Annotated in this window: 40 protein-coding genes and 2 pseudogenes; 14 read left to right on the top strand and 28 right to left on the bottom strand. The window is 73.7% G+C overall.

Annotation, left to right across the window (positions count from 1 at the left end; genetic code table 11):
• Positions 1–117: 117 nt before the first annotated feature.
• Positions 118–549, bottom strand: a complete 432-nt coding sequence (locus ACH4F6_RS17020; RefSeq protein ID WP_397960946.1) for a DUF6299 family protein — start codon at positions 547–549, stop codon at positions 118–120.
• A 233-nt stretch (positions 550–782) separates the two neighbouring features.
• Here ACH4F6_RS17020 and ACH4F6_RS17015 point away from each other — a divergent pair, with 233 nt between their 5' ends.
• Positions 783–971, top strand: a complete 189-nt coding sequence (locus ACH4F6_RS17015; RefSeq protein ID WP_397960945.1) for a DUF5999 family protein — start codon at positions 783–785, stop codon at positions 969–971.
• Here ACH4F6_RS17015 and ACH4F6_RS17010 read toward each other — a convergent pair whose 3' ends face one another.
• Together ACH4F6_RS17010 and ACH4F6_RS17005 are read right to left on the bottom strand one after the other, a co-directional pair.
• Positions 972–1373 (bottom strand): RidA family protein, encoded by a 402-nt coding sequence (locus tag ACH4F6_RS17010; RefSeq protein WP_397960944.1) that lies wholly within the window; start codon positions 1371–1373, stop codon positions 972–974.
• Positions 1370–2497: an acyl-CoA dehydrogenase family protein gene (locus tag ACH4F6_RS17005; protein ID WP_397960943.1), complete on the bottom strand. Its 1128-nt coding sequence runs from the start codon at positions 2495–2497 to the stop codon at positions 1370–1372. Before ACH4F6_RS17005 ends, ACH4F6_RS17010 begins: the two co-directional genes overlap by 4 nt.
• A 171-nt stretch (positions 2498–2668) precedes the next feature.
• Here ACH4F6_RS17005 and ACH4F6_RS17000 point away from each other — a divergent pair, with 171 nt between their 5' ends.
• Both ACH4F6_RS17000 and ACH4F6_RS16995 read left to right on the top strand, forming a co-directional pair.
• Positions 2669–4285, top strand: coding sequence for an AMP-binding protein (locus tag ACH4F6_RS17000; RefSeq protein ID WP_397960942.1), 1617 nt, complete (start codon positions 2669–2671; stop codon positions 4283–4285).
• 15 nt (positions 4286–4300) lie between these two features.
• Positions 4301–5125 carry a PaaX family transcriptional regulator C-terminal domain-containing protein gene (locus ACH4F6_RS16995; protein ID WP_397960941.1) on the top strand — a complete coding sequence of 275 codons (825 nt, stop codon included), beginning with the start codon at positions 4301–4303 and terminating at the stop codon, positions 5123–5125.
• 8 nt (positions 5126–5133) lie between these two features.
• On the opposite strand, the pseudogene ACH4F6_RS16990 reads toward ACH4F6_RS16995, so the two are convergent.
• Positions 5134–7398, bottom strand: a pseudogene (locus ACH4F6_RS16990) (bifunctional salicylyl-CoA 5-hydroxylase/oxidoreductase); the annotation flags it as partial.
• 98 nt (positions 7399–7496) lie between these two features.
• Positions 7497–8324, bottom strand: a complete 828-nt coding sequence (locus ACH4F6_RS16985) for an enoyl-CoA hydratase family protein (RefSeq protein ID WP_397960940.1) — start codon at positions 8322–8324, stop codon at positions 7497–7499.
• A 322-nt stretch (positions 8325–8646) separates the two neighbouring features.
• Between ACH4F6_RS16985 and ACH4F6_RS16980 the strand changes: the two genes are divergently transcribed.
• A complete protein-coding gene (locus tag ACH4F6_RS16980) occupies positions 8647–9105 on the top strand; it encodes an ATP-binding protein (RefSeq protein WP_397960939.1) in 459 nt (152 codons plus the stop codon).
• Here ACH4F6_RS16980 and ACH4F6_RS16975 read toward each other — a convergent pair.
• The 3 genes and pseudogenes from ACH4F6_RS16975 to ACH4F6_RS16965 form a co-directional block, all read right to left on the bottom strand.
• Entirely contained in the window at positions 9059–10492 is a 1434-nt protein-coding gene (locus ACH4F6_RS16975; RefSeq protein WP_397960938.1) for an amino acid permease, read from the bottom strand. The two genes, ACH4F6_RS16980 and ACH4F6_RS16975, sit on opposite strands and share 47 nt — an antisense overlap.
• A gap of 125 nt (positions 10493–10617) precedes the next feature.
• Entirely contained in the window at positions 10618–11625 is a 1008-nt protein-coding gene (argF, locus tag ACH4F6_RS16970) for an ornithine carbamoyltransferase (RefSeq protein ID WP_397960937.1), read from the bottom strand.
• Between the two features lie 148 nt (positions 11626–11773).
• Positions 11774–12994 (bottom strand): annotated as a pseudogene (locus tag ACH4F6_RS16965) (arginine deiminase); the annotation flags it as partial.
• Positions 12995–13144: 150 nt separating this feature from the next.
• Between ACH4F6_RS16965 and ACH4F6_RS16960 the strand changes: the two are divergent.
• On the top strand, positions 13145–14182 hold the full coding sequence (locus ACH4F6_RS16960; protein WP_397960936.1) for an SPFH domain-containing protein: 1038 nt from the start codon (positions 13145–13147) through the stop codon (positions 14180–14182).
• Positions 14179–15069, top strand: a complete 891-nt coding sequence (locus ACH4F6_RS16955) for a hypothetical protein (RefSeq protein ID WP_397960935.1) — start codon at positions 14179–14181, stop codon at positions 15067–15069. Before ACH4F6_RS16960 ends, ACH4F6_RS16955 begins: the two co-directional genes overlap by 4 nt.
• Before the next feature lie 2 nt (positions 15070–15071).
• On the opposite strand, the gene ACH4F6_RS16950 is transcribed toward ACH4F6_RS16955, so the two are convergent.
• The 11 genes from ACH4F6_RS16950 to ACH4F6_RS16900 form a co-directional block, all read right to left on the bottom strand.
• Positions 15072–17630, bottom strand: coding sequence for a polynucleotide kinase-phosphatase (locus ACH4F6_RS16950; protein WP_397960934.1), 2559 nt, complete (start codon positions 17628–17630; stop codon positions 15072–15074).
• On the bottom strand, positions 17627–19108 hold the full coding sequence (locus ACH4F6_RS16945) for a 3' terminal RNA ribose 2'-O-methyltransferase Hen1 (protein WP_397960933.1): 1482 nt from the start codon (positions 19106–19108) through the stop codon (positions 17627–17629). The genes ACH4F6_RS16950 and ACH4F6_RS16945 overlap by 4 nt, the downstream gene beginning before the upstream one ends.
• Before the next feature lie 107 nt (positions 19109–19215).
• Positions 19216–20154: a DUF4232 domain-containing protein gene (locus ACH4F6_RS16940; RefSeq protein ID WP_397960932.1), complete on the bottom strand. Its 939-nt coding sequence runs from the start codon at positions 20152–20154 to the stop codon at positions 19216–19218.
• Positions 20155–20272: 118 nt separating this feature from the next.
• Entirely contained in the window at positions 20273–21052 is a 780-nt protein-coding gene (locus ACH4F6_RS16935; protein WP_397960930.1) for an SDR family NAD(P)-dependent oxidoreductase, read from the bottom strand.
• 228 nt (positions 21053–21280) lie between these two features.
• Positions 21281–22204, bottom strand: a complete 924-nt coding sequence (locus ACH4F6_RS16930; RefSeq protein WP_397960929.1) for an LLM class F420-dependent oxidoreductase — start codon at positions 22202–22204, stop codon at positions 21281–21283.
• A gap of 132 nt (positions 22205–22336) precedes the next feature.
• Positions 22337–22798, bottom strand: a complete 462-nt coding sequence (locus ACH4F6_RS16925) for a DUF6099 family protein (protein WP_397960928.1) — start codon at positions 22796–22798, stop codon at positions 22337–22339.
• 299 nt (positions 22799–23097) lie between these two features.
• Positions 23098–23424, bottom strand: coding sequence for a nucleotide pyrophosphohydrolase (locus ACH4F6_RS16920; protein ID WP_397960927.1), 327 nt, complete (start codon positions 23422–23424; stop codon positions 23098–23100).
• On the bottom strand, positions 23421–24632 hold the full coding sequence (locus tag ACH4F6_RS16915) for an AAA family ATPase (protein WP_397960926.1): 1212 nt from the start codon (positions 24630–24632) through the stop codon (positions 23421–23423). Before ACH4F6_RS16915 ends, ACH4F6_RS16920 begins: the two co-directional genes overlap by 4 nt.
• Positions 24633–25330: 698 nt before the next feature.
• Positions 25331–25726, bottom strand: a complete 396-nt coding sequence (locus ACH4F6_RS16910) for a cell division protein SepF (RefSeq protein ID WP_397960925.1) — start codon at positions 25724–25726, stop codon at positions 25331–25333.
• Positions 25727–26020: 294 nt separating this feature from the next.
• Positions 26021–27196, bottom strand: coding sequence for a pyridoxal phosphate-dependent aminotransferase (locus tag ACH4F6_RS16905; protein ID WP_397960924.1), 1176 nt, complete (start codon positions 27194–27196; stop codon positions 26021–26023).
• A gap of 226 nt (positions 27197–27422) precedes the next feature.
• Positions 27423–28739 carry a CocE/NonD family hydrolase C-terminal non-catalytic domain-containing protein gene (locus ACH4F6_RS16900; RefSeq protein ID WP_397960923.1) on the bottom strand — a complete coding sequence of 439 codons (1317 nt, stop codon included), beginning with the start codon at positions 28737–28739 and terminating at the stop codon, positions 27423–27425.
• On the opposite strand from ACH4F6_RS16900, the gene ACH4F6_RS16895 reads away from it, so the two are divergent.
• On the top strand, positions 28738–28887 hold the full coding sequence (locus ACH4F6_RS16895; RefSeq protein WP_397960922.1) for a hypothetical protein: 150 nt from the start codon (positions 28738–28740) through the stop codon (positions 28885–28887). The two genes, ACH4F6_RS16900 and ACH4F6_RS16895, sit on opposite strands and share 2 nt — an antisense overlap.
• A 41-nt stretch (positions 28888–28928) precedes the next feature.
• Here ACH4F6_RS16895 and ACH4F6_RS16890 read toward each other — a convergent pair whose 3' ends face one another.
• Complete coding sequence (locus tag ACH4F6_RS16890; RefSeq protein WP_397960920.1) at positions 28929–30089, bottom strand: helix-turn-helix domain-containing protein; 1161 nt, start codon at positions 30087–30089, stop codon at positions 28929–28931.
• 288 nt (positions 30090–30377) lie between these two features.
• Here ACH4F6_RS16890 and ACH4F6_RS16885 point away from each other — a divergent pair, with 288 nt between their 5' ends.
• From ACH4F6_RS16885 to ACH4F6_RS16865, 5 genes are all read left to right on the top strand, one after another.
• Complete coding sequence (locus tag ACH4F6_RS16885; RefSeq protein WP_397960919.1) at positions 30378–30797, top strand: hypothetical protein; 420 nt, start codon at positions 30378–30380, stop codon at positions 30795–30797.
• A gap of 66 nt (positions 30798–30863) precedes the next feature.
• Positions 30864–31841 (top strand): bacteriocin fulvocin C-related protein, encoded by a 978-nt coding sequence (locus ACH4F6_RS16880; protein ID WP_397960918.1) that lies wholly within the window; start codon positions 30864–30866, stop codon positions 31839–31841.
• A gap of 479 nt (positions 31842–32320) precedes the next feature.
• The gene (locus tag ACH4F6_RS16875; RefSeq protein ID WP_397960917.1) at positions 32321–35041 is read left to right on the top strand and encodes a phospholipase A2; all 2721 of its coding nucleotides are present in this window, start codon (positions 32321–32323) and stop codon (positions 35039–35041) included.
• A gap of 407 nt (positions 35042–35448) precedes the next feature.
• On the top strand, positions 35449–35667 hold the full coding sequence (locus ACH4F6_RS16870) for a Scr1 family TA system antitoxin-like transcriptional regulator (RefSeq protein WP_397961132.1): 219 nt from the start codon (positions 35449–35451) through the stop codon (positions 35665–35667).
• Positions 35668–35816: 149 nt separating this feature from the next.
• The gene (locus ACH4F6_RS16865; protein WP_397960916.1) at positions 35817–35969 is read left to right on the top strand and encodes a DUF397 domain-containing protein; all 153 of its coding nucleotides are present in this window, start codon (positions 35817–35819) and stop codon (positions 35967–35969) included.
• Positions 35970–36061: 92 nt separating this feature from the next.
• Here the strand turns inward: ACH4F6_RS16865 and ACH4F6_RS16860 are convergent, their stop codons facing one another.
• The 5 genes from ACH4F6_RS16860 to ACH4F6_RS16840 form a co-directional block, all read right to left on the bottom strand.
• Positions 36062–36934: a hypothetical protein gene (locus ACH4F6_RS16860; RefSeq protein ID WP_397960915.1), complete on the bottom strand. Its 873-nt coding sequence runs from the start codon at positions 36932–36934 to the stop codon at positions 36062–36064.
• Positions 36935–36938: 4 nt separating this feature from the next.
• Positions 36939–37361, bottom strand: coding sequence for a hypothetical protein (locus ACH4F6_RS16855; RefSeq protein WP_397960914.1), 423 nt, complete (start codon positions 37359–37361; stop codon positions 36939–36941).
• A 95-nt stretch (positions 37362–37456) separates the two neighbouring features.
• A complete protein-coding gene (locus ACH4F6_RS16850; RefSeq protein ID WP_397960913.1) occupies positions 37457–37684 on the bottom strand; it encodes a hypothetical protein in 228 nt (75 codons plus the stop codon).
• Positions 37685–37768: 84 nt separating this feature from the next.
• Positions 37769–38518 (bottom strand): DUF6585 family protein, encoded by a 750-nt coding sequence (locus ACH4F6_RS16845; RefSeq protein ID WP_397960912.1) that lies wholly within the window; start codon positions 38516–38518, stop codon positions 37769–37771.
• On the bottom strand, positions 38515–39597 hold the full coding sequence (locus tag ACH4F6_RS16840) for a BTAD domain-containing putative transcriptional regulator (protein WP_397960911.1): 1083 nt from the start codon (positions 39595–39597) through the stop codon (positions 38515–38517). The genes ACH4F6_RS16845 and ACH4F6_RS16840 overlap by 4 nt, the downstream gene beginning before the upstream one ends.
• Positions 39598–39779: 182 nt before the next feature.
• On the opposite strand from ACH4F6_RS16840, the gene ACH4F6_RS16835 reads away from it, so the two are divergent.
• Entirely contained in the window at positions 39780–42158 is a 2379-nt protein-coding gene (locus tag ACH4F6_RS16835) for a helix-turn-helix domain-containing protein (protein ID WP_397960910.1), read from the top strand.
• 102 nt (positions 42159–42260) lie between these two features.
• Entirely contained in the window at positions 42261–43022 is a 762-nt protein-coding gene (locus ACH4F6_RS16830; protein ID WP_397960909.1) for a cutinase family protein, read from the top strand.
• Between the two features lie 252 nt (positions 43023–43274).
• Here ACH4F6_RS16830 and ACH4F6_RS16825 read toward each other — a convergent pair whose 3' ends face one another.
• From ACH4F6_RS16825 to ACH4F6_RS16815, 3 genes are all read right to left on the bottom strand, one after another.
• Positions 43275–44312, bottom strand: coding sequence for a MerR family transcriptional regulator (locus ACH4F6_RS16825; RefSeq protein ID WP_397960908.1), 1038 nt, complete (start codon positions 44310–44312; stop codon positions 43275–43277).
• Entirely contained in the window at positions 44306–45121 is an 816-nt protein-coding gene (locus tag ACH4F6_RS16820) for a HEAT repeat domain-containing protein (RefSeq protein WP_397960907.1), read from the bottom strand. The genes ACH4F6_RS16825 and ACH4F6_RS16820 overlap by 7 nt, the downstream gene beginning before the upstream one ends.
• 271 nt (positions 45122–45392) lie before the next feature.
• Entirely contained in the window at positions 45393–46022 is a 630-nt protein-coding gene (locus ACH4F6_RS16815; RefSeq protein WP_397960906.1) for a hypothetical protein, read from the bottom strand.
• Positions 46023–46325 lie beyond the last annotated feature (303 nt).

The following is a 46325-nucleotide window of genomic DNA, read 5'->3' as shown; positions in this document are numbered from 1 at the left end:
CGCGCCGTCGGGGCCGGGGGCCGGGCGGCGCGGGGGGGGGGGCGGGGGGGCGGGGGGACCCGGGGGCGCCGCCCCCGGGGGGGCCGGCGACGACGTGTCCCGGGCGGCCGGGGCCGGTCAGCCCTCGGCCAGCGTGATCTCCTCCTCGTGCGAGGTGTGGAAGTAGGGCAGGGGCAGGAAGCCCTGCTGCCGGAACTCCATCACCGTGGCCTGGACCCGGGCCTCGCCCGGCTTCAGGGTGCCCGGCATGAGCCGGGAGGTGTTGGACCAGCGGTGCTCGGCGCCGTCGCACACCGCCCGGGTGCTGCCGACGCCGTACTGCACGTTCGGAGCGTCCTTGGCGGCGACCGAGGCGCTGACGTAGGCGGGGTGCGTGTTGCCGGTGCAGCGGTAGGTGCCGGAGAGGGTGACCGTGCCGTCCGCGGTGATCTTCCCGGTCTTGTCGACGGTGACCTTCTCGGACGCGTCGGCGCCGGCGGGCGACGCGGACGCGGTCAGCAGGAGCAGAGCGGCACCGGCGGCCGCGGTCAGGGCGGAGCGCAGGAACATGGAAGGACCTCCTGTTGTGTGGGGGGCCTCCACTGGTACCGGGCGGCGGCGCCCGAAGCCGTGACCGTCACCCCTTCGGTGGCGTGTTGCGCCCCCGGCGTCGGGGAACGGTCGTGGAGTTGTCCTGGTGCTGTCACGGTCCGCGCCCCCTGCTGGCGGGAGCGCCGCGGCGGGCGCATGGTCGGTTCACGGGGCCCGCCGCGGGGCCGGCCCCACCGACGTGGAGGTGCACCATGTGCGATCACCGGTCTCCCAGCGCCCGTGCCGACGCCGTGCACGTCGTCGCCGCCCGCCCCGAACAGGGCTGGAGCCTGCTCTGCGACGGCACGATCGTCTTCGACGACTCCGGCGAACTGCGGCCCGACGGCCGCGTCGTGGCCCCGCACCGGGTGACCACCGGGCCGCTGGCCGTCGCCGCCTGATCAGTCCCCCAGGACGGCGAACCCGTCGAGTTCGACGAGGGCCCGCTCGTCCCACAGCCGTACGATCCCCACGACCGCCATCGCCGGATAGTCCCGGCCCGCCAGCTTCCGCCAGACGCGGCCGAGTTCGGCGGCGCGGGCCCGGTACGCGGCGACGTCCGTGACGTAGACCGTGACGCGCGCCAGGTCCGAGGGCGTGCCGCCCGCCGCGGCGAGCGCCGCCAGCAGGTTGCCCAGCGCCCGTTCGAACTGTTCCGGCAGGCTCCGGCCCACCACCGTGCCGTCGGCGTCGAGCGCGGTCTGGCCGGCCAGGAACACCACCCGGGAGCCGGTGGCGACGACCGCGTGCGAGAAGCCCGTCGGCGGGGACAGCCCGGGCGGGTTGACCCGTTCGGCGGTCACCGGCCGGCCTCCGCGCCCGCGTACAGGTCCTTGGCGATGATGCCGCGCTGGACCTCGCTCGCCCCTTCGTAGATCCGTGGGGCGCGGACCTCCCGGTAGAGGTGCTCCAGCAGGTGCCCGCGGCGCAGCGCCCGTGCGCCGTGCAGCTGGACGGCCGCGTCGACGACGTACTGCGCGGTCTCGGTGGCGAGCAGCTTGGCCATCGCGGACCGGCGGGGCACGTCCGGGGCGCCGGTGTCGTGGGCCGTGGCCGCCGCGTAGACCATCAGCCGGGCCGCCTCGGTGCGCAGGGCCATCTCGGCGACCTGGTGGGCGACGGTCTGCAGGTCCCTCAGCTTGCCGCCGAAGGCGTCCCGGCGGGCGGTGTGGGCGAGGGTGGCGTCGAGGGCGGCCTGGGCCATGCCGACGGCGAAGGCGCCGACGCTGGGGCGGAAGAGGGTGAGGGTGCCCAGGGCGACCCGGAAGCCGCGGTCGGGCGCGCCGAGCACGTCGTCCGCGGTGACCGGGACGGCGTCGAAGCGGAGGGCGCCGACGGGGTGCGGGGCGAGCAGGTCGAGGGCGGAGCCGGTGAGGCCGGGGCGGTCGGCGGGGACCAGGAAGGCGGTGACGCCGCGGGCGCCGGTGCCCGCGGCGGTGCGGGCGAAGACGGTGTAGACGTCGGCCTCGGGGGCGTTGGAGATCCAGCACTTCTCGCCGGTCAGGCGCCAGCCGCGCCCGTCCGGTTCCGCGGCCAGGGAGAGGGCCGCGGCGTCCGAGCCGGCGTCCGGCTCGCTGAGCGCGAAGGCGGCGACCGCGCTGCCGTCGGCGACGCGGGGCAGCCAGCGCGCCCTCTGGGCGGGCGTGCCGTGGACGTGCACCGGGTGCGCGCCGAGGCCCTGGAGGGCGAGCGCGGTCTCCGCCTCGGTGCAGGCGTACGCCAGGGACTCGCGCATCAGGCAGAGGTCGACGGCGCCGGAGGTGAACAGGCGGGCCAGCAGTCCGAGCCGGCCGAGTTCGGCGACGAGGGAGCGGTTGACGCGGCCCGGTTCGCCCTGGTCCGCGAGCGGGCGCAGCCGGTCGGCGGCCAGGGCGCGCAGTTCGGCGCACCAGGCGGTCTGTTCCGGTTCGAGTGAGAATGCGGGCATCGCCGGGCCCCTCTCTCCGATGACCTCGCTCGGCCTCGTGCCGGCTCTCCCCCGACGGTATCGCGAGGCGTTGACTGTCGTCACCAACGCGATACGCTCGGTGCGCGAGCCCACCACGACGCCCGCCACGGCGCCCCGCAGGCGCCCACCAAGGCAAGGGGGCGACCCGCCATGAACGCCTCGGCCCACGTCGACACCTTCGCGCGCGACCACCTCCCGCCGCCCGACCAGTGGCCCGAGCTCCGGTTCGACCTGCCGGAGCTGCGCTACCCCCGACGGCTGAACTGCGCCGCCGAACTCCTCACCGGCCCCGATCCCGGCCGGCCCGTCTTCCACACCCCCGCCGGCCCCTCCTGGACCTACGGCGACCTGCGCGCCCGCGTCGACCGGCTCGCGCACCTGCTCACCGGCGACCTCGGCGTCGTCCCCGGCAACCGGGTGCTGCTGCGCGGGCCCACCACGCCCTGGCTGGCGGCCTGCTGGCTGGCGGTGCTCAAGGCGGGCGCGATCGCCGTGACCGTGCTGGACCGGCAGCGCCCGCTCGAGCTGCGCACGATGTGCGAGATCGCCCGGGTCCGGCACGCCCTGTGCGACGTCCGCGCCGTCGACGACCTCGCCGAGGCCGCGGTCCCCGGACTGCGGATCACGACGTACGGCGGTGACGCCCCCGGCGACCTGCTGCGCCGGCCCGCGCCGGACACGCCGTACCGGGCCGTGGACACCGCCGCCGACGACGTGGCGCTGATCGCGTTCACCTCCGGAACCACCGGGCGGCCGAAGGGGTGCCTGCACTTCCACCGGGACGTGCTGGCCGTCGCCGACACCTTCTCGCGGCACGTCCTCAAGCCGCGGCGGGACGACGTGTTCGCGGGCAGCCCCCCGCTCGGCTTCACCTTCGGCCTCGGCGGACTGCTCGTCTTCCCGATGCGGGCCGGCGCGAGCGCGCTGCTCCTGGAACAGGCGGGTCCCGGGCAGCTGCTGCCCGCCGTCGCGGAGCACCGGGTGTCCGTGCTGTTCACCGCCCCGACCGCCTACCGGGCGATGCTCGGCCACCTCGGCGGGCACGACCTGTCCTCGCTGCGGCGCTGCGTCTCCGCCGGCGAGAACCTGCCCGCGGCCACCTGGCGCGCCTGGCACGAGCGGACCGGGCTGCGCCTGATCAACGGCATCGGCGCCACCGAGCTGCTGCACATCTTCCTCTCCGCCGCCGACGAGCGGATCCGGCCCGGCACCACGGGCGTCCCCGTCCCCGGCTGGCACGCGCGCGTGCAGGACGAGGACGGCGAGCCCGTCCCCGACGGACAGCCCGGACTGCTCGCCGTGCGCGGCCCGGTCGGCTGCCGCTACCTCGCCGATCCCCGGCAGCGCGACTACGTGCGGGACGGGTGGAACATCACCGGCGACACCTACGTGCGCGAGGCCGACGGCTGCTTCCGGTACGTCGCCCGCGCCGACGACATGATCATCTCGGCGGGCTACAACATCGCCGGCCCCGAGGTCGAGGAGGCCCTGCTGCGGCATCCGGACGTGGTCGAGGCCGCGGTCGTCGGGCGGCCCGACGAGGCGCGCGGGCAGGTCGTCGTCGCGTACGCCGTGCTGCGCGCGGGGGCGCGGCGGGACGAGGACTCCCTGCGCGCCTTCGTCAAGGCGGAGCTGGCGCCGTACAAGTGCCCGCGCGAGATCGTCTTCCTGGACGCGCTGCCGCGCACCGCGACCGGCAAACTCCAGCGGTTCAGACTGCGCACCGGCGGTGAGGGCGATGCCGACACCGGGGGTGACCAGCAGTGATGCCGACGACCTAAGATGATCAACGTGTCCGACCAGCCCGCACCTCGGTCCCTCATCGTCACGCTCTACGGCGCCTACGGCCGCTTCGCGCCGGGCCCGGTGCCCGTCGCCGAGCTGATCCGGCTGCTCGCCGCGGTCGGCGTCGACGCGCCCTCCGTCCGCTCCTCGGTGTCCCGGCTGAAACGGCGGGGACTGCTCCTGCCGGCGCGCACGGCCCGGGGCGCCGCCGGATACGAACTGTCGGCCGAGGCACGGCAGTTGATGGAGGACGGCGACCGGCGGATCTACGCCACCGCACCGCCCGGGGACGAGGGTTGGGTGCTGGCGGTGTTCTCCGTGCCGGAGTCGGAGCGGCAGAAGCGGCACGTCCTGCGCTCCCGGCTGGCGGGCCTGGGCTTCGGCACGGCCGCCCCCGGCGTGTGGATCGCACCCGCCCGCCTGTACGAGGAGACCCGCAACACGCTGCGGCGGCTGCGCCTCGACCCGTACGTGGACTTCTTCCGCGGCGAGCACCTCGGCTTCGCGCCGACCGTCGACTCCGTCGCCCGCTGGTGGGACCTGGCGGCCGTCGCCGAGCAGCACGAGGCGTTCCTCGACCGCCACGAACACGTGCTGCGGGCCTGGGAGCGGCGCACGGACACGCCCGCGGAGGAGGCCTACCGCGACTACCTCCTCGCCCTCGACTCCTGGCGCCACCTCCCCTACGCCGACCCCGGACTGCCCGCCCCGCTGCTCCCCGGCGACTGGCCGGGCGCGCGCTCGGCGGACGTCTTCCGGGGACTGCACGAGCGGCTGCGGGACGCCGGCGCGGAGTTCGCCGGGGTGCCGCCGGCCGTCTGATCCGGTCGGCTCCCCAGCGACAGCCGGGGCCGGGGCGCGTCCGTGCGTCCGGTCCGCGGCGGCCGGCTGCCCGCCCGGTACGGCGCCGGCCAGACGGCGCCCGGGCCGTCGTAGCCCTGCTCGGCGGCCGCGTGCAGGGTCCAGTGCGGGTCGTACAGGTGCGGGCGGCCCAGGGCGCACAGGTCCGCGCGCCCGGCCAGGATCAGCGAGTTGACGTCGTCCCAGGAGGAGATCGCGCCGACCGCGATCACCGGGATCCCCGCCTCGTGCCGGATCCGGTCCGCGAACGGCGTCTGGTACGACCGCCCGAACTCCGGCGCCTCCTCGGCGACGACCTGGCCCGTGGAGACGTCGACGGCGTCGGCGCCGTGCGCGGCGAACGCGCGGGCGATCTCCACGGCGTCCTCGGCCGTGGTGCCGCCGTCGGCCCAGTCGGTGGCGGAGATCCGGACCGTCATGGGCCGCTCCTGCGGCCACACCGCGCGGACGGCGTCGAAGACCTCCAGCGGGAAGCGCAGCCGCCGCGCGAGCGAGCCGCCGTAGGCGTCGGCGCGGCGGTTGGTCAGGGGCGAGAGGAAGCCGGACAGCAGGTATCCGTGCGCGCAGTGGAGTTCGAGCAGGTCGAAGCCGGCCCGGGCGGCCCGCGCCGCGGCGGCCGTGAACTGTTCGCGGAGATCCGTGAGCTGGGCCCGGCCCAGTTCCCGGGGTGGCCGGCCGCCCGGCTTGTACGGCAGCGCGGAGGCGGCCACGAGGGGCCAGTTGCCGTCGGGCAGCGGTTCGTCCAGGCCCTCCCACATCGGCCGGGTCGAGCCCTTGCGCCCGCTGTGGCCGAGCTGGACGCCGATCGCGGTGCCCGGGGCCTGCGCGTGCACGAAGTCGGTGACGCGCCGCCACGCCTCGGCCTGGCGGGCGGTGTACAGGCCCGTGCAGCCGGGCGTGATGCGCCCCTCGGGCGACACGCACACCATCTCCGTCATCACCAGCCCGGCCCCGCCCAGGGCGCGGGCGCCGAGGTGGACCAGGTGGAAGTCGCCGGGCAGGCCGTCGGTCGCCGAGTACATGTCCATCGGGGAGACGACGACCCGGTTGCGCAGGGTCAGGCCGCGCATCCGGAAGGGGGTGAACATCGGGGGCGTTCCGGGCGGGCAGCCGAACTCCCGCTCCACGGAGCCGGTGAAGCCCGGGTCGCGCAGCCGCAGGTTGTCGTGGGTGACGCGGCGGCTGCGGGTCAGCAGGTTGAAGGCGAACCGGCGGGGCGGCTGCCCGGCGTACAGGGCGAGGTTCTCGAACCACTCCAGGCTGGCGCGGGCGGCGCGCTGCGTGGAGGCGACGACGGGCCTGCGCTCCTCCTCGTAGGCGCGCAGCGCCTCCTGGAGCGAGGGCTGTTCGTCCAGGCACGCGGCCAGCGCGAGGGCGTCCTCGACGGCGAGCTTGGTGCCGGAGCCGATGGAGAAGTGGGCGGTGTGGGCGGCGTCGCCCAGCAGCACGACGTTGCCGTGCGACCAGCGCTCGTTCGTCACCGTGCGGAAGGTGGTCCACGCGGACTCGTTGGACCTGAGCGGCCGTCCGCCGAGCGCGTCCGCGAAGATCTTGGCGCAGCGCCCGATCGACTCCCGCTCGTCCGGCTCGTCGAAGCCCGCCGCCCGCCACACCTCCTCGCGCATCTCGACGATCACCGTGGAGGAGCCGGCGGCGTAGGGGTAGCCGTGCAGCTGCATCACGCCGTGCTCGGTCTCGGCGGTCTCGAAGCGGAAGGCGTCGAAGGCGAAGTCGGCGGCGAGCCAGATGTAGCGGCAGCGGTGGCTGTCCACGCGGGGGCGGAAGGCGTGCGCGTAGGCCTCGCGGGTGGCGCTGTGCACCCCGTCGGCGGCGATGACGAGGTCGTACGACCCGGCGAGCCGCGCCGGGTCCGGGGCCTTCGTCCGCAGGCGCAGGTCCACGCCGAGGGAGCGGCAGCGCCCGTGCAGGATCTGCAGGAGCCGCTTCCTGCCCACGGCGGCGAAGCCGTGGCCTCCGGCGGTGTGGCGGGTTCCCCGGTGGACGATGTGGATGTCGTCCCAGCGGATGAACTCCCGTTCGAGGGCTGCGTGGACCACGGGGTCCGCGCTCTCGATGCCGCCGAGGGTCTCGTCGGAGAGGACGACGCCGAAGCCGAAGGTGTCGTCGGGGGCGTTGCGTTCCCAGAGGGTGACCTCGCGGTCGGCGTCCAGGCGTTTCAGGAGGGCCGCGGCGTAGAGGCCGCCGGGGCCTCCGCCGATGACCGCCACGCGCAGGGGACGGCCCCGCGCCCCTGCGGCCGGCGTCCTCCCGTCGGCCGCTCCGGCCGCCGGTCCCGGTCCCGGGGCCGGCGTCCTCGCGTCGGGTGCCGCGGTCACCGTCCGCGCCACTTCGGGGGCCTCTTCCCGGTGAAGGCCGCGTGGAACTCGGCGTAGTCCTCGCCGTTCATCAGGAGGGCCTGGGTGGCCGCGTCCAGTTCCACGGCTGCCGACAGCGGCATGTCGAGCTCGGCCGTGAGCAGGGCCTTCGTCTGGGCGTGGGCCAGGGCCGGGCCGTCGGCCAGGCGGCGGGCGAGAGCCTGTGCGGCCTCGTCGACCCGGCCCTCGTCCGTGAGTTCGCCGATCAGGCCGATCCGCTCGGCCTCCGGCGCCCGGACCGGCTCCCCCAGCATGAGGAGGCGGGTCGCGTGGCCGAGGCCCACGACCCTCGGGAGCAGGTAGGCGGCGCCCATGTCGCCGCCGGAGAGGCCGACCCGGGTGAAGAGGAACGCGAACCGGGCGGTGGGGTCGGCGACCCGGAAGTCCGCGGCGAGGGCGAGGACGGCGCCGGCGCCCGCGGCCACCCCGTGCACCGCGGCGATCACCGGGAACGGGCACTCCCGTACGGCCCGCACGACCTGCCCGGTCATCCGGTTGAAGTCGAGGAGCTGGGCGGTGTCCAGGGCGAGGGTGGCGCCGATGATCTCCTCGACGTCGCCGCCGGAGCAGAAGCCGCGGCCCTCGCCGGCCAGCACCAGGGCGCGGACGGACCGCTCCCGGGACAGTTCGGCGAGCAGGTCGCGCAGGTCGGCGTAGGCGCCGAAGGTGAGCGCGTTGAGCTTCTCGGGGCGGGTGAGGGTGACGGTGGCGACGCCGTCGGCGTGGGTGACGCGGAGGTGGTGCCAGTCGGAGGTGCGGGCGGCGGAGCCGGTGAAGGGACTCATGAGGGCGGCCTCCTCGACGAGCGGTCACTCCCGAAGTTATCACCCTTGTTTGACTGTCGTCAGGAGTGCGCGACAGGCGGGACGGGTATGCGACGAACGTGTCACTGCGTGCCCGGTCCGCGTCATACGCGTCACCGGTCGTCGACAACGCGGTAACGACGGGATCGGAGGTGCGAGCGGGCCCGTTGAGCCGGGTAGGCCGCCGGTGACGGGGCCGAGGGTCCCGGACGGCGACCGCCCGCGTCTCCGCCGGAGGGGCCGCCGTACCATTCCCAGAAGTTGAAAGCAGGACAGCCTGATGCCGAGGACAGGACCCTGCGCCATGAACGGACTCGCCTTGCACGAACGCCCCGCCTCCCCCGCCTCCTGGCGCATCGCGCTGCCGCACTCCGCCGCGGCCGTGCCGGTGGCCCGTGCACTGGTCCGTACGGCGCTGGCGGAGCGGGGCCACGGGGCGGACAGCGACACGGCGGAGCTGCTCACCGCCGAACTGGTGGCGAACGCCGTGGAGCACACCGCGGGGGACGCCCCGATAGAGCTGGTGGTGCAGCTGCTGCCGACCGGCTGCCAGGTCGAGGTGCACGACCCCGACCCGGTGCCGCCCGGCGACCTGACGCGTCCGGCGGGCGGGGAGCCCGACCCGTGGCAGGAGCACGGGCGCGGGCTGCTGCTGATCCGCGCCCTCAGCTCGTCCTGCGGTCACCGTCCCACGGAGTCGGGCAAGGCGGTCTGGTTCAGACTGGCTGCGGTTCCGCCGCAGTGGCGTCCGCGTCCCGCGTGACCCGCGTCAGACGGGAGGCGCGGCGCCCGTAGAGGGCGTACAGCGCCAGGCCGGCGGCGAGGAACAGGCCGAACTGGAGCCAGGTCGTCCAGCCCGTCTCGTACATCAGGTACAGGCAGAAGCCGACGCCGAGCAGCGGCACCAGGGGGAACAGCGGGACGCGGAAGGTGCGCGCCAGGTGCGGTTCGCGCCGGCGCAGGGCGATGACCGCGATGTTGACGACCGCCATGACGGCGAGGGTGCCGATGGTGCACAGGTTCATCACGGCGTCCAGGGAGGCGAAGGCCGCCGGGAGCGCGAAGACGACCGCCACGATGAGGGTGCCGGCGACGGGCGTGGCCGTGCGCGGGGAGACCTTCTCGAAGACGCGCGGGACGAGTCCGTCGCGGGCCATGGACAGCAGGATGCGGGTCTGGCCGTACATCACCGCGAGGACGACGGACGCGATGGCGACGACCGCGCCGAAGGCGATGATCCCGCCGCCCACGGAGGAGCCGGTGACCCGGTCGACCACGTAGGACAGGGCGGCCGGGCGGCCGGCGACCTCGTCGCCGCCGACGGCGCCGGTCGCGGCGAGCGCGACCGCGCAGTACAGCAGGGTGACCAGGCCCATGCAGACGAGGATCGCCACGGGGACGTCCCGGCGCGGGTTCTTCGCCTCCTCGCCGGCCGTGGTGATCGCGTCGAAGCCGATGTAGGAGAAGAAGGCGGCGGTGGTGCCGGCGCCGATGCCGCCGAGGCCGGCCGGGGAGAAGGGCGTGAGGTTGCCGTCCCGGAAGGCGCTGAGGCCGATCGCGCAGAAGGCGACGAGGATCGCGAGCTTGAGCACCGCCATGGCGGCGGTGGCGCGGGCGCTCTCGCGGACGCCGCGCACGAGGAGGACGGCGGCCATGGCGATGACGAGGACGGCGGGCAGGTTCACGACCCCGCCGTCACCGGGCCCGGCGGACAGGGCCGCGGGCAGCTGTCCGCCGGTGAGGCTCTCCAGCAGCTCGTTGACGTACTGGCTCCAGCCCACCGCGACGGCCGACACGGAGACGCCGTACTCCAGGAGCAGGCACCAGCCGACGAGGAAGGCCGTGGTCTCGCCGAGGCTCGCGTAGGCGAAGGAGTACGAGGAGCCGGAGACCGGGATCGCGCCGGCCAGCTCGGCGAACGCGAACGCGGTGAACACGCAGGTGATCGCGGCGAGGACGAAGGACAGGACGACGGCCGGGCCGGCCTGGGCGACCGAGTCGGAGAGACCGACGAAGATGCCGGTGCCGACGATCGCGCCGACGCCGAAGCAGACCAGCTGGAAGAGGCCCATCGTGCGGCGCAGGCCGTGGCCCTCCCGGTCGGCGCCGGATTCGGCCACGAGGAGGGCCGGGGACTTGATGCGGGGCATGCGGGTGGTGCTTGTTTCTGGTGGTGCGGGTGCGACGGGGTGTGTCGCGCGGCGACGCGGTCACGTCGCGCGGCGGCCACGGAAGGGGTGGCTCCGGGCCGCCGGACAGCATAGGGCCAGGTCGGTCAGGCGAGTGTGGCGACCAGCACAGCCTTGATGGTGTGCAGGCGGTTCTCCGCCTCGTCGAAGACGACCGAGTGGGCCGACTCGAAGACCTCGTCGGTCACCTCGAGGGACTCCAGGCCGTGGGTCTCGTGGATCTCGCGGCCGACCTCGGTGCCGAGGTCGTGGAAGGCCGGCAGGCAGTGCAGGAACTTCACGTCCGGGTTGCCGGTGGCGCGCAGGACGTCCATGGTCACGGCGTAGGGGCCGAGGGCGGCGATCCGCTCGTCCCAGACCTCCTTCGGCTCGCCCATGGACACCCACACGTCGGTGGCGACGAAGTCGGCGCCGAGGACGCCCTCCGTCAGGGACTCGGTGAGGGTGACGCGGGCCCCGCTGGCCCGCGCCAGCTCGCGGGCCCGGTCGACGACCTCCTGGGCGGGCCAGTAGGTCTTCGGGGCGACGATGCGCACGTCCATGCCGAGCAGGGCGCCGGTGACCAGGTAGGAGTTGCCCATGTTGAAGCGGGCGTCGCCGAGGTAGGCGAAGGCGGTCCGCTCCAGGGGCTTGCCGCTGTGCTCGGTCATGGTGAGCACGTCGGCGAGCATCTGGGTGGGGTGCCAGTCGTCGGTGAGGCCGTTGTAGACGGGCACGCCCGCGTACGCCGCGAGCTCCTCCACCTTGGCCTGGCTGTCCCCCCGGTACTCGATCCCGTCGTACATCCGGCCCAGCACCCGCGCCGTGTCCTTCACGGACTCCTTGTGGCCGATCTGCGAGCCGGACGGATCGAGGTACGTCGTCGAGGCTCCCTGGTCGGCGGCCGCGACCTCGAACGCGCAGCGGGTGCGCGTCGAGGTCTTCTCGAAGATCAGCGCGATGTTCCTGCCGCTCAGGTACCGCGTCTCCGTCCCGGCCTTCTTGGCGGCCTTCAGCTCGGCGGCCAGCTCGACGAGACCGCGGAACTCCTCGGGGGTGAAGTCCAGTTCCTTGAGGAAGTGGCGGCCGGCGAGGGCGGTCGGGACTGTCGCCATGGGGCGCTCCAGAGGTGCGGTGCTGAGATGCAGTGACAGGGACCCTTGGAAGTCTATACGACATTCAGCATTTCTATGCGGGAGATTCCCCCGCTCCCTCCGCGCCGCCCGCAGCGCCTTCCGCCCCGGACCACCTCGCCCCCGTCCGGACCGCCGACCGCTCGACCGGGCAGCTCATGCAGCGCGGCCCGCCCCGGCCCCGGCCCAGTTCGCTGCCGGGGATCTCGATCACCTCGATGCCCTGCTTGCGCAGGTGGGTGTTGGTGGTGGCGTTGCGCTCGTAGGCGATCACGACCCCCGGTTCGACGGCGAGGACGTTGCAGCCGTCGTCCCACTGCTCGCGCTCGGCCGCGTGCACGTCCTGGGTGGCGGTGAGCACCCGGATCTCGCTGAGGCCGAGGGCGGCGGCGATCGCGCGGTGCATGTGCTCCGGCGGGTGGTCGGTGACCTTCAGCTCCTTCTCGCCGACGCCCGGCTCGATCGTGTACGAGCGGAGCATGCCGAGGCCCGCGTACTGGGTGAAGGTGTCGCCGTCGACCATCGTCATCACGGTGTCGAGGTGCATGAACGCGCGCCGCTTCGGCATGTCGAGGGCCACGATCGTCCGGGCCGAGCCCGCGGCGAACAGCTTGTGGGCGAGCATCTCGACGGCCTGGGGCGTGGTGCGCTCGCTCATGCCGATCAGGACCGCGCCGTTGCCGATCACCAGGACGTCCCCGCCCTCGATGGTGGACGGGTAGTCGGCCTGGCCCTCGGACCAGACGTGGAACGTCTCCGCGCGGAAGAGCGGGTGGTGGCGGTAGATCGCCTCGAAGTGCACGGTCTCGCGCCGCCGGGCCGGCCGGCGCATCGCGTTGACGGCGACGCCGTCGTAGATCCAGGCGGAGGTGTCGCGGGTGAAGAGGTGGTTGGGGAGCGGGCCGAGGAGGAAGTCGTCGAGTTCCATGACGTGGAAGCGGACGGAGGTCGGCTCCGGGTGCGCCTCCAGGAACTCCCGCTTGGTGATGCCGCCGACGAGGAGTTCGGCGAGGTCGGGCGCGGGCAGCCCCTCGAAGGCGGCGCGGAGGTGGTCGGTGGCGAGCACCCCGTACTCCTTCTCGTCGAAGACCCGGTCCAGGACGAGCGTGCGGGCCGCCGGGATCTCCAGGGCCTCGGTGAGCAGGTCGCCGAAGAGGTGGACGGCGACACCGCGGTCGCGCAGCACGTCCGCGAAGCCGTCGTGCTCGGCGCGCGCCCGGCGCACCCACAGCACGTCGTCGAAGAGGAGGGCGTCCTTGTTGCTGGGGGTGAGCCTTTTGAGCTCGAGATCCGGCCGGTGCAGGATGACGCGGCGCAGCCGCCCGGCCTCGGAGTCGACGTGGAATCCCATGCCTTCATCCTGGCCACCGGGAGCCGCCTTCACCCGCCGCCGGACCGATTCCGCACACACCTGTTCTCGTCCCCTTGACGACAAGCGGCCCTCCGGATTATCGTCCCCTTGACGAGAATCGGGGACGCGGGACATCCGGGGGGACCCTTCATGGCCGACATCACCCGGCGCCTGGGCTGGCGCCATCTGCGGGGCGCGCCCACGGCACACGTCCGGCACCACCGCTCCGGCAGGCTGGTGCACGACGGGCCGGGGCTCAGCTTCTGGTTCCGCTCCCTGACCGCCGCGCTCTCCGAGGTCCCGGTCGACGACCGGGAGCTGGCGATGACCTTCCACGCCCGCACCGCGGACTTCCAGGACGTGACCGTGCAGGCCACGGTGACGTACCGCATCAGCGACCCGGCCGTCGCGGCCGCCCGCCTCGACTTCTCGATCGACCCGGACAGCGGCGCGTGGCGGGGCGCCCCCCTCGAACAGCTCGGCACCCTGCTGACGGAGACGGCCCAGCAGCACGCCCTGGACGTGCTGGCCCGCACACCGCTGTCGGCGGCGCTGGTCGACGGGGTGACGTCGGTGCGGGAGCGGGTCGCGGCGGGCCTGGCGGCGGAGCCGCGGCTGCCCGGCACCGGGATCGAGATCGTGGCCGTGCGGGTGGTGGCGCTGCGTCCGGAGCCCGAGGTGGAGCGCGCCCTGCGCACTCCGGCCCGCGAGCAGATCCAGCAGGAGGCCGACCGGGCGACGTACGAGCGGCGTGCGGTGGCCGTCGAACGGGAGCGCACGATCGCCGAGAACGAACTCGCCAGCAGGATCGAACTCGCCCGGCGCGAGGAGCGACTGGTCGAGCAGCGCGGTACGAACGCCCGCCGTGAGGCGGAGGAGAGCGCGGCCGCGGACAAGGTACGGGCCGAGGCGGAGGCCACGCGCACGGTCCGCCTGGCCGAGGCGGAGGCGGCCCGTTGCGTACGGCTCGCCCGCGCGGAGGCGGAGGCGGCGCGCGAGGTGGGCGAGGCGCGGGCGCAGGCGCAGGCCGCGTGGCTGCGCGTCCACGCCGACGTCGACGTGGCGACCCTGCACGCCCTGACCGGCACCCGGCTCGCGGAGAACCTGCCGCACATCGACAACGTGACGATCTCGCCGGACGTCCTGACCGGGCTCCTGGCGAAGCTCGGCGCCGGAGACCGCTCATGAGCCTGGCCCCGCGGGCCGTGCTGGTCCACCGCACCACGGAGTACGAGGAGCTGGTGGCCCGGCACGGCACGCACGGCCAGGCCGCCTTCTTCCTCTCCTCGCGGGGCCGGGACATCGAGGAGGTCGCCGCACGGCACCGCCGCACGCGGCGGGCGCTGGCGGAGGTGACGGCGGCGGTCCCGCTGACCTGGCGGCAGACCCGGGTGGAGCGGGCCGACCTGGACCGCTTCCTGTTCGCGCCGGAGGACGTGGTGGTCGTGGTGGGCCAGGACGGGCTGGTGGCGAACGTCGCCAAGTACCTGGCCGGACAGCCGGTGGTGGGCATCGACACCGATCCCGGCCGCAACCCGGGCGTCCTGGTGCGGCACCGGCCCTCGGACGCGGCGGGACTGCTGGCGGGCGCGGGCCGGGAGGCCGACGAGCTGACGATGGTCGAGGTCGTCGCCGACGACACCCAGCGCCTCGTGGCGCTCAACGAGATCTACCTGGGCGCCGCCGGTCACCGGACCGCCCGCTACCGCCTGGGCCTCGAGGACGACGGGGGTGTCGTCGAGGCCCAGGCCTCCTCCGGGGTGCTCGTGGGCACGGGGACGGGCGCCACCGGCTGGATCCGCTCGGTGTGGCAGGACCGCCGCGCGTCCCTGCGGCTCCCGTCCCCCACCGAGGACCGGCTCCTGTGGTTCGTCCGGGAGGCCTGGCCGTCCCCGGCGACCGGCACCTCGCTGGTCGCCGGGGAGCTGGCCGCCGCCGCCCGCCTCCGCCTCACCGTCGAGTCCGAGCGGCTGATCGCCTTCGGGGACGGCATGGAGACGGACGCCCTCGAACTCACCTGGGGGCAGACGGCCGAGATCGGCGTGTGCGAGCGGCGGCTACGCCTCGTGGGCTGAGCTCACAGCCGCGGGTCCACCGGCTCCGACTCCAGCGCCAGCACCCCGAACACCGCCTCGTGGACCCGCCACAGCGGCTCGCCCCCGGCCAGCCGGTCCAGGGCCTCCAGACCGAGCGTGTACTCGCGGATCGCGAGCGACCGCTTGTGGTTCAGGAACCGGCCGCGCAGCCGGGCGAGGTGGTCGGGGCGGGTGTACTCCGGCCCGTAGATGATCCGGAGGTACTCGCGGCCCCGGCACTTGATGCCGGGCTGGACCAGGCGGCCCTCCCCGTCGCGCACGACCGCCCCGACCGGCTTGACGACCATGCCCTCGCCGCCGCGGCCGGTCATCTCCAGCCACCAGTCGACACCGGCCCGCACCGACTCGGGGTCCGCGGTGTCGACGTACAGGCGCCGGGTGGTCTGCAGCAGGCCGGTGGCGTCGTTCTCCACCAGCCGGTCCAGCAGGGCCAGTTGGGCGTCGTGGGGCAGGCCGGCCAGGCTCTTGCCCTGGACCGCCAGGATCTGGAAGGGCGCCAGGCGGACGCCGTCCAGGCCGTCCGTCGTCCAGCAGTAGCGCCGGTACGCCTCCGTGAACGCGGCCGCGTCCGCGGCCCGTTCCCGCTGGCGGGACAGCAGGTCCGAGACGTCGACGCCCCTGGCCGCCGCGCCCTCCAGCGCGGCCAGCACGCCCGGGAAGGCGGCGCCGGACGCGGCGCCGACCGCCGCGTACTGCGAGCGCAGCAGGCCGGACGCCTTCAGCGACCACGGCATCAGTTCGGCGTCCAGCAGCAGCCAGTCCGTCTCCAGCTCGGCCCACAGACCGGCCTCGTCGACCGCCGCGCGCACCCGGCCGAGGATCTCCTCGGTCACCGCCCCGTCGTCGAAGAACGGGCGGCCCGTGCGGGTGTAGAGCGACCCCGTCGGACCGTCGACCCCGAAACGCCTGCGCGCGGTCTCCGTGTCGCGGCACACCAGGGCCACCGCCCGCGACCCCATGTGCTTCTCCTCACACACCACCCGCGCCACGCCGTCCGCCGCGTACTGGGCGAACGCCTCCGCCGGGTGCTCCAGGTAGCCGTCCACCCTGCTGGTCGCCGTCGGGGCCATCGTCGGCGGCAGGTACGGCAGCAGCCGCGGGTCCACCGCGAAGCGGCTCATGACCTCCAGGGCCGCGGCCGCGTTCTCCTCCCGGATCGAGACACGGCGCTGTCCGTCGTACCGGGTCTCCACGATCCGCCGGCCGCGGACGTCCGCCAGGTCCAGCGGACGCCCGTCGTGCCCGCCCGGGGCCTCGGTGCGCAGCGGCTTCGCCGGCTCGTACCAGACCCGCTCGGCCGGCACGTCGACCAGTTCCCGCTCCGGCCAGCGCAGCGCGGTCAGCTTGCCGCCGAAGACGGCGCCGGTGTCCAGGCAGATGGTGTTGTTGAGCCAGGTCGCCTCCGGGACGGGGGTGTGGCCGTAGACCACGGCCGCCCGGCCGCGGTAGTCCTCGGCCCACGGGTAGCGCACGGGCAGGCCGAACTCGTCGGTCTCCCCGGTGGTCTCGCCGTACAGCGCGTGCGAGCGGACCCGGCCGGAGGTGCGGCCGTGGTACTTCTCCGGCAGTCCCGCGTGGCAGACCACCAGCTTGCCGCCGTCGAGGACGTAGTGGCTGACGAGGCCGTCGAGGAACTCCCGCACCTCGGCGCGGAACTCCTCGCTCTCGCCCTCCATCTGCGCGATGGTCTCGGCGAGGCCGTGGGTGTGCTGGACGTTGCGGCCCCGCAGGTAGCGGCCGTACTTGTTCTCGTGGTTGCCGGGGACGCACAGGGCGTCGCCCGACTTGACCATCGCCATCACGCGGCGCAGCACGCCGGGGCTGTCCGGCCCGCGGTCGACGAGGTCGCCGACGAAGACGGCCTGCCGGCCGTCCGGGTGGACGCCGTCGACGTAGCCCAGCTTGCCCAGCAGCGACTCCAGTTCGGACGCGCAGCCGTGGATGTCGCCGATGACGTCGAAGGGGCCGGTGAGGTGGGTCAGGTCGTTGAAGCGCTTCTCGGTGACGACGGTGGCGTGCTCGACGTCCTCGACCCCGCGCAGGACGTGGACCTTCCTGAACCCCTCGCGCTCCAGGTGCCGCAGGGACCTGCGCAGTTCGCGGATGTGGCGCTGGATGACCCGGCGCGGCATGTCGGCGCGGTCGGTGCGGGCCGCGTTGCGCTCGGCGCACACCTCCTCCGGGACGTCCAGCACGATGGCTATGGGCAGCACGTCGTGCTGTCTGGCCAGGTCGATCAGCTGGCGGCGCGCCTCCGGCTGGACGCTGGTCGCGTCGACGACCGTGCGCCGGCCGGCCGCGAGCCGCTTGCCCGCGATGTAGTGCAGCACGTCGAAGGCGTCCCGCGTCGCGCTCTGGTCGTTCTCGTCGTCGGAGACCAGGCCGCGGCAGAAGTCGGAGGAGATCACCTCGGTGGGCGTGAAGTGCCGTCGTGCGAAGGTGGACTTGCCCGAGCCGGACGCGCCGACCAGCACGACGAGCGAGAGGTCGGTGACGGGCAGGACACGGCCCCGCCTCGGGGGGATTCCGGTCTCGGTCATGCCGCCTTCGCCTCCTTCTCGTCGCTGTCGCCGCCGGCCGCGCCCCTGACGAACACGGCCATCTGCGTGGGGGGTCCGACCTCGGGGTCGTCCGGGCCGACCGGCCGGAAGCCGACCGTGTAGCCGTGTCGTGCGGCCACCGCCTCCGCCCAGGCGCGGAACTCCTCACGGGTCCACTCGAAGCGGTGGTCGCCGTGCCGGACGTGGCCGGCCGGGAGGGTCTCCCAGCGGACGTTGTACTCGACGTTCGGGGTGGTCACCAGGACCGTGCGGGGGCGGGCCGCGCCGAACACCGCGTACTCCAGGGCGGGCAGCCGGGGCAGGTCGAGGTGCTCGATCACCTCGCTGAGCACGGCCGCGTCGTAGCCCTTGAGCCGGGTGTCGGTGTAGGCGAGCGAGCCCTGCAGCAGCGTGACGCGGGAGGCCTGCCGCTCGCCCATGCGGTCCAGCTTCAGCCGCCGGGAGGCGATGGTGAGCGCGCGCACCGACACGTCGACGCCGACGATCTCGGTGAACCGGGGGTCCTTCAGCAGCGCCTGCACCAGCTGGCCCTGTCCGCAGCCGAGGTCGAGCACCCGGGCGGCGCCGGACTCCCCCAGCGCCGCGACGATCGCGTCCCTGCGCCGCACGGCGAGCGGCGTCGGCTTCTCCTCGCTCTCGGCCTCCGCCCCGACCGCGTTGTCGATCTCCTCGACCTCGCTGTCGTCGGACTCGGCCAGCCGCACCAGCTCCAGCCGCTCCATCGCCTGCCGGGTCAGCGACCAGCGGCGCGACAGGTAGCGGCTGGTGATCAGCTTCTGCTCGGGGTGCGCCGGCAGCCAGCCCTCGCCGGCGCGCAGCAGCTTGTCGACCTCGTCGGAGGAGACCCAGTAGTGCTTGGCGTCGTCGAGGACCGGCAGCAGCACGTACAGGTGCCGCAGGGCCTCGGCGAGGGTCAGCTCCTCGGACTCCAGGACGAGACGCACGTACCGCGAGTCCCCCCACTCCGGGAACTCGGTGTCCAGCGCGACCGGTTCGGCGGTCACCGTCCAGCCGAGCGGCTCGAAGAGGCCGCGTACGAGGCCGGGTCCGCCGCGGGCGGGAAGCGCGGGCACCTCGACGCGCAACGGCCTTGCCTGCTCGGGGAGTTCGGGCTTGGCCGCGCAGACTCCGCGCATCGCGCTGGAGAACACGGCGCTCAGCGCGACCGCGAGCAGCGAGGAGGCCGCGTACGGGCGGTCGTTGACGTACTGGGCGAGCGCCGCGTCGGGCGCGCCGCCGCGTCCCTTGCCCTTGCCGCGCCGGACCAGCGCCACGGCGTCCACCTCCAGCAGCAGCGCCGCCGTGCAGCGCCGGGCGTCCGCCTCGGGGTAGAGGACGTGCGCCTTGCCGTAGGAGGTGGAGAACGCCTGCGCCTTGTCGGGATGCTTGTGCAGCAGGAAGCCGAGGTCGGTGGCGGGGCGTTCGGGGGTGCCTGTGGTGGTGATCGTCAGGAACACGGTGGGTTGCCTCGAAGGGTTTCGGAAGGAGCGAAAGCGCTGGTGGTGCGCCTGCGCGTGCCTCCAACGTACAGAGAACGGTGCGGGGGCACCCGGGATTTTCCGGGTTACCGCTCCGCCTGCGTCCACGGCCCGACCCCGAGCTTCCCGGTGGTCCCGAGGTCGAGGTGGGGCGTCACCGTCACCGGGTCGGCGCCGTCCTTCGCGCGCACCCGGACGTGGGGGACGTTCACGGGGTCGCCGAATTCGGTGGTGTTGCGCCACACCAGGGTCGCGGTGGCCTCCTCGCCCGGTTCCAGGGTGACCGGCCGGGGCGGCTCGTCGGCCCCGGTGCCGGTGGCGATCCCGCCGCCGCCGTGCAGGATCTTCACGCCGCCGACCGGCTCGCGGGCGTCGTCCAGGAGCTCCAGCAGCGGATAGCCGTTCACCGTGTAGGCGCGCGACCCGCAGTTCTCCAGGTGGAGTCCCACGACCCGCAGCCCCATGGCCGCGTCGCCCCGGTCGGCGAAGACGCGGATCCCGGACGGCGGGCACGTCCCCGCCTCGGACGGCGCCTCGTCCGCGGGGACCTTGGTCACCTCGGCGACCTTCACCCGCGTCACCGCGGGGGCTCCCGGCGGCAGCGCGCCGAGGGTGACGGTGCCCCGCACGGTCCGGCCGGCGCCGACCGAGCGCACGGTCTCCCGCTTGTTGTCCACGGCTCCGCCGGTGTCGGAGGCGAAGGTGAACAGGACCGTGTACGTCATCGCCTCCGTGCCGTGGTTGGTGACCTCGTAGGCGGCGGAGACCCCGGAGTCCGGCCAGGCGGTGGCGAGGGGCTCCGCGTGGACGCCGCCACCGCGCCCGCCGGGCGACGGGGAGGCGGTGGGGAGGGTCACCGCGGTGATCCGTACGCCGTCGGTCCCGGGATCCGTGACCGGGGTGCGGCCCGGCGGAACGGCCGCGCCCGGGCCGCCGTTCTGCGTGCCGGCGCGTTCCGATCCGCACGCCGTGAGCAGCAGGCACGCGGCGAGGGCCGGGAGGAGGAGGGGGGCGGGTGTGCGCATCCGGTCACCTCATCAGTCACCCGCTCCGGCGACTGTGACGGAAGCCACAGTTCCGGTCACAGGGCTGTCACAGCCGGGCGGGAGCGGGGCGCCGGTCCGGCCTCTCCCCGTGAAGGGGTCAGTGGACGGAGAAGCCGCCGTCGACGAAGATCGCCTGTCCGGTGACGTAGGCGGAGGCGCGGCTCGCCAGGAACACCGCCGCTCCCGCGAAGTCCTCGGCCAGGCCGTTGCGTCCGACCAGCGTGCGCGCGGCGAGCGCCGCCACCTTCTCCGGGTCGGACGACAGACGGGCGTTGAGCGCGGTCATGACGAACCCCGGCACGAGCGTGTTGCAGGTGACGCCGTGCGGCGACCACGCCTCGGCCTGTGAGCGGGCGAGCGACTCGAGCGCCCCCTTGGAGACGCCGTAGGCGCCGCTCCGGACGAACGCCCGGTGCGCCTGCTGGGAGGTGACGTGGATGATCCGTCCGAAGCCCCGCTCGGCCATGCCCGGCCCGAACCGCTGCCCCAGCAGGAAGGGCGCCTCGAGGTTCACCGCCATGGTGGTGTCCCAGACGTCCTCGTCGAGTTCGCCCATCGGCGGCCGCAGGTTGATCCCGGCGGAGTTGACGAGGACGTCGGGCTCCCCGAACGCCTCCACCGCCTTCTCGGCGGCCGCGCGCACGCCGTCGCGGGTGCTCAGATCGGCGCTCACCCAGGCCGCGCGGCAGCCGTCCGCCGTGAGCTCGTCGACGGCCGCGGCCAGCTCCGCCTCCCTGCGCGCCACGATCACGACGCGCGCTCCGGCGTGCGCGAGGGCCCCGGCGACGGCCCGGCCGATGCCGGAGCTGCCGCCGGTCACCACGGCGACCCGGTCGTCCAGGGAGAACAGTTCGGAGAGGTACGCCTGCGAGGTCATGTCCCGCACCCTAGGCGGCGCGGCGCCGGCGGCGGCGGGCAGGGTGGGCGCGGTCCGCCCGAGTGCCCTGGCTCCGGCCGCACTCGGGGGTTGCCGCCGGGCGCCGGTGAGGGGTGCGTCGGCGGCCCCGCGGACGGCGCCGGCCCCGGCCCCGGCCCCGGAACGACGGCGTCCGGGCCGGAGCGCGGGCTCCGGCCCGGACACGGCCGGCGTGCGGCGGGCGTCGCGCTACGGCAGCTGCGCCTGCACCTGGCCGGCGATCAGCTCCAGGTGGTCCAGGTCGTGCAGGTCGAGGATCTGGAGGTAGATCCGTCGGGAGCCGATCGCGGCGTAGCGGCCGATCTTGTCGACGACCTCGGCGGGGCTGCCGGCCAGTCCGTTGAGCTTGAGCTCGTCGACCTCGCGGCCGATCGCGGCGGCGCGGCGGGCGACCTCCTGGTCGTCCTTGCCGACGCAGGCCACGAGGGCGTTGGAGTACGTGATCGCGTCGGCCGCGCGGCCGGCCTCCTCGGCGGCGGCCCGGACGCGGCCGAACTGGCGCTCGCTGTCCTCGACGGAGCCGAACGGCATGTTGAACTCGTCGGCGAACCGGGCGGCGAGCCGCGGCGTGCGGCGGGCGCCGTTGCCGCCGATCAGCACCGGCACCTTCGCCTGCGCGGGCTTGGGCAGCGCGGGCGCGTCCCTCAGGTCGTAGTAGGCGCCGTGGAAGTCGTAGGTCTTGCCGGCCGCGGTGTTCCACAGGCCGGTGACGATCTCCAGCTGCTCCTCCAGCCGGCCGAACTTCTCCTTCGGGAAGGGGATGCCGTACGCGGTGTGCTCCTCCTCGAACCAGCCCGCTCCCAGGCCGAGTTCGACGCGGCCGCCGGACATCTGGTCCACCTGCGCGACCTGGATGGCGAGGACGCCGGGCAGCCGGAAGGTGGCGGCGGTCATCAGCGTGCCGAGGCGGATGCGCCGGGTCTCCCGGGCGAGGCCGGCGAGGGTGATCCAGGCGTCGGTGGGACCGGGGAGGCCGTCCACGTCGCCCATCTTGAGGTAGTGGTCGGAGCGGAAGAAGGCGTCGAACCCGAGGTCCTCGGTGGCCTTCGCCACGGTGAGGAGGGTGTCGTAGGTCGCCCCCTGCTGGGGCTCGGTGAAGATGCGCAGGTCCATACCTCCATCCTGCACTCCGGGCGCACCGTCGCCCCCACCGGTCCCCACCCGCCCCGCCCGCCCCGGCCGCCCGGGGCGGGCGGCGTCGGCGCCGGGCGGCCGGCGGCCGCCGCCGGTTCGTCGCGGCGGCCCTCATCTCTCCGGCAGGGCCCCCTCCCGCGCCGCGAGCTTGCGCAGCATCTCCAGGACCCGGTCCCTGGCCTCGTCCGCCGCGTCGATGGCCTCCATGCACTGCCAGTACGTGCCCTCGTCGTCCGCCGAGCTGGCGAGGCCCACGAGGGCGATGCCGACCTCGGCCAGCAGGCCGCCGAGGCACAGCAGGGCCTCGCGGGCGTCGTCCAGCTCGGTGAGCCGGGCGGCGCGCAGATCTCCCGGGTCGAGGTCCGGGGCGTCCAGCACACCGCAGCCCCGGCCCGCCAGTTCGGTCAGTCCCAGTGCCTCTCCGCGCAGTTCGGGCGGGCCGGACACGGCGAGGCGGCTGCCGATCGCCTGTGCCAGCGCCTGCGCCTGCCACACCTCCGCCAGTGTCCGAGGTCCGTCGTCGCTGCCTGCGAGAGCACGCCTGCTCGCCAGGATGAGCCGCACCGCATCCATGCGCCGCCCCCGTCCGTCCCGGCGTACGCCGCGCACGCCGGTCACTCGAACTCTCTTGTTCACTACCCAGAGTGAGGGTCCGTGGGGCGAAAAGCCAGAGGAAGGCGGAAATCTGTGGACAACAAATCGGTTTCGGACGACGGGACAACTTCGGAGAGTGATAACGGAAGGTGAGGCTCCCGCGGCGGGGGCGCGCCGGGGGCCGGCCCCGGGCGGGTGGCCCCCGGCCCGCCGCGCGGTGGAACGGTCCCGTCACCCGGCGTCGGGCATCCCCGCCACCCCGGGGGGCACGGCCCCGCTCACGGTGCCGGGAACCTCCGTTCGTTGCGGTCGATCTTGGCGTCCAGCGCGGTGAGCGGGTCGATCCCGAGGACCTCGCACAGTTGCAGGAGGTAGGCGAGGACGTCGGCGACCTCGTCCGTCACGCGGTGGGCGGTGTCCGGGTCGTCCATGACGCGGGCCGACTCCTCCGGCGTCAGCCACTGGAAGATCTCGACGAGTTCGGAGGCCTCCACGCTGAGCGCGGAGACGAGGTTCTTGGGGGTGTGGTACGGCTGCCAGTTCCGCGCGGCCGCGAAATCGGCCAGCCTGCGCTGCAGCTTCGCCACGTCGAGGTGTTCGGTCACGGCTCCAGGTGTACCACCGTGACCCCGTCGGTCCCGGCGGCCCAGGAGGCGTCGCTCACCGCCCCCACGCAGCGGATGTGCCCGCGCTCGCCCATCCGGACCGCGAGCCGCAGCAGGTGCAGGCGCTGCCGTGCGTCCAGCGCGCGGTCGAAGCCGTCGGCGAGGACGGTGAGGGCGCGCATCGCGTCGGGCACCTCGCCCGGCGGGTCGACGTCCAGGACGCCGGGGCCGGTCAGCAGGACCAGGGCGAGCGCGAGGTGGCGCAGCTCGCCGTCGCCGAGGCGGGCCAGCTCGGTGCGCGGGGCCGTGCCCCGGTCCAGCAGGGCGCGGACGGTGCCGTCGCCGAGGGGTTCGGCGAGCACGTCGCTCACCGTCCCGGCGCAGCCGTCCCGCACCGCGGCGACGAGGTGCGCGTGCCGGCGGGTGCACTCGGCCCGGGTGCGCCAGAGGACGTCGGCGAGGTTGTCGCAGCCGCCGAGCAGCCGGCCGGAGCCGGCGGGCACGGGGGCCCGCATCCGCTCGGGCCGCGGGTCGCAGGCGAAGACGGAGCGCAGGGCCACCAGCGTCTGTTCGGCCGCGGCGAGCACCTGCCGCTGGCCGTCGGTCTTGCCGGCCACGCGCAGCGGAAGCAGGGCGGTGCCCAGGCGGTCGTCGGGCAGCGGGGCGCGGGTGACCGGTGCGGAACCGGCGGTGTGCCAGGCGGCCTGCACCGTGCGGCGCCCCGGATCGCGCAGGGCCGTCTCCAGCAGCACCAGTCCGCCCGCGCTCAGCCGCTCCCCCACGACGCGCAGCTCGGGCTCGGCCTGGACGGCGAGGTCGAGCCGGACCGGCCCCGCGGGCCCGTCGGCGGTGCAGCCGATGCGGAAGCCGCGGCGGCGCTGGGCGTCGGGGCGCGCCCGTTCGGGCACGCAGGCGACCGGGTCCGGGAACGCCTCGGCGAGCCCGGCGCCGCCGGCGAGCCGGGCCAGCGCCTCGTACGCCCGCAGCGCGGTGGTCTTGCCGCTGCCGCTGGCCCCGGCGAGGAGGGTCACCGGCCCGAGCGGGAAGCCGGCCCGGCGGTGCCCCGCGAACGCCGACAGCCGCAGCTCGGTGAGACAGGGACGGGTGGGCCCCGGGCGGGCCGCGGGGGCGGGCGCCCCGTCCCCGGACGGGGTCCGGGCGGGTGCGGAGGGCGGTGAGGACGCGGAGGAAGCGAGCGGCGCGGGCATGCCCGGACGGTAGGACCCGGTGCGGGCGGCGAACCGTTCCGCCCCCGCGAGCTTCCTACGAACGGGCGAAGGCGGAGACGGACACGCACCGCGCGCCACCGCCCCCGGCAACGCGCCCCGGCTCCGGCAACGCGCTGCCGGCCCCGGCGGCCCACGCCCGGCCCAGGCAACCCACCCGGGTCCCGGCGGCACACCCCGGCCCTGGCAGCGCACGCCCAGGCACCCCACCCCGGCCCCGACAGCACACCCCGGCGCCCTGACAGCGCACGCCCAGGCGAACCACCCCGGCCCCAGCAGTCAGCGCCCGGCTCGGACAACCCAGCCGGGTCCCGACGGCACACCCCGGCCCTGGCAGCGCACGCCCAGGCACCCCACCCCGGCCCCGACAGCACACCCCGGCGCCCTGACAGCGCACGCCCAGGCGGACCACCCCGGCCCCAGCAGTCAGCGCCCGGCTCGGACAACCCAGCCGGGTCCCGGCGGCACACTCCGGTGCCCTGGCACCGCACGCCCAGGCAGCCCACGCCGATCCCGACGGCAGACGCCGGCACTGGCAGCCCACGCCCGGCCCCGACGGAACACCCCGGCGCCCTGACAGCGCACGCCCAGGCGGACCGCGCCGGCGCGGGCAGCCCGCGGCGGCCCCAGCGGCGGACGCCGGCCCCGGCAGCCGGCGTCCGGTCCGTGCGGGTGCCGGCTCACACGCCCGGCATTCCCGCGCCCTCCATGAGTCCGCTCACCTCGGTGCCCGGCGGGGTCAGCAGGAACACGTTCCGGTCGACCCGGTGCATCCCGCTGGCGAGGCCGAAGACGACCCCGGTGGAGAAGTCCAGGACGCGCTTGGCGACCTCGCTCTCCGCGCCGGTGAGGTCGAGGAGGACCGGGATGCCCGCCATCAGGGTCTCGGCGACCTCCCGCGCGTCCGCGAAGACGTTGACCCGCATGACGACGAAGCGGCGGCGGGTCTCCGTCTCCGCGTCCGGCAGCGCGCGGTGGCCCACCGCGGACGGCCAGGCGTCCCGGCCCCGCAGCGGAACGACCTGGGCGAGCCCCTCCCACTGTTCATCGGTGACGTCGTAACGGCTCACCGGCACCCCCCGGACTGACTCGCACTCATTGCCTGCACCAGCCAATTCTTACGCCATGTCACCCGTACGGCCCAATAACGACACGGACCGCGACAGCCGCGCCCGGCGCGGGCGGGCGGCCGGCGGGGGCGCGCCGGCCCCGGACCGGGCGGCGGGGGGCCGCCTGCCGCCGACGGGTCCGCGACGGCGTACGGCGTTGCCCCTGGGGGGAGGTGACGGTGCGTCAGCCACTCGCCGGCCGACCCGGGAGCTCCTCCGACGGCCGCCCGGCGCCCCGCCGCGCGCGGTCCGCGGTGTGGTTCACCTCAGTGCGGCGACGAACTTCCCGAGCCGGGCGATCCCCTCGTGGAGCTCGTCGGCCGACGCCGCGCAGGACAGCCGTACGTACATCCGCGCCGTGTGCGCGCCGAAGTCCCGGCCCGGGGTGAGGGCGACGTGCGCCTCCTGGAGCGCCCGCTCGCAGAACTGCCAGGAGGTCAGCCCGGTGCCGCTGACGTCGAAGTACGCGTAGAACGCGCCGTCGGGCGGGACGGGGACCGGCAGCCCGATCCGCTCCAGGCCGTCGAGGACGATCGCGCGCCGCTCGGCGAACTCGACGCGGCGGGCCTCGCAGACGGCGAGGGACTCGGGGGTGAAGCAGCTCAGGGCGGCGTGCTGCGCGGGGGCGGAGGCGCACAGGAAGTAGTTCTGGGCCAGGCGCTCCATCGCCGGTACGAGCGCTTCCGGGACGACGCACCAGCCCAGCCGCCAGCCGGTCATGCCGAAGTACTTCGAGAAGCTGTTGACGACGACGGCGTCGGGGTCGTACGACAGCGCGCTGCGCGGGGGCCTGCCCCGGTCGTCGTGGTCGCTGAGGTCGAGGTAGATCTCGTCGACGAGACGCCACGCCTCGCGTTCCCGGGCGAGGTCGCAGAGCGCGGCCAGCTCGCCGGCCGGGACCGAGGTGCCCGTCGGGTTCGACGGGGTGGCGATCATCAGACCGCGGGTGTCGTCCGTCCAGTGCGCCCGCACGGACGCCGCGTCCAGCTGGAAGCGGGTTTCGGCGGTGGCCGGCACCAGGGTGACGCGGGCGCCGAAGCTCTCCACGATCTGCCGGTTGCAGGGGTACGACGGGTCCGCGATGAGCACCTCGTCCCCCGGGTCGACCAGGGCGGCGGTGGCCAGCACCAGCGCGGCCGAGGCCCCGGCGGTCACGACCACCCGGGCGGGATCGACCTCGACGTCGTGCCGGTCGCGGTAGAACCCCGCGATCGCCTCCCTCAGGGCGGGCAGTCCGAGCGCCGCGGTGTAGGCCATGGGCCTGCCGTCCATGGCCTCGCGCAGGGCGTCCCGCACGGCCGGAGGCGCGCCGAAGTCGGGTTCGCCGAGGTTGAGCCTGACGACGTGGTGCCCCCGCGCCTCCAGCTCGGCGGCGTGCTTGCCGACCTCCATGGCGTAGAAGGGGGCGATGCCCCGGGCACGGTGCGAGATCCTCATGGCGCGACCTTCGGCTCGGTGGTGGACGGGTGTCGGACGGACGACGGGTGCCGGGCGGACCGGCGTGGGGACGGCCCGGCGGGTCCGGACCGCCCCTGCCATGGTGCACCGACGGCACCCGCCACCGGGCGGGCGGCCGGGCCGCTCCGCCACCGCGCGACGGCGAGACGCGTCACACCCTCCGGCGCCCCGCCGCGGCGAGCGGCGGGGACCGGCACCTGGGGCCCTACCGTGCCGTGTCCGCGGGCGTGACCTGCGTGAACGGCAGCACGAGCCGGGAGGGGTGCGCGGCGTCGCGGTAGATCTTGTGGGTGACGGGGCGGCCCACCGGCAGGTGGAAGGCGTCCGGCGGCAGCAGGGCGTTGTGCTCGTCGGCCAGGGGCTCCTCGTTCGACAGCTCCACGACCAGCCGGTGGCCGGGCGGGAAGGTCGCCGCGAACGGGTAGACACGCAGCACGTGCTCCTCGGTCTCCCCGGGTTCGACCGGCACCGCGCGGGTGTGCGGGTGGTGGGGGTCGCCCTCGGTGGTGCGCTCCTCGTCGAGCTCGCGGTGCGAGGCCTTGAGGTAGGCGGTGGTGATGAGCCGCCGTTTGCCGCCCGGGGCCTCGTCCCACAGGCGCAGGATGAAGTTGGTGTCGCTCTGGTCGATCTCCGCGAACAGGTGCGCCGCGCCCTGGCCGATCATCTCGGTGGGCTCGGTGAACGGCTCGGTCGACCAGCTGAGGATCTCCACCTTGTCGGTCACCGTCAGCGGCGCCTGGTGGAAGCCGTCCGGAGCGGCGTACTCCGCGTCCATGGGCTCGGGCTCGAAGGAGGGCTTGCGGCGCGGGCGGAGGTACAGCGACCGGTGCTCGACGTCCTTCGGCGGCCACTGCGCGCCGGTGACGGTCTCGCGCGAGCCCTCGACGTGGACGGTGACGGCGGGCTCGTCCATGATCCCGTTGTCGATGCCCTTGATCCAGTACTCGTACCAGCGGAACATCTTGTCGTGCTCCTCGACGAAGGGGCGCGACCGCATCGGCGGGTAGGGGCCGATGTCGAGCTTCTTCGGGCCCTTCAGCGACTTGTACGGCTCGATGGTGCCGTCCATGGTCCAGCCGCGGCCCTGGTCGATCTGGAGCCGGACCGGGATGTCGATGTCCGACGCGAGGGTGATCGGGTCGCGCTCCTCGTACCAGCCGTCGACCTCGTTCATCACGATGTCGAACCAGGCCTCGCGGTTCTTCGGGTGGTTCAGCACGTGGACCAGGTTGGGCCAGGCGGCCACGTCCGGGTCCTTCAGGCGTTCCGCGACCCGCTTCCTGATCTCCTCGGGCGAGTACGTCTCGAGCATGCGGGACTTGACGCCGTCGGTGAGGGCCCAGCCGGAGTCGCCGCCGCGTCCCTCGCGGGCGGCGCGCGGCATGAACCACATGACGCCGCCGTGGTAGGTGGTCTCGTAGAAATCGTAGTGGCCGCCGCTGACGAAGATCGTCTTGAGGCTCGGCGGACGCTCGGCCGCGGCCAGCACCTGCATCGAGCCGAAGCAGGAGATGCCGATCATGCCGACGTTGCCGTCGCACCACTGCTGCGCCGCTGATGTGTCGAAAGAGGAGAACAAGCAGCTCAAGACCCGGATCAGGGAGCTGGAAACGGAGCGGGGGATCCTGCGGAGGGCCGCGAAGCATTTCGTCGGCGAGACCAACTGGTGAGCCTTTCCGGTTCGCTGGACATCATCGCGACGCCTTCGGCGTCAAGCGGCTGTGCCGGGTCCTGGATGTCCCCCGGTCCGGGTTCTCCTGGTGGCTGAAGGCCGCCCCGGCCCGTCTGGCGCGGATCTCCGCTCCACCTGTTCCACGGAGTCCAGCGGGTGGCGGGGCTCAAGGACGAGCTGACGGCTCCGCGTGGCCGCGTCCGGCGGCAGCGGCTGCCGGGGAGGGGTCAGTTCGATCAGGAAGTCCTGGTCGGCGGCACCGGAGCAGCGGCCCTGGACAACTTCCGTTCCGCTCGTGGTGTCCTGGTCGCGCAGGCTCAGACACCAGTCGGTGCTGATCGGACGGATGCGGAAGTGGCTGACCGCCGACGGGCCGAAGGGCTCGATGCGGAACTGCTGGGCCCGGTCGGTGTCGGCGCAGTCGTCGCGGGGCTCAAGCAGGTTCCGCCCCGGGCCTGTCTGCATGACCGTCAGGCAGCCGACGCCGTACTTCGGATGGTGCCATTGGATCTGTACGAGGTCCTTGCCCACGGGTTCGAGGAAAACCTGGGGCACGACGGCATGGGCGCAGGGTCGTTGAACGGCGACAGCGGTCTCGTAACGACCGGTACGATCCCTGCCTTCGGTCACGCACAGCTCGGGTGTACGTGCGGGGTGGATACGGGCCCAACTGCCCACGGCCAGCATGCGCAGCCCGGTCACCGGAACGGCGGGCAGATCGGGCGACGGAGACGCGTCGCGAACCAGGCTGCAAGCCCCGAGTGTGCTGACGGCACCGATGCCCGCGGCGCTGAGCAGGCCGACCGCCCGGCGCCACCATCGCGGGGCGCGCGTCGGGGCGGCCTCACTGCCCACGGAGGCTTCGCCCTTGTCGCCGTCATGGTCATGGGTGGGTGCGGACTCGCCGGCGGCAATACGACGGTGTGCCTGGAGCCACTGACGTACCTCCTCCTCGCCGAGGCCGCAGGCTCGGACGAAGGTGTCGACGAACCGTTCGCGGGGCAGGGTCGCGCGGCCGAGCGTGGTCGCCACGGTGCTGGCCGGCAGGGTGTCGGCCAGTGCCGTGGCCTTGCTCTCGAGCTGCCGGTAGGTGAGTCCGGACCACATCCGCAACGCACGCAGCGCCGCGACGAACTCGACGGGAGTGCCGGCCTGTTCGGGCCGCGGCGGCTCGGGTAAGGCCCTGTCCGTCTCGGTCATGATCCCAGCATGACTCAGCGAGCGGTGACCGGACGACTGGGAAATCAGCCCTGTTCGAACACGTTCGGAACACGAAGAAGCACTGTTCCGAACGGACGTGAACGCTGCTTCTCCTTGTCGGCTCCCCGGCCGTGTGGACATCCTCGGTCTCGGCCGACCACTGGGGACAAGGCGGCGGCGCCCGCCCGGGCGCGATCACCGCGGGCGTCCGCCACCGCCGCGGAGGCTCCGTAGAACTCCGGCCTCGGCTGATCGGACTTCCCTCACGTCCTCACCGAAGGAGACAGCATGCGGCTGCGCAAAATCGGTACCGCCGCTGGAGTCGTCATGTCCGCAATGGCTGTTGCCGCCCTCACCAGCGGCACAGCTCACGCGGCCACGTACTCGGTCCTGTCCGGATATTCGTCACCGGGCGGCTACGGCAGGGCCGAAGTGTCGATGTCGGGCGGCTCGTACAAATTGGTGGCCTGCGACCTGGGCACGGCTGATGGCAACCGTGCCGTCGCGTCCATATGGAACAACAGCACGGGCTTCTACGACTACCGGCACGCCGCGAACGGCAGCGGGGTGTGCGTGACGGAGGGATGGGAGTACCTCCCCAGCCCGACGCCCGGGACTTACTACCTCGAGATATGCCTGCGCAACGGGGCCGGCGGAGCCGACTTCGCCTGTAGGACCACGTCGTTCTCCTACAACGGCCTCGGGTAAGGCCCGTACGACAGGCCCGACAGGTCATGCCGGGCCTGTCGCTCCATCTACGGAACAGAGGGAGAGATGACGAAAACGGTGTGTCGCTGGGTCCTCGCCTTCGATGCCTCCTGCGCCCTGTGCGAAGAAGTGTCGCGGCGGGTCGAACGGGCATCGGCGGGGCGCCTGGAAGTCCTGCCGCTCGGGCATCGTGACGTGCGGCGGTGGCGCGAGCAGGCCTTGGGTCCGGCCTCTTCCTGGGCGCCCACCCTGCTCAAGGTCGAGGGCACACGGGTGTGGGCCTGGAGCGGTGTCCGTATGGGTTCCCGGCTGGCCGTGCGACTGGGGCCTCGCCGGACCGTGCTGGTGCTGCGCGCGCTCGGTGATCCGGAGCGGGACAGGCCTGCGGACGGCAACCAGGCCGAGGGCACCCGCATCGGGCGGCGGGGGGTGTTCCGGCTGGGCGCCGGAGCAGGGGTCGCGGCGGCTCTGTTACTGAACGGCAAGGTGCCGGCGTTCGCGGCCGAGTCCCGGGAGCTGGCCGCCGGACGGAGCTGGGCCCGGGCGAACCAAACGCCGCGCGTCGGTCAGTACGACGAGCTGGCCAGGATCTCTGCGGCCCACAGGCCGGCCGTGTTCGCCGCCCTGTCACCGAGCGTCCGGAGCAGTCTCTGGGTCGAGCAGGTGAAACGCTACCGGCGAGCGCACTCCCACATGTCGGCCGGGCAGGCAGGTGTGCTGGACGAGTTCGAGGCGATCGTCGCGGATGAGGCGACCTACACCCGCGAGGACGCGGCCGTCCAGACCCGGATGAAGGAGATCGAGGAGAGGGGCATCGCCGCGTTCGGGCGCAGCGAGGCGTGCGCCCTCATGGCGACGCTCGGCTCTCTCGGTACCGCCGAGACCCACGCCACCGCCAGCGTCGAATCCGCGCCGGCCGCGACGTGCCAGTGCAACGTCGGAAGCGCCTGTTCCCCCGGCTGTAACTTCTCTTGTGCCTGCACCACGAGTTGGGGATGTGGCTGCGGTTGGATCTGGACCTGCAACGGCACGTACTGCGCCTGAGGGAGGCAGGGCGTGGCACAGCCGTGCGCCGGACCCCGGCCTCGAGTTCATTCCCTTCGGTCAGTTTCGGGTCCGGATGAGGATGCCCGCGAGGTGGAGTGCGGTCCGGTGGGCGAGCGCAGGCTCATCGGCAATGCTCCAAGTCCCTGCGGCCTAAAAATGAGTAGTCGGCCGGGCTGAAGGAAAAACATACAGCGCTCGTCGTATGGCACATCGCGTACCCGCATGCAGCGTGACCCCGACGACAACAGCAGGTGGATGGAGGCGCCAACTCCCAACGCCACACCCGTCATTCGGCGTCGCACCCTGGGGATTGCCGGCGTGACCCCGGGCGTCCACAACGGAATGCGGCAGTGGGGCACTTGTGCCCTCCAGGCGATCAGAACAGGACAGTCGGCGCCTCTCATGCTCGCTCTCGCACCGGAAGAGGCTTGATGCGAATTCAAAGACGGCTTGCGACTGCTTGCGCATTTAGCGCAATGGCGGTCCTCGCTCCCCACGCCGTGGCCCATGCCACGCCTACCACTACGACTCCTCTCCCGTCCTCGGTTTCTGCTCCGGAGCGCACCGTCGTCAATCGCACCGAGACATCCACGAGTTACCGACTCGCCGACGGGCGCTTCGTCACCGAACTGCATTCCGGTCCCGTCCGGGCCAAGCAGCAGGACGGCTCTTGGGCCGACATCGACACCGATCTGGTTCGAGACGGCTCCGGCTTCCGGCCCAGGGCAGCCGTGGGTGATGTCCGCTTCTCCGGCGGCGGCAAGGGCCCCTTCGCCGAGCTGCGCCGGAAGGCGGGTGACAGCATCCGGCTGAACTGGGACGGCGACTTGCCCAAGCCGCTCGTCCAGGGCAACAAGGCCACTTACCAGGGCGTCGTCGCCGATGGCGCCGGGGACTTGTCGGCCACTGCCCTGCCGTCCGGTCTACGGTTCGACGTGGTACTCAACCGGCGACCCAGCGGCCCGGTCGAGGTGAGGGTCCCTCTCACCGCAGAAGGGATGACGGTCGGGGAGGCCGCAGGCGACCGACTGACCATCGAGGATGGCGATACCGTGATCGCCGCCTCTTCCACCCCGGTGCTTTACGACTCCGCCGCTCCCCAGGCCTACCGACCCGGCAAGGGCAGCCAGAAGCGCGGTACCACCCACCACGGGAGCACCGGCGACATCGCCGCCTCCGTCAAGGACAGCAGCGGCGGCAAGACCCTGGTACTCAAGCCGTCGCACGCCTATCTGGCCGATCCGGACACCGCCTACCCCGTCACCATCGACCCGTCGGTGGTCCTGCCCCTGAGTGACGACACCGACGTCAACAGCGTCTTCGACGGAAACAACGTTTCAGGCGGCTATCTCAAGGTCGGCACCGAGACCGACGGTGAGAAGGGCCGCGCCTACCTGCGGTTCAACACGCAAGGCCTGAAGACTCCCACCAAGGCGGTGCTCAAACTCACCAACCTCGACGCGCCGTCCTGCGGTGCCGTCGTAGGTGAGGGTGTCCAGGTGCGACGGGTGACCGACTTCTGGGAAGCCACCGAGCAGACCTGGACTCCGCAACCTTCGAACACCACCGAAGACGCAGTGGTCTCCACCGAGGGCTCCCAGCTCGGCTCCTGCGGCAGCGGCACCATGGCATGGGACGTCACGCCCATGGTGGCCAAGTGGGCGGGAGGCACCCCCAACCACGGGTTGGTACTGCAGTCCCCCAGCGAAAGCGCCACCAGGAACTACCGGGTTTTTGCTGCCGCGGAGAATCCCGACGGCCTTGAGCCTCCCGTCCTCGAAGTCACCTCCGACGAGGTCATCACACCCGGTGAGGGCGAGGATCCGGCCGATCCCGGCCCTGCGCCGAAGGATCTGTGGCCCGGCCGCGCTGACACCCTCACTGGTGTGTGGATCACCGACGGCACCGACTTGGCTGATGACGGTCTGGTGACCACTCGCAGCCACAGCGCCGGGCAGCGAGCCGACAACGTCCTGCCCAACGAAAACGTGCTCGGCCCGAACTGGCGTTTCGAGCCGTTGGGCGACATGCTCGGTGACCGGCTGAAGGACTTCAGCGCCAACGGATACGTCCAGGTGAACCTGGCCAGCGGCACCGCCTCACGACGCTTTGAGGCCGATCCGCAGGCCTCCGGTCGCTTCGTGTCGGAAGACGGCTTCGTTCTGGTCAAGAACGCCAACGGCAGCTTCACCCAGACGGCCGGCCAGGCCGACGACCTCACCCACACCTGGACCCTGATCGGGAGCGAGTACCTGATCACAAGTGTGAAGAGCACCGACCTCGGCACCACCGTGATCTCCTACGACGGCAGCGGCCGCGTCACTCGCTTGGCCGTGCCCAAGACCCCCGAGACCGACTGCACCGTCGACGACGTCACCCAGTGCGCCGTAGCCACCTACCAGTACGCCACGGCCACCACGGCCACCGCCTCCGCCTTCGGCGACGTGGCCGGCCAACTGAAGACCGTCACCTACGACGCCACCGGCGACACCGCACCGGTCGTGGCCGCCGCCTACGCCTACGACACCGCCAAGCGCCTGCGTACCGTCACCGATGCCCGCCAGATCGACGGCGACCCAGTCGTGACCAGCAGTTACACCTACGACTCAAGCGGCAACATCACCCGACTGTCCACCCCCGAACGGGGCACCTGGAACCTGACCTACTCGACGGTGGGCAAGCTGGCCACGGCGACACAGGCCACAGCACCGGCCGGGACCCGGGCGCTGCAGCCTCAGTGCGTCTACGCCTCGCAGTACCTCTACGGGACCAACGGCTGCTGGGTCTCCGGCGGCGTCCCGATGGATTACGGCGGCCCCCTGTACAAGCAGTCGTGGAAAAAGACACCCGGCGGAAAGTCGGTTGTCGGCGTCACTTTCGACCACTGCACCTTCTCGGTGGACCGGCCCAACCCGGACATCGTGCGTGGCGGCTTCGACTTCACCAAGGCCTGCGACATGCACGACTACGGCTACGGCATCATCTATCTGAGCAAAACCGACCGATGGACCAAGAGCAAGAAGGGCGCGGTCGACTCCATCTTCTACACCACTTTGCGGGACCACACTTGCAACGCGTACCCCACCCGCGCCTACGCGGTGGACGGCGGGGCCAGAGTCAATCCCCGCGACATCTGCCGACGCAAGGCCTACATGTACTACCTGGGCGTCAAAAACCTCGGCGGTTGGGGCATGTAGCGGGCCCGCGCTCAGCACCGTGATCGAACAGGCGTGGCCGGGATGCCCGGCCACGTCTGCAGGGACAGCCCGCGTCCGTCGTCTCAGCGGCTTGGACCATTGCCAACCTTCACAGCGTGGTGCCGACAGGGCTGACGGTCCGTGGTCCCTGCGGTATGCCGACTGCATGAGGTATGCCCAGGGCGGTGATCTGGCCGCCAAACGCCGGGCTTTCCGCGAGAAGCCGCGGAGGGAGGCCGCCGAACGCTTCCCTCAGGGCGACGAGAACGCGGACATCGTGCACGGCCTGCGCGTCAGCGTCCGGTCGGTGCAGCGCCGGCGCAAGGCCTGGTCACGGGGCGGGCTGAGAGCTCCGGTTCCGAAGGAACCGGCGTCGCTGCCACTGCCGGGCGACGAGCTCTTGGCTTCTGACCGAACGCCCGAACACAGCCTTCAGCTTCGTCATCGAGCAGACTCTGCTCGAACGGCACATGGGCGGGCCAGAGGTGGCACGTCACCTGTTGGACCACCTGCTGAAGGAAGGCGTCCGAAGGAACGTCGAGATCCAGGTGATGCCCCTTCGTCAATACGATCACGCCGGGATCGACGGCCTGATGTACCTGGCGGAGACGCCTCAGCACGAGTGAGTGGGTCACTCCGAGGGCCAGCAGTCGAGCATTTTGATCACGTCGCCGAAAGACGTGAGCGCGATGCTCCAGCGCTATGGCGAGCTGCGCTCGCAGGCCCTCGGCCGTGAAGCCGCAGTAAGCCTGCTGGAGCAGATGCGAGGAGCACTGTGAGCACCACTGGACCGACCTGGTTCAAGAGCAGTTACAGCGGCAGTTCCGGCGACAACTGCATCGAGGTCGCCGTGCGCACCGAGGCCGTTCTCGTCCGGGACTCGAAGGACACGGACCGGCAGGCGCCGGCCGTGTCCCGCGGTGCCTGATCGGCGTTTACCGCGCTGGCGGCCGACTCTCGCATCTGAACTTCCGGCAGGGCAGCACGCGCTGCCCCGACCGCCCCGCCCCGGCGGGCGCGTCAGGTCTCCGTCTGGACGGCGCAGACGGTGGCCGCGCCGTTGAAGACGTCCCACGAGAGCGTCTGTCCGCCGGTGCGCTCGGGGCACCGGCCGCCGCGCAGCACCGCCGTGATCGCCATGACCGCGTTGTAGCCGCGCGGCACGTCCGTACGGTCGCAGCCCCACACGGTGAACAGGCGGCCCTCGCCGTTCAGGGACCCGTCGGCCTGTCTGTCCAGGATCGCGGGGAAGCACTGGCCCGTGGCGAACACGCGGTCCAGGCACAGGGCGATGAGCGATCCGTCGTCGTTGACGTGGCCCCAGGCCCGTCGGCCGGCGCCGTCGGGGCAGTTCGTGGCGGCCGTCGTCACCATGGTCACCTTCGAGTAGGCGAAGCCGGCGCCGCAGTCGACGGCGGACGGCCGTTCGTGGTTCAGCTCGCCCCAGCCGTCGTCGTACACGTTGAGGCAGGTGCCGACGCCGACGGACGCGAACGCCACGTCGTCCGGGTCCGGCGGGTCGGGGGACGGGGAGTCGCTGGGGGTGGGGCCGGTGGAGGGTTCCGGCTCCTCCGGTTCCTCGTCGTCCTCCCCGTCGGACGCCGGCCCCGGGTCCGGCGCGGTCGTGGCGGAGGACCCGCCGGGGGACTCCGATCCGATCGCGGCCCGCGTGCGGTCCCGTTCGCCGGTCGCGGCCGTCTCCTGCCACGGCTGCCACACGCCCACGAGGAGCACGAGGCCCACGAGGGCGGCGAGTGCCGCCGTCGAGGCACTGACGAAGTAGGTGCTGTTGACGTCACGGCCGGCCACGGTGACCCTGGACCGGTTGTCCGCCCGTGCGGTGATGTGGGTCCCACCGCCGTCGGCGCCGTCCTGGGTCTCTCCGGAGTTCAAGCGGTCACCTCTTGGTGATGGTGATGTCTCGTCCGGCCATGGTGACGCGTGACCGCCCCGACGCGTTCGCGGTCAGCCGGACGCCGCCGGACCGCGGGTCCTCCTCCTCGACCATGGGCAGCAACTCGTCGACCAGGCGGCGGAGTTCGGGCACCATCTCGGGGTGGGCGGCCAGGAGCCTGCGCAGCCGCCCCTGCCATTCGCCGACGAGTTCCCCCTCGGCCCGCTCGTCCCCGTTCCGCCGGGCGTCGAGCACGTCGGCGCGCGCCTCGCCCAGTTCGGCCAGCACCGTGTCCGCCCGCTCGGGGTGCGCCCGGCGCCACAGTTCGACCGTCGCCCGCCGCACGCTCTCCCACCCGGCCGTGGCCATGGCGCCGACCACCGTCGACGCGGCCAGCCGCGCCAGTTCCGCCAGTTCCGCTTCCATCGCCGTACTCCTCTGTCCGTCGTGTCTGTCGTGTCTGTCGTGTGTGCCGTGTCCGCCGGCGGGGGATCGCCGGGTGCCTCGCCCCGTCGGCGCGGTCAGCGCCGGGAGGCGATGACCAGGAGCAGGACCAGGACGCCCAGCACGAGCAGGCATCCGGAGCCGTCGAAGGACGAGCCCTTGCGGAACTCGGCCATCCCTCCCGGGAGAACGTTCGGATGGCGCCGGCCGTAATGGGCCTCGATCGCCTCCGCGCCCCGGGATTCGCTCCCCCAGGCGGTGCGGTGCCCGCACTCGCCGCACCGGTACCGGTAGCTGTCGGCCATGGCTGTCTCCTTCTGGTGGGTTCGGTTCGGTGGGTACGTGCGGCCGGCGGCCGACGGAGCCGTCGCGGGCCGGAGGGCCGTACGTCAGTCGTCGTCCCGCTCGGCACGGGCGAGGCGCTCGCCGAGGTGCTCACCGAGGCACTCACCGGCGTGCCCGGCGAGGCGCTCCGCCAGGGCGTGGAGGACACAGAGGTTCGGGATCCCGGAGGCGGCGGTGGCCCACACCTGCCAGCGGCCGGCGGCGCGGACGGCGACGGAGCCGTTGAGGACCTCGACGCGCTGGACCTGCGCCCAGCGCAGAGCCGTCCTCCCGGAGCCGACCTCGTCCGCGGTGATCCACACGGGGCCGAAGACCAGCCGTGCCCCCCGGTCCAGCGCGGCCAGGGCCCGTGGCACCTGGGCCTCGGTGACGGCCCGGCGGATGCCGGGCCACCACTCCCGCGGCCGGTCGAAGTCACCGTGGCGCAGCACGATCCGCCCGTCGTCGACGTCGACGAGCACCAGGGCGCGGGTGACGCCCCGCGGGGACAGCACCCGGCACCGGCGCACCACCGTGGTGTCGAAGCGGATGGCATGGATCCGCTTGCCGGTGGCGACCGTCATCCCGTGCTCGTACAGGTCGAGCCGCGCCCCCGCCCCGACGACCGGCCCGCCGCCGGGTCGCAGCAGGCGCCGCGCGACCGCGACCGCGGCGGCCCACCGGGCGCCCGGCTCGCCGGCCGGCGCCCGGTGGGTGGCGCGCCGCCTGCCGAGGTGCGCCCGGCCGGCGGCCGCGGAGATCCGCGCCAGCAGCAGTTCCTCGTCGCGTCCGCGGCCGACGGCTCCCCCGTTCACGCCGCGCCCGCCCGTCCGCGCCCGGTGCCGGCGTCGTCCCCGCGCAGGACCGCCCGCCGCGCCTGCAGCAGCTCGTCGCCCGGCGCCACCCCCAGGTCGTCGGCGAGGCGCCGGCCGGTGCGGTCGAAGACGGCCAGCGCCTCGGCCCGCCGGCCGCCGCGCCGCAGCGCGTGCATCAGCGTCGCGGCGACCGGCTCGTTCAGCGGCTCCTCCAGGGCCAGGGCGGACAGCTCGGCGATCGCCTCGGCGTGCCGGCCGAGCCTCAGCTGCCAGCCCGCCTTCCGCTGCGCCAGGGCGACCCTGCGCCGGGTGAGCCGCAGCCGCTCCGCCTCGGCCGACGGCCCGGGCAGTCCGGCCAGCGGCTCACCGCGGAACAGCTCCAGCGCCCGGGCGCACAGCCGCACGGCCTCGGACAGGTCACCGGCCCGTTCGGCCTCCCCGGCCCGGGTGGCGAGGTCCTCCATGCACAGCACGTCCACCTCGGCGACGCCGCGGACCAGTCCGTAGCCGTACCGGTCGCGCCGGATCACCGAGTCCGGGCGCTCCCCGAGACGCAGGCTCTTGCGCAGCCGGTACACGTAGACGGGTACGACGTTCCCGTCCGGCATCTCCCTGCCCCACACGTCCTCCAGCAGCTGCCGCCGGCTGACGGAACGGCCCGGGCTCAGCGCCAGCGCCGCCAGCACGGCCTGCTGGCGCAGGGGGCCGACGTCCACGGGCCGCCCCGCGAGCCTCGTCCGCAACGGGCCGAGCAGCGACACCCGGAGCCAGGGACCGGAGGCGGCGCCCGTCCGCCGGTCGGCGGTGGTCCCCGGCGCCCGCGCCGGCCTGCGCGGGCCCTGGCCCGGGACGACCAGACCGCAGTCGAAGGCGTGCACGATGGCGGCGGCCCGGTCGCTCAGCCCGAGCTTCCCCAGGACGCCGGCGAGCCGCTCGGCCACCACACGTTCGGGCAGGGCGAGGACGCCGGCGATCTCGGCGTCCCCCAGGCCGCACCCGAGCGCGTAGAGCACCTCGCGTTCCTCCGCGGTGAGGACCGTGCCGCCCGGGACGCCCCGGGCCGCGGTCGTCGTCGGCATGGCGACTCCCCGTTCTCCGGACCGGTCGATCCGCTCGCCCGGTCGATCACGTCGATGCCGTCGAGACTGGCCGCGGTGCAGGAAATGTGGACAGAGCATTGAACCGGTCATATGTGACCGGTGGCCGCGCTAGAGTCCCCACCTGCGGAAACACGGACGACTCAGGGGGAAGGCCGTGACTTGTGGCCAGTGATTTCGGCAGGGTCCTGCGGCGGCTGCGCGAGAAGGCGGGGCTGACCCAGGAGGAACTGGAACGGCGTTCCGAGGTCAGCGTGGCCACCATCCGCGGCCTGGAGAACGGCAGGCGCGCCAACCCGCGGATGACCACGGTGCGGAAGCTGGCCGACGCGCTCGCCCTGCGGAGCGAGGACCGCGAGGAGTTACTGCGCGCCGCCGTCCCGGGGCAACCGGACGGCGGCACGGACGCCGCCGGTGAACCGGGGCCGGGGGAAGAGGCGTCCGGTCCGTCCGCCGCGCGGCAGCCGGCCGGTGAACCGGGGCCCGGGGAACCGGCTTCCGAACCGTCCGCCGCTCCCCCGCCGGCACCACCGCCGGCATCGGCGTCGCAGACCGCGCTGGCGGACGCGGCCGAACAACTCGCGAAGGCGGTGGCGGCCCGCTGGCAGCGCGAGGAGGAACACCGGCGGATCCACGATCCCTATCCGCTGCCGGTCCGCTGGAAGGCCGCCGACGGGACGCTCACCGACCACTGGGCCAACATCCGCCGCCTCCCGCCGGGAGCCGCGAGCGAGCCCCTGGACCTGAGCGGCCGGCTGGAGGACATCGCGCGGACCTACCGGGCCGTCCCCTCCGGGCGGCTGGTGGTCCTCGGCAGGTCCGGGTCCGGCAAGACGGTCCTGACCCTGCGCTTCGTCCTCGACCACCTGAGGACGCGGACGCCCGCGGAACCCGTACCGGTGATCTTCAGCATCGGCGCCTGGAACCCCACCGCCGTCACCCTGCGCGACTGGCTGACCGAGCAGCTGACGCGCGACCACCCCGGTACGGCCGCCCGGGGGCCGGGCCGGGTGAGCCTGGCCGCCGCGCTGGTCGACTCCGGCCGCGTCCTGCCGGTGCTGGACGGCTTCGACGAGATGGCCGACGGGCTGCGGCGCCCCGCGCTCGAGGCCCTCAACGCCACCACCCTCCCCCTGCTGCTCACCAGCCGCCCCGACGAGTACGCCGCCGCGGTCGACGAGACCGACGTGCTGACCTCCGCCGCGCCGGTCGAACTCGCCGACCTCACCCTCGACGACCTGGACCACTACCTGCCCCGCACCACCCGCAAGACCGACCGCGCGGACCCCGCGGCGGGCGCCTGGGACACCGTGCTGAAGCACCTGCGCGCGCCGTCACCGGACGGGCCGCCGGCCCCACTCGCCACCGTCCTGTCGACCCCGCTGATGGTCGCGCTCGCCCGCACCGTCTACAGCGACACCCCGGACCACGATCCGGCCTCCCTGCTCGACACCGGGAAGTTCGGCAGCGCGCGGGACCTGGAGGAGCACCTGCTCGACAACTTCCTGCCCACCGTCTACCGCGGCCGGCCCGGTCCGGGCGCGCGCGACTGGGACCCGGACCGCGCCCGGCGGTGGCTCGGCCACCTCGCCCACCACCTGACCCGGCTCGAAACCCCCGACCTGGCCTGGTGGCGGCTCGGCAACGGTCTGCGCGACTCCACCCGCAGCCTGGTCACCGCCCTCGTCACCGGACTGGCCATCGGACTCGTCGACGTCCTCGCCAGTGTCTTCCTCGTCGGCGCCCCCCTCGCCCTCGGCCTCCTGGACGGAACGGTCGTCGGGCTCCTCGCCGGCTGCCTGTTCGGGCTCGTGCACTGGCTCACGTACACGGTCACGGGCAAGGACGTCACGCCGTCCGCCGTACGCCTGCGGATCCGCGGCCGGCCCGGGACGACCACGTGGACGGCCGGTCCCCGGCTGGTGATCGGCACGCTGGGCGGCGCGCTCTTCGGCTTCGCCTACGGGTTCGCGGTCGGTCTGGTGCACGCGTACGGCTGGAACGCGGGGTGGTCGTCCGCGCTCCGCGTCGGGCTCGTGGACGGGATCGTCTTCGCCCTGACCTTCGGCGGCGGCGCCGGACTCACCTTCTGTCTCCTCGGCCTCCTCGAAACCCCGCTCGACATCGTCTCCGCCGTGAGCCCGCGCAGCGTCCTGCACGCCGACCGCAGGACGGCCGTCACCCAACTGGCCGTCTGGGCACCCGTGTTCGGCGCGACGGTCGGGCTCGGGGTGGAGGTGGTGGTCGACCTGCTGCAGGGGCACCTGGGCCGACTGGACATGAACCACGCGGTCAGCCTCACCATCGGCGTCATCAGCGGTCTCGGCGGCGCCCTCGGCTACACCCTGAGCATGACCGCCTGGGGCCAGTGGTGTGTGCTCTCCCGCGTGTGGCTGCCGTTGACCGGACGCCTGCCCTGGGCCGTCGTCGCCTTCCTCGACGACGCCTACCGGCGCGGCGTGCTGCGCCGGGCCGGCGCGGTCTACCAGTTCCGCCACGCCCGTCTGCAGGACCACCTCGCCCAGGCCCACCGGCGCGGATGAGCCGCCGCCGGGTCCGGATTCATCGCCGTGTCATCGCCGCTCCGTAGTGTCCGGCACCGGATCACCGACCACCCGCACGCCATCGACCCCGGGGGACACCCGATGCCGAAGACCAGCCGACTCGCGCGCCGCGCCAGGACCCTCGCCCTCGCGGCGGCGCTGACGGCCGCCGTCCTCACACCCGCCGTCGCCCACGCCGACGAGGCCCCGCACCACTACTACATCGAACTCGGCGGCACCGGCGCCGCGGCGGACGCGCCCGGCTGCACCATCACGTTCGGCTACGCCAACCAGCACCTGGACGGCGGCACACCCGTCCCCGTCTGCTACCCGGCCTCCGCCGGCCCCTGGCTCAACGGCCGCAACACGCCCGACCTGTTCGCGCCGAGCTACGACAGCAGCGTCGCGCAGGGCTACACCAACCTCCTGGCCGCCGTCGAGGAGACCCACCGCAAGGACCCGGCCGCACGGCTCACGATCGTCGGTTACTCCCAGGGCGCGCAGGCCGCCGACGCGGTGCTGGAGACCATCGCCTCCGGCGCCACGGACATCCCGCGGGAGCTGGTCAACGGCATGCTGTACGCCGACCCGAAGCAGCCCGGCACCGGCCTGTGGGCCAAGGTCCCGCAAGGAGTGGGCGCCCTCGGTTTCACGTCCGCGGGACCCGGCCCCGAGGAGTTCCCGGGCGTTCCGGTCGCCCGCTTCTGCATCCGCGGCGACCTGGCCTGTGACGCCACGACGCCCGTGGCCGCCTTCGACTTCTTCCTCACCCCCACGCACGGTCTCTACGTCCAGGACGGGAACGTCATGGCCCGGACCATCGCCCAGGACGGCCTCGACGGGACCTTCTGGTACGAGTCGTGACCCCGTCCGCCGACGAGGAGCCTCCCGGGAGCTCCGTCACGGGCACCGTGACGCGCTGTTCCCGCCCACCTCGCCCACCTCGCCGGCGCGCGCACGGGAGGCTCCTCGAGTCCGTTGCCGGGCACGGGGGCTGATGCGTCGGCGGTCCGCCGACGGCACGGCGGCCGGCCGTCGGGGGCCGCGCCGGCCGTTTCCGGTCCGGGGGCGCATGACCGCCGGGGCGGGGTGCCGCGGCTCCTCGGTCGCGCGCTCTCAGGCGTCCTCGTCGCCCCGGTCCCGGGGAGACCGCTCGTCGAGGACCGTGAGGAAGGCCGAGGCGACGAGGGCGACGGCGGGGTCGTCGTCGTGGGCCAGCCGGCGCAGGACCTCCCGCGCGGTGGTGCCCGGCAGCTCGACCAGCGCCTGGGTCAGGCGGATCCGCGTCGCGGAGTCCGCGGTGGGTGCGGCCAGTTCGTCGGTCAGCGCGGCCGTGATCCGGTCCGCGCACCGCGGGTCCCGGGACAGCGTTCCCAGGACCTCCGCCGCGTCGACGTCGTGGGAACCCTCGACCACCATGCCGACGAGGGCCGGTACGGTCGCGGTCACGCCGCGCCGGCCCAGGGCCAGAGCGGCATGGCCGCGCACCGTCGGGTCCGGGTCCCCGAGCGCGTCCGTGAGCAGCGCGGTCGCGCCCGGGGCCTCGGACATCGCGGTGACCGCCAGCACCGCGCGCCGCCGGACGCCGGCGTCCCGCGCGTGCACGCCGGCGGCCAGTGCCGCCACGCCGTCGCTCCCCGACCGGGCGAGCGCCCAGCGCAGGGCGCCGGCGACGTGGGGGTCGGATTCGGCCAGGACGGCCCCGGCCAGCACCTCGACGGGAACCGGCACGCCCTCGGGCTGGGTGAGGACGGCCTGCTGCCTGCGCGCGGCACTGGCCGAGTCGAGCCCCCGCAGGAGCGCGACGACACGCAGGACGTCCTGCCAGCCGGCCGGCGCCGACGCGTCGACGGCGCGGAGCCGCTCCAGCAGTTCCCGTTCCCGCTCCAGGCGGTCCTCCGTCCACCGGATGAGGTCGCCGACCAGGGCGGACGGCGTGAAGGCCGGGTCCTGCAGCGCGCGCTCGATCTGCTTGAGGGAGAGCCCGAGGGATCGCAGGCTCTCCACGTGGAAGATCCTGCGGACGTCGTCGGCGGAGTACTCACGGTAGCCGCCGACGGTGCGGCCCGTCGGCCGCACCAGTCCCAGGGCGTCGTAGTGCCGGAGCATCCGGGTGCTCACCCCCGAGCGACGGGCCACATCGCCGATCAGCATTCCGCGGCCTCCGCGGCGGCCTTCACGGCCCCGGCGGCCCCCGCCGCCGGTTCGGTCGTCCCCGCCGGTTCGGTCGTCCCCGCCGGTACGGTCGTCCCCGCCTGCCCGGCGGCCCCCGCGGCGACGGCGGCGGCTCGTTCCGGACCGAGGGCGGCGATCCGCTTCGCCTCCTCGACAGCCGCGTCGAAACCCGTCTCCGGGCCGTGCCGGAGCAGCTCGGTGGCACGGGCGTGCGTGGCCACCGCCGGGTCGGGGTGCGCCGCGGCCCGTTCCAAGGCGGGCCCGGTCACGTCCCCGAGGTCGACGAGGGCGCGGCTCAGGCTCAGCCGCACCTCGCGGTCCCCGCGGCCGAGGTGCCCGACCAGTTCGTCGGCCAGGTCCTTTCTCCCGTCCTCGGGCACGAGGACGACCGCGGCCCGCCACGCGGTCCGCGCGACCTCGTCGTCGGCGTCGTGCAGCAGGGCGCGCGTGATCCAGGGCCACGCTCGCCCGTCGCCGATCTTGGAGAGGGTGTGCAGCGCCTGGCTGCGGGCCTGGGCGCGCCCGGAGGCGAGTTCCCGACGCATCCGGGGCAGGGTGATCTCCGGCGGGAGGCGGGTCAACGCCCAGGACAGCATGTCCCGCACGAAGAAGTCCGGCTCGACCGCGCACCGTTCGACGAGCGCCTCCAGGAAGCCGGGGTCGGGGGCCGATCCGGCCGCCAGGGCCGCCTGGAGCCGGACCGACGGGTCCTCGGCGCTCAGGGCATCGGTCACGCGGGCGTTCTGCGGAGTTCCGTTCACCGGGTTGATCGCAACCACCTCCTGCACCCAGGGGACACCTTGTCACCGTGTCAAGGTCAAGTCCCTCCCCACGGGAACCCGCGGCCCTCCGGCCGCGGCGGCACGGCTCCCGGTCGAGCCGTCCGGTCCCGCGGTGATCGTCGCGGGCACGCAGCCCTCCTCCGTCGGGTGTTCCGCTTCGGGCGTCTCGGCCTGCGGTCCGGCATGACAGAGGCCGCCGGTCCCTGTCGGGGAGCGGCGGCCCTCTCGGCGGACCGGCGCGGTGGACCCGTCGGCGGGTCCACCGCGCCGGTGGCGTTCAGCGCAGCCACCGGTGGTCGCGGACGAACGGGAGCCGGGCCCACAGCCGTCCCAGGCCCAGGGCGTCTCCCGCGGAGACGGCGGCGAGGGCGACGAGCAGCACGGCGTAGACGAGGTGGTAGTCGACGAACGGGTTCGTCGACATGCTCGGCGAGCCGTCCGACAGGTGCTGGGCGGGTGGCCACTCGGCCATCCACATCAGCGCCATCATCACGGTGCCCGCGAGGGCCGTCAGCCGCAGCGCCACCCCGGCGGTCAGGGCGAGGCCGATGCCGAGCAGGCCGAGCATGAACAGCCAGTCCGCCCAGGCGGCGCCGGCCCAGGAGTGGAAGGTGGACTCCATCGGCCCGACGGCGACGTGACCGAGGAAGCCCTCGGTGGGCGAGGCGCCGTCGATCCAGCCCTTGCCGGAGGGGGTGGCGTAGCCGAAGCCGAACGTCTTGTCGAGGAAGGCCCACAGGAAGACGAAGCCCATCAGCACGCGGGCCGAGGCGAAGGCGTAGGCCCGTGCGGTGTGCGCGTCGGTGCGGGCCGGCACGGCGGCCCCGGGTGCGGAGGCGGTCCGGTCGCCGCGCGGGGACGGCAGGTGGAAGCCGGTCTTCGGATGCGTGTGCTGGTGCACGGCCATGACGGTGATCCCTTCGGTGACGTCCGTCCGGTGACGTCCGTTCGGCTCTGACACCCCTCACTCTCCCGGCCGGCGCCGGGCCGCGCCGGATGCCGATGGTCCGCCGCGGCGGGCTGAACGTCCTTTCGTCCGCGGGACGTTCGGCACGCCGGCGGCCAGGGGCCGTCCGGAGCCGGGCAGGGCCGTGCGGCCCCTCGCCCGTGCGCGGCGGGCGACACGGGGAGCCGCCCCCGGCGGCGCTGCGGAAACGGTGGCGAGGACGTGGTCGTGGCTCTGCCACCCGGGGTTCCGGGGGGCAGAGCC

This window comes from Streptomyces sp. NPDC017936 (assembly GCF_044328485.1).
Classification (GTDB): domain Bacteria; phylum Actinomycetota; class Actinomycetes; order Streptomycetales; family Streptomycetaceae; genus Streptomyces.
This window is presented reverse-complemented; position numbering and strand designations above follow the sequence as displayed.

Coding starts and splice junctions, on each gene's coding strand:
- ACH4F6_RS16825 (WP_397960908.1), bottom strand. CDS start 44,312: ATGCTGATCGGCGATGTGGCCCGTCGCTCGGGGGTGAGCACCCGGATG.
- ACH4F6_RS16840 (WP_397960911.1), bottom strand. CDS start 39,597: ATGCCGACGACGACCGCGGCCCGGGGCGTCCCGGGCGGCACGGTCCTC.
- ACH4F6_RS16985 (WP_397960940.1), bottom strand. CDS start 8,324: ATGAGTCCCTTCACCGGCTCCGCCGCCCGCACCTCCGACTGGCACCAC.
- ACH4F6_RS16900 (WP_397960923.1), bottom strand. CDS start 28,739: ATGATCGGCATCTCCTGCTTCGGCTCGATGCAGGTGCTGGCCGCGGCC.
- ACH4F6_RS16930 (WP_397960929.1), bottom strand. CDS start 22,204: ATGGACCTGCGCATCTTCACCGAGCCCCAGCAGGGGGCGACCTACGAC.
- ACH4F6_RS16815 (WP_397960906.1), bottom strand. CDS start 46,022: ATGGCCGTGCACCAGCACACGCATCCGAAGACCGGCTTCCACCTGCCG.
- ACH4F6_RS17015 (WP_397960945.1), top strand. CDS start 783: ATGTGCGATCACCGGTCTCCCAGCGCCCGTGCCGACGCCGTGCACGTC.
- ACH4F6_RS16975 (WP_397960938.1), bottom strand. CDS start 10,492: ATGCCCCGCATCAAGTCCCCGGCCCTCCTCGTGGCCGAATCCGGCGCC.
- ACH4F6_RS16980 (WP_397960939.1), top strand. CDS start 8,647: ATGAACGGACTCGCCTTGCACGAACGCCCCGCCTCCCCCGCCTCCTGG.
- ACH4F6_RS16940 (WP_397960932.1), bottom strand. CDS start 20,154: ATGCGCACACCCGCCCCCCTCCTCCTCCCGGCCCTCGCCGCGTGCCTG.
- ACH4F6_RS16925 (WP_397960928.1), bottom strand. CDS start 22,798: ATGGATGCGGTGCGGCTCATCCTGGCGAGCAGGCGTGCTCTCGCAGGC.
- ACH4F6_RS16890 (WP_397960920.1), bottom strand. CDS start 30,089: ATGACCGAGACGGACAGGGCCTTACCCGAGCCGCCGCGGCCCGAACAG.
- ACH4F6_RS16915 (WP_397960926.1), bottom strand. CDS start 24,632: ATGCCCGCGCCGCTCGCTTCCTCCGCGTCCTCACCGCCCTCCGCACCC.
- ACH4F6_RS16895 (WP_397960922.1), top strand. CDS start 28,738: ATGCCGACGTTGCCGTCGCACCACTGCTGCGCCGCTGATGTGTCGAAA.
- ACH4F6_RS16955 (WP_397960935.1), top strand. CDS start 14,179: ATGAGCCTGGCCCCGCGGGCCGTGCTGGTCCACCGCACCACGGAGTAC.
- ACH4F6_RS16880 (WP_397960918.1), top strand. CDS start 30,864: ATGACGAAAACGGTGTGTCGCTGGGTCCTCGCCTTCGATGCCTCCTGC.
- ACH4F6_RS16850 (WP_397960913.1), bottom strand. CDS start 37,684: ATGGCCGACAGCTACCGGTACCGGTGCGGCGAGTGCGGGCACCGCACC.
- ACH4F6_RS17020 (WP_397960946.1), bottom strand. CDS start 549: ATGTTCCTGCGCTCCGCCCTGACCGCGGCCGCCGGTGCCGCTCTGCTC.
- ACH4F6_RS17005 (WP_397960943.1), bottom strand. CDS start 2,497: ATGCCCGCATTCTCACTCGAACCGGAACAGACCGCCTGGTGCGCCGAA.
- argF (WP_397960937.1), bottom strand. CDS start 11,625: ATGGCGACAGTCCCGACCGCCCTCGCCGGCCGCCACTTCCTCAAGGAA.
- ACH4F6_RS17000 (WP_397960942.1), top strand. CDS start 2,669: ATGAACGCCTCGGCCCACGTCGACACCTTCGCGCGCGACCACCTCCCG.
- ACH4F6_RS16875 (WP_397960917.1), top strand. CDS start 32,321: ATGGCGGTCCTCGCTCCCCACGCCGTGGCCCATGCCACGCCTACCACT.
- ACH4F6_RS16995 (WP_397960941.1), top strand. CDS start 4,301: ATGATCAACGTGTCCGACCAGCCCGCACCTCGGTCCCTCATCGTCACG.
- ACH4F6_RS16885 (WP_397960919.1), top strand. CDS start 30,378: ATGCGGCTGCGCAAAATCGGTACCGCCGCTGGAGTCGTCATGTCCGCA.
- ACH4F6_RS16935 (WP_397960930.1), bottom strand. CDS start 21,052: ATGACCTCGCAGGCGTACCTCTCCGAACTGTTCTCCCTGGACGACCGG.
- ACH4F6_RS16830 (WP_397960909.1), top strand. CDS start 42,261: ATGCCGAAGACCAGCCGACTCGCGCGCCGCGCCAGGACCCTCGCCCTC.
- ACH4F6_RS16950 (WP_397960934.1), bottom strand. CDS start 17,630: ATGACCGAGACCGGAATCCCCCCGAGGCGGGGCCGTGTCCTGCCCGTC.
- ACH4F6_RS16960 (WP_397960936.1), top strand. CDS start 13,145: ATGGCCGACATCACCCGGCGCCTGGGCTGGCGCCATCTGCGGGGCGCG.
- ACH4F6_RS16855 (WP_397960914.1), bottom strand. CDS start 37,361: ATGGAAGCGGAACTGGCGGAACTGGCGCGGCTGGCCGCGTCGACGGTG.
- ACH4F6_RS16905 (WP_397960924.1), bottom strand. CDS start 27,196: ATGAGGATCTCGCACCGTGCCCGGGGCATCGCCCCCTTCTACGCCATG.